Annotated in this window: 50 protein-coding genes (2 of these 50 cut by a window edge); 10 read left to right on the top strand and 40 right to left on the bottom strand. The window is 40.9% G+C overall.

All coding sequences use genetic code 11. The features are described from left to right. Together AC1DYB_RS18570 and AC1DYB_RS18565 are read left to right on the top strand one after the other, a co-directional pair. On the top strand, nucleotides 1-381 hold the 3' portion of the coding sequence (locus tag AC1DYB_RS18570) for an SRPBCC family protein (RefSeq protein ID WP_477437053.1). 111 nt of this gene lie to the left of the window's left edge; 381 of the gene's 492 nt are visible here — the last part of the coding sequence; the start codon falls outside the window, past its left edge; its stop codon occupies nucleotides 379-381. A 220-nt stretch (nucleotides 382-601) separates the two neighbouring features. Next, nucleotides 602-1138, top strand: coding sequence for an RBBP9/YdeN family alpha/beta hydrolase (locus AC1DYB_RS18565; protein ID WP_477437052.1), 537 nt, complete (start codon nucleotides 602-604; stop codon nucleotides 1136-1138). A 450-nt stretch (nucleotides 1139-1588) separates the two neighbouring features. On the opposite strand, the gene lepB (AC1DYB_RS18560) is transcribed toward AC1DYB_RS18565, so the two are convergent. The 8 genes from lepB (AC1DYB_RS18560) to AC1DYB_RS18525 form a co-directional block, all read right to left on the bottom strand. Further along, the gene (lepB, locus tag AC1DYB_RS18560; protein WP_477437245.1) at nucleotides 1589-3061 is read right to left on the bottom strand and encodes a signal peptidase I; all 1473 of its coding nucleotides are present in this window, start codon (nucleotides 3059-3061) and stop codon (nucleotides 1589-1591) included. A gap of 20 nt (nucleotides 3062-3081) precedes the next feature. Then, nucleotides 3082-4215, bottom strand: a complete 1134-nt coding sequence (gene lepB / locus AC1DYB_RS18555) for a signal peptidase I (protein WP_477437051.1) — start codon at nucleotides 4213-4215, stop codon at nucleotides 3082-3084. Nucleotides 4216-4473: 258 nt separating this feature from the next. Further along, entirely contained in the window at nucleotides 4474-5925 is a 1452-nt protein-coding gene (gene lepB, locus AC1DYB_RS18550; RefSeq protein ID WP_477437050.1) for a signal peptidase I, read from the bottom strand. 16 nt (nucleotides 5926-5941) lie between these two features. After that, nucleotides 5942-6691 (bottom strand): 4-hydroxy-tetrahydrodipicolinate reductase, encoded by a 750-nt coding sequence (gene dapB / locus AC1DYB_RS18545; protein ID WP_477437049.1) that lies wholly within the window; start codon nucleotides 6689-6691, stop codon nucleotides 5942-5944. Between the two features lie 43 nt (nucleotides 6692-6734). Beyond that, nucleotides 6735-7412, bottom strand: a complete 678-nt coding sequence (locus AC1DYB_RS18540; protein ID WP_477437048.1) for a DUF5683 domain-containing protein — start codon at nucleotides 7410-7412, stop codon at nucleotides 6735-6737. 54 nt (nucleotides 7413-7466) lie between these two features. After that, a complete protein-coding gene (locus AC1DYB_RS18535; protein WP_477437047.1) occupies nucleotides 7467-8174 on the bottom strand; it encodes a DUF5683 domain-containing protein in 708 nt (235 codons plus the stop codon). Between the two features lie 259 nt (nucleotides 8175-8433). Beyond that, nucleotides 8434-9357: a ParB/RepB/Spo0J family partition protein gene (locus tag AC1DYB_RS18530; protein WP_295713472.1), complete on the bottom strand. Its 924-nt coding sequence runs from the start codon at nucleotides 9355-9357 to the stop codon at nucleotides 8434-8436. 3 nt (nucleotides 9358-9360) lie between these two features. Then, entirely contained in the window at nucleotides 9361-10164 is an 804-nt protein-coding gene (locus tag AC1DYB_RS18525) for a ParA family protein (RefSeq protein ID WP_477437046.1), read from the bottom strand. A 287-nt stretch (nucleotides 10165-10451) separates the two neighbouring features. On the opposite strand from AC1DYB_RS18525, the gene AC1DYB_RS18520 reads away from it, so the two are divergent. Then, nucleotides 10452-10973, top strand: a complete 522-nt coding sequence (locus AC1DYB_RS18520; RefSeq protein ID WP_477437045.1) for an NADPH-dependent FMN reductase — start codon at nucleotides 10452-10454, stop codon at nucleotides 10971-10973. Between the two features lie 30 nt (nucleotides 10974-11003). Here the strand turns inward: AC1DYB_RS18520 and AC1DYB_RS18515 are convergent, their stop codons facing one another. The 10 genes from AC1DYB_RS18515 to AC1DYB_RS18470 form a co-directional block, all read right to left on the bottom strand. Further along, on the bottom strand, nucleotides 11004-12971 hold the full coding sequence (locus tag AC1DYB_RS18515; RefSeq protein WP_477437044.1) for a T9SS type B sorting domain-containing protein: 1968 nt from the start codon (nucleotides 12969-12971) through the stop codon (nucleotides 11004-11006). Between the two features lie 229 nt (nucleotides 12972-13200). Continuing rightward, nucleotides 13201-14127 (bottom strand): hypothetical protein, encoded by a 927-nt coding sequence (locus tag AC1DYB_RS18510; protein WP_477437043.1) that lies wholly within the window; start codon nucleotides 14125-14127, stop codon nucleotides 13201-13203. 248 nt (nucleotides 14128-14375) lie between these two features. Further along, a complete protein-coding gene (locus AC1DYB_RS18505) occupies nucleotides 14376-15560 on the bottom strand; it encodes a M20 metallopeptidase family protein (protein WP_477437042.1) in 1185 nt (394 codons plus the stop codon). Next, nucleotides 15553-16017, bottom strand: a complete 465-nt coding sequence (locus tag AC1DYB_RS18500; protein WP_295713487.1) for an SPOR domain-containing protein — start codon at nucleotides 16015-16017, stop codon at nucleotides 15553-15555. Before AC1DYB_RS18500 ends, AC1DYB_RS18505 begins: the two co-directional genes overlap by 8 nt. Before the next feature lie 131 nt (nucleotides 16018-16148). Next, the gene (secA, locus tag AC1DYB_RS18495; RefSeq protein WP_477437041.1) at nucleotides 16149-19457 is read right to left on the bottom strand and encodes a preprotein translocase subunit SecA; all 3309 of its coding nucleotides are present in this window, start codon (nucleotides 19455-19457) and stop codon (nucleotides 16149-16151) included. Between the two features lie 271 nt (nucleotides 19458-19728). Further along, nucleotides 19729-20661 carry a bifunctional riboflavin kinase/FAD synthetase gene (locus AC1DYB_RS18490; RefSeq protein ID WP_477437040.1) on the bottom strand — a complete coding sequence of 311 codons (933 nt, stop codon included), beginning with the start codon at nucleotides 20659-20661 and terminating at the stop codon, nucleotides 19729-19731. An 84-nt stretch (nucleotides 20662-20745) separates the two neighbouring features. Then, on the bottom strand, nucleotides 20746-21474 hold the full coding sequence (gene truB, locus AC1DYB_RS18485; RefSeq protein ID WP_477437039.1) for a tRNA pseudouridine(55) synthase TruB: 729 nt from the start codon (nucleotides 21472-21474) through the stop codon (nucleotides 20746-20748). 227 nt (nucleotides 21475-21701) lie between these two features. After that, nucleotides 21702-22496 carry an undecaprenyl-diphosphate phosphatase gene (locus AC1DYB_RS18480; protein ID WP_477437243.1) on the bottom strand — a complete coding sequence of 265 codons (795 nt, stop codon included), beginning with the start codon at nucleotides 22494-22496 and terminating at the stop codon, nucleotides 21702-21704. A gap of 151 nt (nucleotides 22497-22647) precedes the next feature. After that, nucleotides 22648-22929, bottom strand: coding sequence for a DUF3098 domain-containing protein (locus AC1DYB_RS18475; protein WP_295713498.1), 282 nt, complete (start codon nucleotides 22927-22929; stop codon nucleotides 22648-22650). Nucleotides 22930-23013: 84 nt separating this feature from the next. Then, a complete protein-coding gene (locus AC1DYB_RS18470) occupies nucleotides 23014-23892 on the bottom strand; it encodes a cell division protein FtsX (protein ID WP_295713501.1) in 879 nt (292 codons plus the stop codon). Nucleotides 23893-24262: 370 nt separating this feature from the next. Between AC1DYB_RS18470 and AC1DYB_RS18465 the strand changes: the two genes are divergently transcribed. Then, the gene (locus tag AC1DYB_RS18465) at nucleotides 24263-24466 is read left to right on the top strand and encodes a hypothetical protein (protein WP_477437038.1); all 204 of its coding nucleotides are present in this window, start codon (nucleotides 24263-24265) and stop codon (nucleotides 24464-24466) included. A 207-nt stretch (nucleotides 24467-24673) separates the two neighbouring features. Here AC1DYB_RS18465 and AC1DYB_RS18460 read toward each other — a convergent pair whose 3' ends face one another. The 3 genes from AC1DYB_RS18460 to AC1DYB_RS18450 form a co-directional block, all read right to left on the bottom strand. After that, the gene (locus AC1DYB_RS18460; RefSeq protein ID WP_477437037.1) at nucleotides 24674-26473 is read right to left on the bottom strand and encodes an ABC transporter ATP-binding protein; all 1800 of its coding nucleotides are present in this window, start codon (nucleotides 26471-26473) and stop codon (nucleotides 24674-24676) included. Nucleotides 26474-26605: 132 nt separating this feature from the next. Continuing rightward, entirely contained in the window at nucleotides 26606-27478 is an 873-nt protein-coding gene (gene truA / locus AC1DYB_RS18455) for a tRNA pseudouridine(38-40) synthase TruA (protein ID WP_477437036.1), read from the bottom strand. Between the two features lie 93 nt (nucleotides 27479-27571). Next, entirely contained in the window at nucleotides 27572-28099 is a 528-nt protein-coding gene (locus AC1DYB_RS18450) for a DUF892 family protein (protein WP_477437035.1), read from the bottom strand. Between the two features lie 136 nt (nucleotides 28100-28235). On the opposite strand from AC1DYB_RS18450, the gene AC1DYB_RS18445 reads away from it, so the two are divergent. Then, nucleotides 28236-28706: a DUF4293 domain-containing protein gene (locus AC1DYB_RS18445; RefSeq protein WP_295713516.1), complete on the top strand. Its 471-nt coding sequence runs from the start codon at nucleotides 28236-28238 to the stop codon at nucleotides 28704-28706. Nucleotides 28707-28820: 114 nt separating this feature from the next. Here the strand turns inward: AC1DYB_RS18445 and AC1DYB_RS18440 are convergent, their stop codons facing one another. Beyond that, nucleotides 28821-29657 carry a class I SAM-dependent methyltransferase gene (locus AC1DYB_RS18440; RefSeq protein WP_295713519.1) on the bottom strand — a complete coding sequence of 279 codons (837 nt, stop codon included), beginning with the start codon at nucleotides 29655-29657 and terminating at the stop codon, nucleotides 28821-28823. 172 nt (nucleotides 29658-29829) lie between these two features. Here AC1DYB_RS18440 and AC1DYB_RS18435 point away from each other — a divergent pair, with 172 nt between their 5' ends. Next, nucleotides 29830-31683 (top strand): DEAD/DEAH box helicase, encoded by a 1854-nt coding sequence (locus tag AC1DYB_RS18435; RefSeq protein ID WP_477395538.1) that lies wholly within the window; start codon nucleotides 29830-29832, stop codon nucleotides 31681-31683. Nucleotides 31684-31890: 207 nt separating this feature from the next. On the opposite strand, the gene AC1DYB_RS18430 is transcribed toward AC1DYB_RS18435, so the two are convergent. From AC1DYB_RS18430 to AC1DYB_RS18420, 3 genes are read right to left on the bottom strand one after another with little or no spacing between them, the layout of a single operon-like run. Next, entirely contained in the window at nucleotides 31891-32214 is a 324-nt protein-coding gene (locus AC1DYB_RS18430) for a hypothetical protein (protein WP_477437034.1), read from the bottom strand. A gap of 52 nt (nucleotides 32215-32266) precedes the next feature. Continuing rightward, the gene (locus AC1DYB_RS18425) at nucleotides 32267-32578 is read right to left on the bottom strand and encodes a hypothetical protein (protein WP_477437033.1); all 312 of its coding nucleotides are present in this window, start codon (nucleotides 32576-32578) and stop codon (nucleotides 32267-32269) included. 31 nt (nucleotides 32579-32609) lie between these two features. Then, nucleotides 32610-33617, bottom strand: a complete 1008-nt coding sequence (locus AC1DYB_RS18420; RefSeq protein ID WP_295713534.1) for an NAD(P)H-dependent glycerol-3-phosphate dehydrogenase — start codon at nucleotides 33615-33617, stop codon at nucleotides 32610-32612. A 241-nt stretch (nucleotides 33618-33858) separates the two neighbouring features. On the opposite strand from AC1DYB_RS18420, the gene AC1DYB_RS18415 reads away from it, so the two are divergent. The 3 genes from AC1DYB_RS18415 to AC1DYB_RS18405 all read left to right on the top strand — a co-directional run bounded on the left by AC1DYB_RS18415 (nucleotide 33859) and on the right by AC1DYB_RS18405 (nucleotide 38703). Beyond that, nucleotides 33859-35052, top strand: coding sequence for a hypothetical protein (locus tag AC1DYB_RS18415; protein ID WP_477437032.1), 1194 nt, complete (start codon nucleotides 33859-33861; stop codon nucleotides 35050-35052). A gap of 58 nt (nucleotides 35053-35110) precedes the next feature. Next, nucleotides 35111-35272: a FeoB-associated Cys-rich membrane protein gene (locus AC1DYB_RS18410; protein WP_295717533.1), complete on the top strand. Its 162-nt coding sequence runs from the start codon at nucleotides 35111-35113 to the stop codon at nucleotides 35270-35272. Between the two features lie 65 nt (nucleotides 35273-35337). Beyond that, nucleotides 35338-38703, top strand: a complete 3366-nt coding sequence (locus tag AC1DYB_RS18405; protein ID WP_477437031.1) for a trifunctional glycoside hydrolase family 18/polysaccharide deacetylase/glycosyltransferase family 2 protein — start codon at nucleotides 35338-35340, stop codon at nucleotides 38701-38703. A 155-nt stretch (nucleotides 38704-38858) separates the two neighbouring features. On the opposite strand, the gene ispF is transcribed toward AC1DYB_RS18405, so the two are convergent. After that, nucleotides 38859-39341 carry a 2-C-methyl-D-erythritol 2,4-cyclodiphosphate synthase gene (gene ispF / locus AC1DYB_RS18400; RefSeq protein ID WP_477391691.1) on the bottom strand — a complete coding sequence of 161 codons (483 nt, stop codon included), beginning with the start codon at nucleotides 39339-39341 and terminating at the stop codon, nucleotides 38859-38861. Continuing rightward, entirely contained in the window at nucleotides 39341-40510 is a 1170-nt protein-coding gene (gene porV / locus AC1DYB_RS18395; protein ID WP_477437030.1) for a type IX secretion system outer membrane channel protein PorV, read from the bottom strand. Before porV ends, ispF begins: the two co-directional genes overlap by 1 nt. Nucleotides 40511-40749: 239 nt before the next feature. On the opposite strand from porV, the gene AC1DYB_RS18390 reads away from it, so the two are divergent. Then, nucleotides 40750-42423, top strand: coding sequence for an SUMF1/EgtB/PvdO family nonheme iron enzyme (locus AC1DYB_RS18390; RefSeq protein WP_295717542.1), 1674 nt, complete (start codon nucleotides 40750-40752; stop codon nucleotides 42421-42423). Between the two features lie 435 nt (nucleotides 42424-42858). Here the strand turns inward: AC1DYB_RS18390 and AC1DYB_RS18385 are convergent, their stop codons facing one another. The 13 genes from AC1DYB_RS18385 to nuoK all read right to left on the bottom strand — a co-directional run. Further along, nucleotides 42859-44253 (bottom strand): RagB/SusD family nutrient uptake outer membrane protein, encoded by a 1395-nt coding sequence (locus tag AC1DYB_RS18385; RefSeq protein WP_477437029.1) that lies wholly within the window; start codon nucleotides 44251-44253, stop codon nucleotides 42859-42861. 15 nt (nucleotides 44254-44268) lie between these two features. Next, nucleotides 44269-47328, bottom strand: a complete 3060-nt coding sequence (locus AC1DYB_RS18380) for a SusC/RagA family TonB-linked outer membrane protein (protein WP_477437028.1) — start codon at nucleotides 47326-47328, stop codon at nucleotides 44269-44271. A 124-nt stretch (nucleotides 47329-47452) separates the two neighbouring features. Continuing rightward, a complete protein-coding gene (locus AC1DYB_RS18375) occupies nucleotides 47453-47950 on the bottom strand; it encodes an acyl-CoA carboxylase biotin carboxyl carrier protein subunit (protein WP_477437027.1) in 498 nt (165 codons plus the stop codon). Between the two features lie 111 nt (nucleotides 47951-48061). Then, nucleotides 48062-48724: a DUF4159 domain-containing protein gene (locus AC1DYB_RS18370; RefSeq protein ID WP_477437026.1), complete on the bottom strand. Its 663-nt coding sequence runs from the start codon at nucleotides 48722-48724 to the stop codon at nucleotides 48062-48064. Further along, nucleotides 48721-49431, bottom strand: coding sequence for a 16S rRNA (uracil(1498)-N(3))-methyltransferase (locus tag AC1DYB_RS18365; RefSeq protein ID WP_477437025.1), 711 nt, complete (start codon nucleotides 49429-49431; stop codon nucleotides 48721-48723). The genes AC1DYB_RS18370 and AC1DYB_RS18365 overlap by 4 nt, the downstream gene beginning before the upstream one ends. Before the next feature lie 12 nt (nucleotides 49432-49443). Beyond that, nucleotides 49444-50784 (bottom strand): hemolysin family protein, encoded by a 1341-nt coding sequence (locus AC1DYB_RS18360; protein ID WP_477391683.1) that lies wholly within the window; start codon nucleotides 50782-50784, stop codon nucleotides 49444-49446. A 7-nt stretch (nucleotides 50785-50791) separates the two neighbouring features. Next, nucleotides 50792-51337 (bottom strand): inorganic diphosphatase, encoded by a 546-nt coding sequence (locus AC1DYB_RS18355; RefSeq protein ID WP_477391682.1) that lies wholly within the window; start codon nucleotides 51335-51337, stop codon nucleotides 50792-50794. A 9-nt stretch (nucleotides 51338-51346) separates the two neighbouring features. Next, nucleotides 51347-51994 carry a DedA family protein gene (locus AC1DYB_RS18350; protein WP_477437024.1) on the bottom strand — a complete coding sequence of 216 codons (648 nt, stop codon included), beginning with the start codon at nucleotides 51992-51994 and terminating at the stop codon, nucleotides 51347-51349. Nucleotides 51995-52049: 55 nt separating this feature from the next. After that, on the bottom strand, nucleotides 52050-53432 hold the full coding sequence (locus AC1DYB_RS18345) for an NADH-quinone oxidoreductase subunit N (RefSeq protein ID WP_477437023.1): 1383 nt from the start codon (nucleotides 53430-53432) through the stop codon (nucleotides 52050-52052). Nucleotides 53433-53550: 118 nt separating this feature from the next. Further along, the gene (locus AC1DYB_RS18340) at nucleotides 53551-53928 is read right to left on the bottom strand and encodes a four helix bundle protein (protein ID WP_477391679.1); all 378 of its coding nucleotides are present in this window, start codon (nucleotides 53926-53928) and stop codon (nucleotides 53551-53553) included. Between the two features lie 70 nt (nucleotides 53929-53998). Then, complete coding sequence (locus AC1DYB_RS18335) at nucleotides 53999-55474, bottom strand: complex I subunit 4 family protein (protein ID WP_477437022.1); 1476 nt, start codon at nucleotides 55472-55474, stop codon at nucleotides 53999-54001. 22 nt (nucleotides 55475-55496) lie between these two features. After that, complete coding sequence (gene nuoL, locus AC1DYB_RS18330; protein WP_477437021.1) at nucleotides 55497-57410, bottom strand: NADH-quinone oxidoreductase subunit L; 1914 nt, start codon at nucleotides 57408-57410, stop codon at nucleotides 55497-55499. Nucleotides 57411-57569: 159 nt separating this feature from the next. Then, nucleotides 57570-57671: the 3' end of an NADH-quinone oxidoreductase subunit NuoK gene (gene nuoK / locus AC1DYB_RS18325; protein WP_295717574.1), read on the bottom strand. The gene runs 228 nt beyond the window's last position; the window shows 102 of its 330 coding nt (coding positions 229-330); its start codon lies off the right edge, out of view — the gene reads right to left on this strand; the stop codon is at nucleotides 57570-57572.

Here is a 57671-nt window from a genome sequence, read left to right as displayed (position 1 = left end):
GCAGTTGCCGGGCGCACCAGCGGCCTGATTGAGTTGGGCGAAACTGTTACCTGGCGCGCAAAGCATTTCGGCATATGGCAAACCTTAACCTCAAAGGTTACCGAAATGGAATACCCCAATTACTTTACCGACGAAATGGTACAGGGGGCATTTAAGAACTTCAGGCACGAGCATTATTTTTATCCCATCAATAACCAAACCCTGATGAAAGACATTTTTATGTTTGATGCACCATTGGGTTTCTTAGGAATTATAGCTAATTTTCTGTTTTTGGAAAGATATATGCGCAACTTGCTGCAACAACGGAACGAGGTGATAAAACAGGTAGCGGAAGCCCCCCGGCCCCTTGAAGGTGGAGTTGGACTGGATACATCTTTTTAATAAAAAATTTGTCATTTCGATAGAGCAAGGGGAGGAATAAGCGGTAGGGCGAAAGAGAAATCTTCTACGCCCTGTATAGCTGACATTGCATATCGTACAAGATTTCTCCTCGTACCTCGGTCGAAATGACAACGCTTTTTAATTCAATAGAGGAAAGGGAGTTGGCTTCGGTTAATTAACAAACCAAAATCTTTTTAATCACATAAAAATCTTATAAATCGTGTTTAAATCAACTATACTTATCATTCCTGGCCTGGGCAATTCCGGACCTGAGCATTGGCAATCTATTTGGGAAAAGCAATTTAATCTTATCCGCGTTGAGCAACAGGATTGGGAAACACCTGTTTGCGCGGATTGGATCAAAACACTTAACGATTATGTTAACCAACATAACCCTGCCGAAGTGATCCTGGCAGGCCATAGCCTTGCCTGTGCCACTATCGCCTATTGGGCCAGAGAATTTAACGTTACCATAAAAGGAGCGCTGCTGGTTGCTCCCAGCGATACTGAGGCCGACACTTATCCCGAAGGCACTACCGGCTTTTCACCCGTACCGTTAATAACGCTGCCGTTTAAGAGCATTGTAGTGATGAGCACCAACGATTACTATGTACGCCCGGAAAGAGCTCAATTATTTGCTGATAGCTGGGGCAGTAAGCTCATCAGCATTGGCGATGCAACACATATTAACGCCTCATCAAATTTAGGCGAATGGGAAGAAGGATTGGCGTTGTTGAAGGAATTGGATAGTGATTAAACCTTTATCTGCCAATTGGGGATATACAGAGATACTGAAAAGGAAATGACCTTTTAAAAAAAAGGCTGTCCTGCTGAGCCTGTCGAAGCATGTGGGCAAAGGCCTCTGCGCGCGCCCCTTCGACAAGCTCAGGGTGACCGGCCCTTTTTGAATGCAAATACTTTGATAATAAATACTTCAAAGGTCATGCTTAAAACATCTAATCTACGCCGCGCATATCCGATCTGCATAGTTTACTAGTAAATCGTTCGTACCTTAGGATTGAACTTCCTTCAGCACCCTAATGCTAAGTATATTACATGTGGTCTACCTGTCCTGTGGGGTCCTGAAACAAGTTCAGGATGACTTCATTTTTATAACTTGCCATAGGTAATGAGGAATGACAAAAGTTCAACAAAAAAGGCCCGGCTATTTCAACAACAGCCGGGCCTTTTAAGTATCGTGATAATATTACCTGATAATATTAAACAACCTGCTCCACCTGATCTTGCTCAGGAAAGAAGCCTGGTCATCAATACTCATCCAGATAAAGAGCGCCTTGCCCACAATGTGATCTTCGGGTACAAAGCCCCAGAAACGTGAATCTTCGGAGTTGTGGCGATTGTCACCCATCATAAAATAGTAGTTAAGCTTAAAGGTGTAGCTATCGGCTTTTTTGCCGTTGATCATAATATCTTTACCTACTACCTCTACTTTATTACCCTCGTAAATCTCTATCGCGCGACCATAAACCGGGAACGTTAAGCTATCCAGCTTCACTGTCCAGCCTTTTTTGGGAACTATAATCGGACCAAAATTATCCGGGTTCCAAACAAAATTAGGAAAGTTTGGCGTGATTTTATAGTTAGGGAATTTTGCAGGGAAAACGGAGTAATTAACATCCGGTGAGCCGGCAGGCGTAATTTCGGGCGTAACCGATTTAATATTTGAATATCCTTTTAAAGTTTTTGCCGATGCAGCCGTTGTATTGGTTGTAAACTCATTGGTCTTATCGCTGTTGATATCTTCCAGGTGCAAATCGGAAGTAAGCTGTGGGTTCAGCGGCGTTCCATCGTACTTAACCCTGTAAGTCATTTCACCGTTTACAGGTGTAGTTTCAGTTTTGCCGTTTATAAAAACCTGCGCATTAACAATACTTAATGTATCGCCGGGTGTACCCTGGCAGCGTTTAATAAAGTTTTCGCGTTTATCAACTGGCCTGTACAAAGGCGAATCAGCATCCATAGGGTAATTAAATACCACAACATCGCCTTTTTTAATATCGCTTAAGCCAGGTAAGCGGTAATATGGCAACTCGATGCCATCCCAGTAAGCTTTGGTATTTATGAGTGGCATGGTGTGGTGCGCAAAAGGGAAGGCAACGGGTGTCATCGGTAAGCGGGCACCATAGTTAACCTTGCTTACAAATAGGTAATCGCCAATAAGTAACGAGCTTTCCATAGATGCACTCGGGATCACATAAGCTTCAATAAAAAGCGTACGGATCATAGTGGCCGCTATTACCGCGAAAATAATGGCATCGGCCCATTCACGTGTAGGCGTTTTTTTAAGCGCCTTTTTATATTTCTCCCTAAACTCCGGACTTGCCGATTGGCCCAGGTATTTTGTATCCTTATCAAACCCCCACTTTGGTAAAAATATAAATGAAAATGCAACAGCGCCTATATGATCAAGCAAGGCAAACTTGCCGTATGATTTTACAAAATCAACAATGATGCCTATCAATACCAGGATATTGATCCCCGGCAATAACATCAGCGCCAGCCACCACATGGGCCTGCCGCTTAGTTTCAACATCACATAAATATTATAGATGGGCACAAGGCCTTCCCAGCCTGGTCGGCCAGCTTTTTCAAATAATTTGTATAAGCCTATGTAAGGCAGAACTATCAGTAATAAAACCCCGATTACAATATTCACTATATGTTATTTTAATTTTCTAATTAATGTATCCCTCTAAATAACCTGTTCCAGCGTATTTTATTTACAAATGATGCGGTGCTATCCACACTCAACCAGGTAAATAAAGCTTTGCCTACTACATGATCCTCTGGCAAAAAGCCCCAGTAACGCGAATCTGTTGAATTATGGCGGTTATCACCCATCATCCAGTAGTAATTCATTTTAAAGGTGTAAGTATCGGCTTTTTTTCCGTTTATAAAAACATCATTGCCTACTACTTTTACAGTATTGTGCTCATAAATGGCAATAGCCCTGCCATAAATTGGAAACGTAAGGCTATCGAGTTTAACTGTCCATCCCTTTTTGGGGATAATAACCGGGCCAAAGTTATCAACGTTCCAACCGTATCTTGGCATGGCGCCTATTTTATAACCCGGGTGCGATAGTGGGTAAACAGGGTTCAGGTCATCAACTAAACCTTTTATGGCAACATCTGGCGTAACTGATTTAATGTTCGAAAACCCTTTTAATTTATTTGCCGATGCTACGGTTGTATTGGCTTTAAAATCGGTGTTGTTGATTACCGCGATATCAGTTAAATGAAGTTCGTTGATCAGCTCCGGGTTAATAGGGTTACCATCCGACTTGATTACATAGGTCATTTCGCCGGTTACAGAAGTCAGCTCGGGTTTTCCATTGATATACACCTGGGCCTGGGCCAAACTTAATGTATCGCCGGGCGTACCCTGGCAACGCTTAATGATATTTTCACGTCTATCCACCGGGCGGTAATATGGCGAATCGGCCTCCATGGGTAAGTTAAATACCACAACATCTCCCTTTTTAATATCACTAAAACCAGGCAGACGGTAATATGGTAGTTGTAAACCGCTCCAGTATGATTTTATATCTGTATAAGGGATATTGTGTGCAGTAAACGGGATAGCAAACGGCGTTATTGGCATACGCGCGCCATAGTTTACTTTACTTACAAACAGGTAATCGCCAATGAGCAGCGAACTTTCCATAGATCCGCTGGGGATTACGTAAGCCTCAATAAAAAGTGTACGGATCAGTGTTGCAGCTATAACAGCAAAAACAATGGCATCAGCCCATTCACGGACAGGGCCTTTTTTCTTTTTTACTTTGCTTTTATCTTTTGTGAAAAACTTCATAAATGTGCAGTTTCAAATGTGCAAATATGCAGATGACCTATTTCATATATGCAGATTACAAATTTGTTAATTTTTTAGGTGACTATAATTTGTTAATTAACCCTAAGACTATCATGTAAGCAATATGTTACCTGGGTAGATGTGCAAATTTCAAATGTGCAGATGCCGGCTCTGTATAGTTCGCGATTGCTTCGTTCCTCGCAATGACATGGGGCTTCCATCATCTGCATATCTGCACATCTGAAATCCCCACATCTACTAATTAATCCAGCTCATTACCCGGTTCCATCTAATTTTATCGGCAAATGGTGATGTTTCATCCCAGCTCATCCACACAAACAAGGCTTTACCTACAATATGATCTTCTGGCACAAAGCCCCAAAAACGTGAATCTAATGAATTGTGGCGGTTATCGCCCATCATCCAATAATAGTTCATTTTAAAAGTATAGCTATTAGTTTTTTTACCGTTTATGCTAATGTTATTCCCGTTTACCTGCAGTTTATTATTTTCATATACCTCTATGGCCCGGCGATAGATTGGCAACGTAAAAGCATCCAACCTCACCGTCCAGCCCTTTTTGGGGACTATAATTGGGCCAAGGTTATCAACGTTCCACCGTTGATTGGCATCATGCGGAAACACCTCAGGATCATAAACGCCCCTAAATTGTATATCGGGCCGGATGTATTTGACATGGGGAACTTTTTTTAAAGCACTTGCCGACTGCTTTGACATGTTCATCATGTAATCAACATTAGTAAATGCCTGGATATCTGACAAATGAAGATCATATTGCAATTTGGGACTGATGGCATTACTATCAATATTAACCATGTATTGCATTTGGCCATGCGGCGGAGTAATAACAGGTTTGCCGTTCACATATACCTGTGCGCTAATTAAGCTAATTGTATCGCCGGCAACTGCCTGGCAACGCTTAATATAGTTTTCCTGTTTATCAACGGGCCTATAGTAAGGTGAATCCGCATCCATTGGATAATTAAAAACAACCACATCTCCCTTTTTTACCTCACTTAATCCGGGCAGCCTCAGGTAGGGCAGCTTTAAACCATCCCAGTAGGATTTTGTGCCTATATATGGCATCTTATTATGCGCAAAGGGGAATGACACCGGCGTCATGGGCAGGCGGGCTCCATAACTAAACTTGCTTACAAAAAGGTAATCGCCAATCATAAGCGAACCTTCCATTGATGCAGACGGAATAGTGTAGGCTTCTATAAAAAACAGGCGAATGATGGTTGCCGCCAATACAGCAAAAAAGATAGCTTCTGACCACTCCCTTACCGATGATCTGCGTATAATGGGCTGGTATTTTTCATGAAAATCATCACTGGCAGACTGACCCAGGTAATGGGTGTTTTTATCAAAACCCCAAATTGGCAAAAAAACAAATGGCAAAATAATAGCTCCCGCAATATGGGTCATTTTTGTTTTACCAAATGATTTTATAAAATCGATAACTATACCAACGCCAATGATGATATATATCCCGGGGATGAAACATAGCAAAAGCCACCATAAGGGCCTGCCGCTAAGCTTCAACATCATATAGGTACTGTAAATGGGGATTAGTGCCTCCCAGCCGGGTCGTCCTGCTTTTTGAAATAGTTTCCAAAGGCCAACATGCACTAATATTAATAAAGGGGCTAATATGGTATAAACCCCGATATAACCAGCTATTTCCATTTACTGCAGATGGAAATTAACTTTTAAAATCAAACATGGCCTCAACCGAATAAAATCCTTTTTTATTATGAATCCACTCGGCAGCAAGCACGGCGCCAAGGGCAAAACCGTTACGGTTATGGGCGGTATGCTTAAATTCAATGGTATCAACTTCGGAATCATAAATTACGGTATGCGTGCCGGGCACACTGTCAATCCGCATAGATTCTATCAGCAGCTGATCTGGCTGAACATTTTCGTCGTCGTCACTATCATCGGTAGTTAAAACATTAACCCAATCCGATTTAGATTCCAGGTTATCAATGATCCCTTCGGCAATGGTTATTGCTGTTCCGCTTGGGGCATCCATTTTCTGAACGTGGTGAATTTCTTCAACCTGTACGTCATAATAAGGATAGTTATTCATCACTTTGGCAAGCATCCGGTTAATGTGGAAAAAAATATTAACCCCCACACTAAAGTTGGTAGCGTACATTAATGAATTGTTACCCTCTTCGCATTGCTGCTTCACCTGGTCTATTTTATCATACCAACCGGTAGTGCCTACCACAATAGGCACACCGGCATTAAAGCAATGCTCAATATTGCCCAACACAGATGCAGGCATAGTGAACTCGATTACAGCATCGGCCTTTTGAAGGTTTTCGGCAGTAAGCTCATGCAGGTTTTGATGATCAATGGTTAAAACAATTTCATGCTTGCGGCTAATGGCGATCTTTTCTATGATCTTGCCCATTTTTCCATAGCCAAGTAACGCTATCTTCATTTTTAATATTTATTGAATTAACAGCTAAGATATAAATGTGCCGTTAAAACGTAAAGGTAACTTTTATACCCGGAATATAGGAACCAAACGAACTTTGGGCATAAACCGGCTGGTTGATAACACTTGGTGTAACCCGGATAGCAAAATTATTATCAACCGTATATGCATTTATGAATTTTGCATCAATATAGGCATCAATAGTTTGTATTCCCCAGGCACCTAAAATGCCCAATATACTTAAATCGCGGTTACGACGGTAGCCATCAAGCGCATCATATATATTTTGTGCAGGCACGCCAGCGGCCGTATACGCCTTATACTCTGCATAATACTTGTCGGTAACTTTTGGTGTTACGCCATTTTTATAATAATGTGCCAGTACATTAAACTGGTTATAATATCCCTGGTTAAAGATCACTGCCGAAGCCAGCAGGCCAATCCCTCCATAAACAATTGGAACTTTCCACCAGCGGTGATTGTACAGCTGGCCCCAGCCAGGTATCATCAACGAATGCATCACAGCTTTATGCGGGCTATGGGTACTATCGGGATGATATTCTTTTTCCTTTTTAATAGGCGGCGCAAATGAACCCGGAGCTGTTCCGGTTGCCTTTTTAAAAGTATCTTTTTTAGCTACCGATGCGGTATCTGCCTTTTGCTGCGCTTTAACAGAAAAGACACACGCCGTTAACATCCCAATAATTAACAAATATTTATACATTCTTTTTATAAAAAATAATAAAGCACTAACGCCACGCTATACAGCGCGCCACTTTTATCTTATTGCAAAGGTAATTTTTATACCCGGATTAAAAGAGCCCCTATGGCTTACTCCATACACCTGCTCGACAAGTACATCACTAACTGGTTTAACCGCCAAATTATTATCAATAGAAAATGTATTTATAAATTTGGCATCAATATAAGCATCAATAGCATTAATCGCCCACATGGCAGCTACGCCTAAAATACAAATATCGCGGTTACGGCGCCAGCTTTCGGCCAAATCGCCCACTTCCCTATCAGAAAATCCCTGGTAGTATCCGTACTCGGTTTTATACTTTACATATAATGCGTGGTTAGGATTTTGTGGCGATGTTAACGCGGCCGAATAGATGTAATGCTTTAACCTGTACACCGCAATTAGCTGTGCATAGTTTTTTTGATTATATATCACAGCCGATCCCAAAAATCCCAAACCACCATAAACAATGGGTATTTTCCACCATCGATGATTATATAGCTGCCCCAAACCCGGTAACATTAACGAGCGAACTACAGCGGTATGTGACTTGTGCAGACTATCGGGATAATATTTTTTCTCTTTTCCTGCAGATAACCCAAAGGAGCCGGGCGCTACTTCATTCTTGTTCTTAAATGCATCTTTTGAACTTAAAGATAACCTATGCAAATAAGGGGATTGCGCTTTAACAGTAAAAGTAATAATTGTGATAAACCCAATAACCAATGGATATTTATACATAAGGCAGGTAAATTATAACATAAGCGTCAACAGGAATTTAGCCTGTTGAATAACCATAAACTGATTTGGCGGCCTATTATTATACCTGGGGTAGTATTATATAAACATATAAAAACAACGGTGATAAAAAAATGGCCGATCTGCTCAAAGCCAGTGCATGGGTGTAGTTCTACGGGTAAAGACAACCCCATTATCACAAATTAAAAAGGCCGCATCATGTTATTTATGATACGGCCAATTATAAGGATATTGTTAACTTTTACCAATCCAGCATCTCGAGGATACGGCCCAGGTCATCTTCTGAAAGAAAGGGAATTTCGATAACCCCATTGCCTTTATTGCCTACTTTAAGTGTTACCCTGGTGCTAAACTTTGAAGCCAGGTCGTCCTGAATTTTTTGTAGCTGATATGATACCGGTTCGGGTTGCTTGCCCTCTTTTTTTACAGGCGCCTTTTGCATATCACGAACCAACTCTTCAACCTTACGAACAGATAAACCTTGTTGAATGATATGCTGGTGTAAATATAGCTGCTTGGCAGGATCATCAATATTTATAAGCGCCTTGGCATGGCCCATACTAAGTGCCCCATCGCGGATGGATGCCTGGATGCTTGGTGGCAATTTTAGTAAGCGCAAATAATTGGTAACGGTCGAACGGTTTTTGCTCACCCTGTCACCAAGTTCTTCCTGTTTAAGGTTACACTCCTCAATCATCCGTTGAAAACTCAGAGCCACCTCGATAGCATTCAGATTTTCACGCTGAATATTTTCTATCAATGCCATTTCCAGCATTTGCTGATCATTGGCAGTACGTACATAAGCCGGTACCTGGGTTAGCCCGGCCAGTTTTGATGCCCTGAAACGGCGCTCGCCCGATATTAGCTGGTATTTATGTGCATTAATGCGCCTTACAGTTATTGGCTGTATAAGTCCCTGCAATTTGATGGAATCGGCAAGCTCATTAAGCGCTTGCTCATCAAAATCGGTACGCGGCTGAAAGGGATTAACCTCAATTTCACTCAGACGAATTTCATTAACTGAACCCAGGCTATTAACCTCGGCAGCTGATGTTGATGCTTCCTGCTGTTCTTTATTTTTATTTTGGTAGGGTTGTACGTTTACAGAGTCATTCAACAGCGCACTTAATCCTTTGCCCAGGGCATTTCTTCTTTCATTACTCATCTACTATACTGTTGCTGTTGCCGTTACTGTTTCGCTTTTTACAAGACCATTCTTTTGAATAATTTCGCGGGCCAGATTTAAATAATTAATTGCCCCCCTACAGGTGGCATCATGCATAATAACCGATACGCCAAAGCTTGGCGCTTCGCTTAAACGGGTGTTACGCTGTATAATGGTATCAAAAACCATATCCTCAAAATGTGTTTTCACCTCATCAACCACCTGATTGCTCAGACGTAAACGCACATCATACATGGTTAACAAAATACCTTCAATCTCCAGTTGCGGGTTAAGACGCGATTGAACTATTTTAATAGTGTTTAACAACTTACCCAATCCTTCCAATGCAAAATACTCGCATTGTACAGGTATAATTACCGAATCGGCAGCGGTTAAGGCATTAATGGTAATTAAACCTAATGAAGGCGAGCAATCAATAATGATAAAATCATATTCATTGCGTACCGCTTCAAAAACCTGTTTCATTTTGTATTCGCGGCCGCTCAGGTTAATCATTTCTATCTCGGCACCTACCAGGTCAATATGAGCAGGCAGCAGATCGAGGTTTGGAGTTTCGGTTTTCTGGATAGCCTCATGAGGATCAACCTGGTTGATGATACACTCATAAATACTATTCTTTATATTACGGGGATCAAAACCTATCCCTGATGTGGAATTTGCCTGTGGATCGGCATCAACCAATAGTGTTTTAAAATCTAATACGGCCAAACTTGCAGCCAGATTTATAGATGATGTAGTTTTCCCTACGCCACCTTTCTGGTTGGCTAAAGCAATAATTTTACTCATTCTATATGTTCAAAATTTGATATTACAATGATTTATAGTAACGTAAAGTAGCTTCAGAAATTTCTACTTTCGTAAAGTTTTTATCCCGTGATAAAGATACGAAATTAAACAATTAGGAAATCCACAGGTTTAGTCAATTTACAAACATATTCGTTTAATTAGTGAATTAATGATAGCGTGAATTAGTGATTTGCTTAAGCACTGATAATTAAGGATTAAGCTATTATAAATTCATTCAAATTCAAAAATACTAACTCGCTAATTCACTAACTCACTAATTAAAAAGAATGATAACCATCATAGCATCAACCAACAGACCGGGCAGTTCAACACTAAAAATGGCTAAATATTACCAGGAGCAATTGCAGGAAAAGGGGGTTGAAGCTAATTTGTTATCGTTAGAAGATTTACCACCAAACCTGTTACAAACAGATCTATATGGTAAAAGAAGCTCTGAATTTTCCGAAATTCAAAAGCTGATAACTGACACTGATAAGTTTTTATTTATAATACCTGAATATAACGGCAGCTATCCCGGTGTGCTTAAAGTATTTATTGATGCCTGCGATTTCCCCGAAAGCTTCTATGATAAAAAAGCGGCATTGGTAGGCGTATCATCAGGCAAATACGGTAACATCCGCGGGATAGACCATTTTACAGGTGTTTGTCATTATGTACACCTTAACGTGATGCCTCTAAAACTGCATATATCAGCCATCCACAAGGAATTTGACAAAAACGGCCAGCTTTTACACGCCGATACATTGAAGTTTACCGACGAGCAAATAGACAAGTTTATTAAGTTTTGATCATTCGCTCTTACTCCATAAATATCTCCCTTAATTAACAATTAATACCCACCCCGTTAGCTTTGGCGAGCCTAATTTGAGATCGATAATATAGTAATACGTACCCGAGGGTAGCTTGGCACCGTTGTAAGTACCTTTCCAGGGTTTGTCATAACCAATACTTTTAAATACCTGCTGCCCGTAGCGGTTAAATACTGTAAGTAAACTTTGGGGGTAAGTTACCAGCGCTTCAATATCCCAAAAATCATTATAACCATCCCCATTTGGAGAAAACGCGTTGGGTATAACAATCTTGTGATAAACCTTTACAAAAACACTGCTGGTAGCTTCACCACAATTTTGCGCCGAACTCACTGTAAGGTGATAGGTGATATCATCAGCGGGGGTAGCAATGGGGTTAAGCACATGCGGATCACTAAGCCCGGTTGCAGGCGTCCAATTAAAAATATTGGCATTTTGGGCTGTTCCGTTTAACATTACCGATTGGCCCTCAAATATTTTCTTATCAGCTCCGGCATCGGCCAATGGATTTCCTAATACATTTACTGTTACCGTTTTAGTATCTGAACAATCATTAGCATTGCGTACTGTAACCGCATAAGTAGTCGTTTCGGTTGGGTTTGCAACCGGATTACTGGATGCTGGGTCAGACAAACCTGCCGCAGGGCTCCAACTGTAACTTGTAGCTCCCGGCGCCGAAGCGCTTATGGTAACCGAATTTCCTTTGCAAACAGTTGCTGTATTGCTTACCGTAATTACCGGCTTTAAATTAACAGTAACCGGAAATGTGTTTGAAGAAGAAGTACAACCACTCGCTGATGTTACATCAACCGAATAATTACCCTGAATTGCAGGTGTAATATTTTCAAGTTGCAATGGGTTCTGATTTTTGTTAACCTGGGTTATGCCAGGCCCATGCCATTCATAAACTACCCCTCCTGTCGCGTTAAGTGTTAAGGCACCTCCTTCGCATGCAGCAGCAGGCTCCATATGTGGCACCACCGGCTTAGGATTTACTGTAATGGTAAGCGGTTCTGAATAAGTACGGCATGTTAGCGAATTTATGTTTTCTGCTTCGGCGGCGGCAATTCTGTATTGATAATTACCGACCGTCATATCCGGGGTAGTTGTAACCTTCAAAATATTGCCGGTTTCATTTAATATATCTACCCATGCACCTCCATCAGCCTTCCGTTGCCATTGCCTGCGGACATCATCATAACCTTCGCCTATTTGTGCAACTAAGTTATAGGCATGGCTTTCGCCTATACATACATTTTGTGGCGCGGTTGCGGTTATACTATTAAACCCCAATTGAATGACCGGACCACAAGCCCTGAATGCAATATCATCCAGCAGCAAATCATTGCCATTTCCGCCGGGGGCCTGGTTCTCTATTTTTAATACTACCTTATCTATATTACCGGGAGTTGCAAAAGTGACACTACATTTTACCCATTCAGGTGTTGTTGTGGGGTCAATAGTTTTGGTAATGGTAGCTAAAGGGGCTCCAGTTATTGTTTCAATGGTAAACTTTAATTTGGGTTGGTTGGCGCCACCGCTTGCCGCCGGGGTAAGCAAATTAAGCACATATGCCGAAAACTCATAGGTAGTTTTTTGGCACAAGGGAACATCAGTTACCTGTTTAAAAAACTCACTGGCGTCATATGATGCATTAATAAACATCATATAACCATTAGGGTCGCCTGTATGATCTTGAGGAACCGAAAACCAGTTCCCGGGAATACAATTTGAGCCACCATTTTTCACATCTGTGCTGTTTACAATAGTATAAAAATTATCATCTGGACAACCTGCTACATAAAGCATGGTAGAATAAGGCGACGGCGGACCAAAGTTTGCTCCCGCACCAAAAGTTACATTAATAACAGGATCGCCCAGACTGCCTTTACAGATTACGGGATCTTGCGCTTTAACACGATTAAGCGCCATTGCAAATAGAAGCAGCAATAATAATTTTAGGGTATAAGACCGCATTAATAGATTTAGCTTGAAACGCTATCTTCCAAAAGTATATTTTTTTATTGATGGATAGGATATAATTAACGCACAATTACATCACATCCAAATACTTAAAAGCAGTTTGCTACCAAAACCAACCACGGCCTAAAAAAATTAATTAACAGAAGAAACCGGCTAAATTAAAAAGAAATTCTATCTGAAAAAAAGAGACGACTGCAGGGCAATCACAGCTATAAGGCGTCCCTTACTCCTTCTCATAATCCTTGTGCACAATTAAAAAGCTGGCTCGTTCTTCTTTGTGGAAAGGGATATTCCAGTTGCCCTGGTAAGTGATTTTGATGGGCAGCAACTGGCCATTAAAATTATTAAGTTCGATGTTCATCTGTACATTAAAATCAAAGAACATATTGCTGAATTTCATGTCAATGTAACGCCCAAGGATCTCGAACGTGCGCTCATCAAAAATGGTGGTCATTTCCTTAATCATAGTGTCCCCATCTGACGTGCTTGGCTTGCATCTAACTTTAAAGCGATAAACGGGAATGGTATCCAGGTACTTACCACGGGCAAACTCATAAAAGTAAAATTCGCGCATGTCTTTGGAAAAGATCTCTGTTTTGCTCCCAATAAAAGGAATCCCCTTAACCTTGCGACCGGGGGTGAATATCAGTGTCTTTAATTTATCCTTATAGCTTTCGTTTTTTCCGCCGGTGCCGGGCAGTTCATCGCCCTTCACAAAATCGGAGTTATAGGCGTTCTGGAAAATAAAGTCGAACATTTCTACCGTGTACAACTGGTACTTGCCATTCTTTTTATAAACAGAACCACTATCCTGCTTAGCAAAATATTCTATTTTATGCTGACCAACAACATTGCTGTGGCGAAGCTTGCGATAAACCTTGCCGTCAACTTTGTTTTTCTTATCGTACGTATAAATGCGATTCTCGGCAGTAAAAGCGTAAGCCTTCATATTCTGAAAAGCCTTGTAAAAACTGGTATCGGCCATTACCGCGTCTATAAAATCCTGTGCACGAAGCTTATGCGACCGGATATCAACCAATGAGTCGATAACGATGGTACGGATGGTATCGGGATTAAAGCGTTGTATTTGCTGGGAGAAGGCAAAACTGCTAACAATAGTAAATCCTACAACTAATAATAATTTCTTCATCACACTATTAACATTTTAGTGGAGATGGTTGTTACATCCAACTATCTCCAACATGTCATTGTTTCGTAGTTATCCATTATAAACCTCATCATGTCATTGCGAGGCACGAAGCAATCGCATACTTTATAGGGCGGATTAGAAAAGTTCGCGATTGCTTCGTGCCTCGCAATGACATAGCTTTGTATTGTCATTTCCTTCTTCGATGCCCATGGATTTCACAACCCACGGCAACATAATCTATCCTATTTCTAATTCCCCAACTGCTTAATGGCCAGGTAAGCCATTAGCCCGGTGCTTATTTTAAATGCGTCCTCTTCCACATCAAAGGTGGGTGTATGTACCGATGAGGTAATACCACGGACTTCGTTACGGGTTCCCAGGCGATAAAAACAGCTATCGGCTGCCTGCGAGTAATAGGCAAAATCTTCAGCAGCCATCCAAATGTCAAGATCAACTACATTCTCTTTACCTAAGTAGTCCTCGGCGTGACCACGGGTAGCATGGGTAAGTACTTCTTCGTTGATCAGGAACGGGTAACCGCGCATAATATTAAATTCGCAGCTACCGCCCATACTTTCGGCCATGCCTTCGGCCATTTTTTTCATGCGTTTATGGGCTTCTTCGCGCCATTTTTCATCCATGGTACGGAAGGTACCTTCCAGGTAAACTTCGTTAGGGATCACATTGGTGGCACCATTAGCTATTACTTTGCCAAATGACAATACAGAGGGGCTCTTAGGATCAGCAAAACGGCTTACTACCTGTTGCAGGGCGGTTAATATATGGGCAGTGATAATAACAGGGTCTATATTTTGTTGAGGCTGGGCGCCGTGGCCACCTTTACCTTTAACAGTAACATATATTTCATCTGTTGAAGCCATGTATTTACCGGCACGAAAACCCACCTTACCAGCTTCAATCAAAGGCATTACATGCTGCCCTAATACGGCTTGTGGTTTTGGATTTTCCAGTACCCCCTCTTTAATCATGATGCTTGCACCACCGGGAAGTTTCTCTTCGGCTGGTTGAAATATCAATTTAACGGTTCCGCCAAACTGGCTTTTCAATTCGGTTAAAATACGGGCCGTACCCAATAACGATGATGTATGCGCATCATGGCCACAAGCGTGCATTACGCCTATATTTTTTGATTTATAGGGCACATCATTAGCTTCTGTAATAGGCAAGGCATCCATATCGGCACGCAGAGCCACTACTCTATCAGAGGGAAGGTCGCCTTTTATCAGGGCTACCAAACCGGTATCGGCCATTTTTTGGTATTCCAAACCCAGTTCTTCCAACTTGCCGGCCACAAAACCAGAAGTTTGCTGTTCATGAAAGGAGAGCTCGGGATTGGCATGCAGGTGGCGGCGGTTGGCTACCACATCATCAAATATTTTTTGTGATAAATCCTGTATTTTTTCTTTAATCATCGTTGGCATCAGCTTTAGGTAGATTTATTTTTTCGGATATGATGAACAGACTCGAAAACGAGGCTCTGAGTTCCTGCATCAGTTTTTGGGCTTCCAGGCGGGTCCTGAAATCGCCTGCACGAACTTTAAAATTGGGTTCGCTATAAAGAATATAGGTGCGCAGTTCGGGATATTCGCGTTGCAGCCTGGCCTGGGCACTGTAAGCTTCCTGCCTGCTGGATCCGCTAAAGAACTGTACCCGGTAACCATACGATGAGGATACCCCAGGTGCAATCCCGGTTTCTTTATTTAAAGTAAAGCGTTTGGCTATCAGTGTATCAACCAATGGGTCTTTAACTACTTCAACCTTGCCACGGGTTTGGGCAAAGGTTTTGGTTGAGGCAATTATCAGCACAAAAAAAAAGCAGTATTTGATGAGGGCTGATTTAGCTTTATGATCAAATACTGCTTTTTTCATGATATTTTAAAAACCGTCATTGCGAGGCACGAAGCAATCTCTACATAGGCAAGTCGAACATGCAAGTCCGCTCTGTACAGCATAGAGATTGCTTCGTTCCTCGCAATGACGTGGTTATTTATTACTTACTCTTAATTCTGCCCTACGCCATGGCAGTTTTTAAATTTTTTGCCACTACCGCAAGGGCAAGGATCATTACGACCTATCTTTTGCTCAACCCTTACAGGTGTAGCTTTCTGCTGGTCGCGAAAATCATCCATAGGGATACCGTTAACTTCGTTAACAAGCTCGGCTTTGGTGGTTTTCATTTTGCGCAAATCAAGCTTAGGCTCTGGTTTCGCTTCCCTGATCTCTTCAGCTTGTTGCTGAACCGGGATGCCTCCCCTGAACAGGAAACTTACTATTTCTTTATTCACATTGGCCAACATGCCACGGAACAGTTCAAAAGCCTCAAATTTGTAAACCAACAGTGGATCCTTCTGCTCATAAACCGCGTTCTGTACAGATTGTTTTAACTCATCCATCTCGCGTAAATGCTCTTTCCAGGCATCATCTATCAGGTACAGGGTAACGTTCTTTTCAAAAGATTTGAACACTTCATGACCGTGGTTGTCAATCGCTTTTTTAAGCGGAACAGAAACCTGGATACCATGAATGCCATCGCTGAAAGGCACCACAATGTTTTCTACGTATTGACCACGGGTATCATACACATCTTTTAATACCGGGTAAGCCTGTGCAGAAACAGCATCGCCTTTACGTTTGTAAAAATCCATCACCGTTTGGAAGGTATGATCAACCAACGCGTTAATAGAGTTTGCAGCAAACTTATCAGCATCAATCTCCACATCAACCGAGAACAGCCGAATCATCTCTAAAGTGAAACCTTCGTAATTGTTAGCCTCTTTATATTCTGTGGTGATATCTTCAACCACATCAAAAATGGTATTGCTCAAATCAACATCCAAACGTTCGCCAAACAAAGCGTTTTTACGTTTAGTGTAAACAACTGTACGCTGTGAGTTCATCACATCATCATACTCCAGCAAACGTTTACGAATACCAAAGTTATTTTCTTCTACTTTTTTCTGCGCGCGTTCAATTGATTTAGAGATCATGGAGTGCTGAATAACTTCGCCCTCCTCAATACCCATACGTACCATCAGGTTCGAGATTCTCTCTGATCCAAATAAACGCATCAGGTTATCCTCCAACGATACAAAAAACTGTGAAGAACCCGGATCACCCTGCCTACCGGCACGACCGCGTAACTGCCTGTCAACACGGCGCGACTCATGGCGCTCTGTACCTACAATGGCCAAACCACCGGCTGCCTGAACTCCGGCACCCAATTTAATATCCGTACCACGACCAGCCATGTTGGTGGCAATGGTTACTGTGCCCGACTGACCAGCTTCGGCCACAATATCGGCCTCTTTCTGGTGCATTTTCGCATTCAGTACGTTATGTTTAATGCCGCGTAGCTTAAGCATACGGCTCAATAGTTCAGAAATTTCTACCGATGTAGTACCAACCAGTACCGGACGACCGGCCTGTGTTAATTTTACAATCTCATCGGCAACAGCATTATATTTTTCGCGGATGGTACGGTATACCAAATCCTGCCTGTCTTCGCGGCTTGCAGGGGTATTGGTTGGTATCTCTACCACATCCAGTTTGTATATTTCCCAAAACTCACCGGCTTCAGTAACGGCAGTACCCGTCATACCGCAAAGCTTGTGGTACATCCTGAAGTAGTTTTGCAGGGTAACAGTCGCAAATGTTTGCGTTGCATCCTCAACCTTTACATTTTCTTTAGCCTCAATAGCCTGGTGTAAACCATCAGAGTAACGGCGGCCATCCAATACACGACCTGTTTGCTCATCTACAATTTTCACTTTGCCTTCGTCCAAAATGTATTCGGTATCCTTTTCAAATAAGGTATAAGCCTTCAACAATTGGTTAACAGAGTGGATACGTTCAGATTTGATAGAGAAATCACGCATCAGTTCATCCTTGCGGGCAATTTTCTCTTCGGTGCTCAGGTTTGATTTTTCGATCTCGGCAATTTCGGTACCTACATCAGGCATTACAAAAAAGTGAGGATCTTCGCCAGATGAAGTAATCAATTCGATACCCTTTTCGGCCAGTTCAACCTGGTTGTTTTTTTCGTCGATAACAAAAAACAGTTCGGCATCTACCTTAGGCATATCCTTACCCTGATCCTGCATGTAGTGATTCTCTACCTTTTGCAGGGTGCTCCTGTTACCGCCTTCACTTAAAAATTTAATAAGTGCTTTGCTTTTAGGTAAGCCCCTGTAAGCACGCAACAACGCTAAACCACCGCCATCAACATCGGCATTACCATCGTTGATTGCTTTTTTGGCTTCATTTAATACGCTGTTTACATAAGCTTTTTGCGCGTTAACCAAACGTTCGATACGTGGTTTCAACTCATAAAACTCATGCTCATCCCCACGTGGGATAGGCCCAGATATAATTAAAGGTGTCCGGGCATCATCAATTAAAACTGAATCGACCTCATCCACCATTGCATAGTGTAGTTTACGCTGAACAAGTTCTTCCGGACTACGTGTCATATTGTCACGCAGGTAATCAAAACCGAACTCGTTGTTAGTGCCAAAAGTAATATCGGCAAGGTAAGCCGTGCGGCGTTCCTCAGAATTTGGCTCATGTTTATCAATACAATCAACCGATAAACCATGAAACTCATATAAAGGCCCCATCCACTCACTATCCCTGCGAGCCAGGTAATCATTCACAGTTACAATGTGTACACCCTGACCAGCCAGGGCATTAAGGTATGCAGGCAGCGTGGCTACCAGCGTTTTACCTTCACCCGTTGCCATTTCAGATATCTTACCCTGGTGCAAAACAATACCACCTATAAGCTGTACATCGTAATGAACCATGTTCCAGGTCATTTCATTACCGGCAGCAAGCCAGGTATTATGATGAATGGCTTTATCGCCCTTGATCAACACATTATTTTTACGTGCGGCAAGGTTACGATCAAACTCTGTTGCGGTAACTTCAATGGTTTTATTTTCAGAAAAACGCCTGGCAGTTTCTTTTACAACGGCAAACGCTTCCGGCAATATATTGATCAATATATCTTCAAGTTCCTTATTACGGTCTTTTTCCAGCTTATCAAGTTGAGTATATAGCTCAACTTTATCGGCAACATCCATGTCAAGCTCGTTTTCTGTACGATCTTTTATGGCTTGGATCTCGCTATCGATGCCAGAAAGTCCTTCGGCGATAGTTTGTTTAAAACCTATTGTTTTAGCCCTAAGCTCATCATTACTGATGGTACCGAGTTTTGCAAATTCAGCCTTTACTTTTTCAACTATCGGCTTAATACTTTTTACATCCCGTTCTGATTTGCTTCCAAAAAGCTTACTGATAAAATCTAACATATTATTTTGATATAACCCTTCAAACTCAATAATTACGCCATAGCGACAATTAGAGTCATATTGACAGGCAAATGTACGGTTTTAGTTTTGAGTTTTAAGGGAAAACAAGGTGTTTTAGGTGATGATTGGGTGCGGGGAGCGGGCTTTTAGGTGATGATATTTTGTCTGAAGCGGAATTTGTCGAATTAAAGAATTATTTAGTTTTCTTTCTGAAGCTGAATATTCAACGTTCAAATAATTCTGTAAATTCATTAATTCGATAAATTCAGGTTCAGATACTATCTAATAATGCCGTCACATCTATCTTATCCTGCGCCAACTGTACTTTCAGTTCATCCAGCGATGCAAACTTCACGTCGCCCCGCACATAATGATGAAACTCCATTTTTATAGGCTGATTGTAAATCTCTTTGTCAAAATCAAAGATGTTTACCTCAATATTGTGGGTAAGGCCGTTTACGGTTGGGCGGCTGCCTATATATGCCATGCCTTTATAGCGTTGGCCTGCAACCAATACCGTTACTGCAAAGATGCCATCTGATGGGATGAGCTTATATTTCTCTTCTACTACAATATTGGCTGTTGGATAGCCTATTTGCCTGCCTAACTGGTCGCCACGGATAACGGTACCTGTTATAAAAAAGGGATAACCTAAAAAGGTATTGGCAAGATCAATCTGGCCCTTTAAAAGAGCAGCCCTGATACGGGTTGAGCTGATGGCAACCTCATCGATATCCTGCTCAGGAATCTCCTCTACGTCAAATCCGTAAACCGGACCAAGTTTAAGCAGATCTTCCAGGCCGCCCTGCCTGTCTTTACCAAAACGGTGATCGTAACCTATTACTATCTTTTTTGTACCGATTTTGTTCACCAGTACATCACGAATATAACCTTCTGCGGTTTGATTGCTAAAATCTCTTGAAAACGGGGTGATGATTAAATGATCGACACCTAATTGCTCCATCAGCTGGGCCTTTTCGGTAATGGTGGTAATTAGCTTAATGCTTTCATCCTCGGGATGCAATATCATCCGCGGATGCGGAAAGAAGGTAAGAATAACGGTTTCGCCTTTGATCTCGTCGGCAAGTTCCTTTATACCTGCAATAATTTTACGGTGCCCAATATGTACCCCATCAAAGGTACCAATGGTAACAACCGCATTTTTTATAGCTGTAAATTCGTCAATATTGTTGTATATCCTCATTTTATGAGTAAAAACACAAATTTAGTTTTTTAGTTCACCTGGCTATGCCAGGCAGCATATTTTGACCCCGAAATGGTTTAATGATCAACCCTGATCTGCAACCGGCTCGGCGGGAGCTTTTAAAGTCCTGATCATATCCACCAGCTCCATCACCTCCCAGGCGTCTTCTACCTTATAATTACCACTCCGTGTACGCCTTAATTTTGATAAATAAGCCCCATTATTTAAAGTCGCGCCAAAATCATTAACCAGCGACCGGATATAAGTACCCTTGCTACATACTACCCTAAAATCAATTTCGGGTAATTCTATGCGGGTTAGTTCAAATTCGCTAATGGTTACATTGCGCAGGCGCAGTTCAACTTCTTCGCCACGACGGGCCTTTTCATATAACCGCTCACCATCAATTTTTATAGCAGAATGCGCCGGCGGATATTGTTGAATATCACCTGTAAATTGTTCGCAGTTATTACGCAGCTGTTGTTCGGTAAGCTGGCTGATGTCGAATTTATTATCCGGCGCCGTTTCCATATCATATGATGGCGTGGTTGCACCAAGCACCATGGTTCCGGTGTATTCCTTTTCTTCGGCCTGGAAAGTATCAATCTGCTTGGTCATTTTACCGGTGCAAATGATAAGCAAACCGGTAGCCAGCGGATCAAGCGTGCCCGCATGACCTACTTTTAATTTAAGCGGCTTAAACGAATTACGGATTTTGCCCACTACATCAAAGCTCGTCCAGCTATATGGCTTATTAACCAGCAAAAGCTGACCTTCGGCAAATTCCTGTATATTATTGTAGATGTTCTTCAATTATTGCTATTAAAGCTGCAAAGGTAGGGAAATTTTGAAAGGAAACATTCATTCCAACATTGCGGGGGGATACGAAGCAATGGCATCCATTGGTTAACCATACAGAAAATCGAAGTTTTCAAATCTTCGACCTGGGTTATAAAACTAACGCGTCATCACTGCTTTTCAAGGATTACCCTGTTGTATCAGTAATGACGCGTGTTTATTGAAGTTGAAAAATCTTCTGCCTACAATGTTTCCAGCTGGTGGCCACTCACTATTAAACCGATGATCACGATACCGATAACAATACGATACCAACCAAAGATAACAAAGCCCCTACGCTCCAAAAAAGTAATGAAAGTTTTGATAGCCAGCATAGCTACCACAAAAGCAATAACATTACCTATAGCCAATAATTTAATTTCTTCGCCGGTAAAGGTGTGCCCTTCCTTGTAAAAATCATACAGCTTTTTACCTGTGGCTGCAAACATGGTGGGCACAGCCAAAAAGAATGAAAATTCAGCAGCAGCGGTACGGGTAAGTTTTTGCGACATTCCACCAACAATGGTTGCTGCCGAGCGGGAGGTACCGGGAATCATAGCCAGGCATTGGAAAAAACCAATTTTCAAAGCAGTTAAATAGCTGATGTCTTTCTCCTCTTTTACAGTCGGTTTGTTAAACCATTTATCAACAAAAAGCAAAATAACACCACCAACTAATAAGGTAATACCTACAGTAAGGGCGCTCTCTAATAAAGCATCTATTTTTTTACTGAACAGCACGCCAAACACAGCTGCGGGTATAAATGCTACCAATAGCTTGATGTAGAAATTAATAGTTTGAAAAAATCTTTTCCAGTATAGCACCACTACCGATAATATGGCGCCTAACTGCACCGCGATAGTAAATAATTTAATAAAAGGATCTGTAGCTATGCCCATTATAGACGAAGCAATGATCATGTGCCCGGTTGATGACACTGGTAAAAATTCGGTTATTCCTTCAATTATAGCAAGTACAATTACATGTATAAGTTTTATAGTATCCATTGTTTTGGGGGAGTGATTGGATTAGGTGGATGGATTAAGTTGGAATGGTTATATAAGTGTATCTAAATTGGGTTAACCAAGCCAGGCATTGAAGGATAATACCATCAATCGCGCTCTTAATTAACCCAATCAAAAAAAAGACTTACTTTACTTCTGGCTTTTTTAATATCGCGTAAAAGCCTAATCCAAAACCAGCCAATACTACTATTGGAGCAATAACAATTTTGGTGGTACTGTAAATATCTGTAGTGCCAGACATTAACACAAAGCCGAATGCTACTACCAATACACTGATAATTAAAAACTTGTAATTTCCTTTATCAAATATAAATTCAACCGGTGTGGTACTGGTAGTTTTAAGTGCTGGTTTAGCTGCCTGTGCCGATGATTTTAAAGGCGTAGTGGGTTTAAATTGCTGTGCCATTTTTTTAATTAGTGATTTATTTAATTGGTGACTAAGTGATCAAACCTATTCACCTCACATTTTTCTTTATTTTTTTATTTTGACTTACCTATACAGGTCGTATATTTTTAAACGTAAAAACTTGTTAACCGCCAGGAATGTACTAAACGCGGATATAAATACTCCTACTCCAATAACGCCTAAAAATACGATACCAAATTCTGTATAATCCTGCAGAATCACTAAATCCGGCACTTCTCTGTAGGCCAGGTAAAGGGATCCAATGAGTATAATAATTGCTATTAAACCACCTAACAAACCATGCCAGATACCGTATAGTAAAAATGGCTTGCGGATAAATCCTTTTGTGGCGCCTACCAATTGCATTGATTTTATCAGGAACCTTTGCGAGTATATAGCCAGCCTGATAGTATTATTAATAAGTGCTACCGAAAGCACCACAAAAATACCGGCAAATACCAGGATGATCAAACTGATGGAAGTCAGGTTTTGATTCATCTGATCAACTAATGATTGCTGGTATTTTACCTCTTTAACCAAAGGGTTCTTTAACAGGTCGGCTTTAAATTTCTCAATGTCTTTGTTGTTAGCAAAATCAGCCTTCAGGTAAACATCCAGCGATTGTGAAAGTGGGTTATATCCTAAAAACTTTACAAAATCCTCGCCCAGATCCTTTTGCAGGTTACGGGCAGCAAGTTCTTTACTTACGTATTGGGTCTGTTTAACTATAGGGTTGCCATCCAATTGTTTCTGTAACTGCAGTACATCAGTTTCATGCGCTGCATCGTCAACAAAAATGTTCAGTACAATATTTTCCTTAACATAGCGCGAAAGATTTTTGGCATGTACCAAAAGCAGGCCCAGCAAACCTATCATCAATAATACCATCGCAATACCAAATACCGTAGAAATGTATATGGTTTTGGTTTTTTTTGCCGATGCACTTGCTTCAAATTCTTCCATGTTGTTTAGATATGAGAAGTGAGATTTTAAAATTTGAGACCAAAAAAAACAGCCGCATTTTGAAGCTTGTCTTACGTCTCACATCCAATATCTCACACCTACTATTCGTGCGAAATTAAGAAACACGCCTTAAAGGTAAAAGTTTATTGCTTATAAATGTTGTTTAATGCGGTAATAGTATGCAGGTTTTAACATTTATTAACGTCTCGATCAGAATTTTTTGTCTGAATTCAGATTAACCCGATTCAGCTGATTCCCGGATTTGGTAGTTCAACGTCGCGTCTGATGAATCCATTAGCTGGCTAAATCCTGATTCAGAAAATAAACAATTCCGCCCCTCCTCCTGTTATATCATCATGAATATATCATCATGAAAAAGCCAGCAAACGATAAAAGCAAACCATCACCTTCTGATACTCCAACCCGGCGGCCCGATGATAGGGGTGGTAAAAGCAAACTAAGAGAAGAAGACACGCAATACAATGCCGATGAACCTCACGGCGGTGACATTGCCAAAAAACACGAAAAAGAGGAGCAACCCGTTGAGTCGGTAACGGCTGTACCGAAGGGGTGAGGAGGATTATGGGGTTCGGGTTACGGGGTTCGAGGTTCGGGTAAAAGCAACAAGTGCCAATAAATTCTTTATCCGGGCAACTCGCAACGCGCAACTGATCAATTCGGGTAAAAGTTACCATTAGAAATAAAACTTTTAACCGGGCAACACGCATCACGCAACCCGCAACTCAAATCACGCAACTCGCAACACGAAACCCGCAACAGATCACCGTGCTATTCCGGCCGAGTTAAACTGCAGATCATACAGTTTTCGGTAATGGCCATTCTCTATTTTAAGCAATTCCTGGTGGGTGCCTGTTTCCATAATCTCCCCATGATCAAGCACAATGATCCTGTCGGCATTTTGAATTGTTGACAGGCGGTGTGCTATCACTATAGCTGTACGGCCCTGCATTAATTTGTTTATGGCATTTTGTATCAGGATCTCTGTTTCGGTATCTACAGAGGATGTTGCCTCATCCAAAACCAAAATCGCTGGGTTGTATACCAACGCCCTGATAAAGGAAATTAACTGCGATTGCCCTGCCGACAGCGTTGCTCCACGCTCCATTACATTATAATCATACCCGCAAGGCAAACATTCAATAAACTCATGCGCACCCACATCCTTTGCCGCTGCAATAATTTGCTCGCGGGTTATTGATGGATTATTGAGGCTGATATTATTGGCAATAGTATCTGTAAACAAAAATACATCCTGGATCACGGTAGCAATTTGCGAGCGTAAAAACTCTACCTCATATTCGCGAATGTCATGTCCATCTACCTTAACATTCCCCTGCCCTATCTCATAAAAACGATTCAGGATATTTATGGTTGATGACTTACCCGCACCGGTAGCGCCAACCAGCGCCAAAGTTTCGCCTTGCTTTATGTGGAAGCTGATATTTTTCAGCACCCAGTTTTCATCGTTGTAAGCAAACCAAACTTTGTCAAAAACAATCTCGCCTTTTAACCTGCCGGTTTTAAGTGTTCCGTTATCTGTGGCTACCTCATCTGTATCCAATACTTTAAAAATCCTGTCGGCCCCTACCATACCCATTTGCAGGGTATTGAATTTATCGGCCAGCTGTCGTATCGGACGAAAAAGCATGTTCAACAACACAATAAAACTGGTTATTAATCCAGGAGTTACCCCTTTCCCGGACGCGGTTAAAGCCATCTGCTGGCTATCCGACAGCATTCGTTTACATCCATACCAAACCAGCAAGCCCATGCAAATAGCAAACAGGATTTCTACAACCGGGAAAAATATAGAGTAATACCAATTGGAACGAATGTTGGCATCGCGGTATTTTAAATTAACTGCTTTAAATTTGCGCATCTCCTGATCTTCCCGGGCGAATAGCTGAATTATACTGATCCCTGAAATATGCTCAGCCAGGAAAGTATTTAACTGCGCTACCTGCGTGCGCACTTCCTGGAAGGAAGATTTAATAGCTTCCTTAAATACATAAGTTGATGCAAAAAGAAAGGGCATTGGAATCAACGTAATGAGCGCCAGTTTCCAATCATTAAAAAGCATTAAACCAACTACAGCAACTACCAGCAGCATATCTCCCATAATGGAGATGAGGCCTTCAGAAAATATATCAGCAATGGTTTCCAGATCAGATACTGTACGGGTGATGAGCATCCCGATAGGCGTCCTGTCAAAATATTTTAAGCGTAAACTGGTGATATGGTTAAAAATATCAATCCGCAGATCGCGAATAACCGACTGGCCCAGCGCGTTAGTTAAGTAGGTTTGATAATACTGCGCCACAGTTTGAATAAGCAGCTGTGCTATCATCAGGCCAACCATGAAAACCAGCCCGTTGTAATCATCATTTAGTATATCAACATCCAGCGTGCGTTGAATCAGGATAGGTTGCAGCAAGGCGCTCACCGCCAAAAAAACGGTTAAAAATGCAGCCACCACAAACGTAGTGTTGTACGGCTTTACATAGTGCATCACCCGTTTTAATAATTTCCAATCAAGCGCTTTACCGGTAACCTCGGACATATTATCAAATAGTTAGTATCAAGTATCAAGACCTTAGCTTCGCAAATATCGAATAAAAAGTTTCAAGAGTATGTTAGCCAACTGTAATATCAAGCGCTCAAATATAATCGCAAGACATCTTGATACTTGATACTAACTACTTGCTACTAAATAAGGATACTTCACCTCCGTTAAATATAACCCGCAGGCCGGCACACTCATGCCGGCGTTTGAGCGGTTTTTACTTTCAATTATTCCCCTTACAGCTTCGGGAGGTATTTCGCCTTTGCCTACCATCATCAGGGTGCCCACTATAGCCCTCACCATGTTGCGTAAAAATCTATCAGCCGAGATATGAAACACCATACCTTGTTCCGTTTTTACCCATTCGGCCCGGCTAATTTTGCAGTTATTGGTTTTTACCTGGGTATTTGATTTACTAAAGCAGCTAAAATCAATATAATCCATGATCATGGCAGCGGCCTGGTTCATCAATTCCATATCGGGCACATCACGTAACTGCCACGAATATCCCCTCAAAAAAGGATCCTTATTAAAATGGATATGATACTGGTATGATCGCAGTGTAGCATCAAACCGGGCATGAGCACCCTCATGAACCGGGATAATGTTTTTTATGCTGATATCTGCGGGTAAGATAGAGTTAAGGCCCCGAACTTTTTGGCTCATGGCTGATAGTTCATTGTTCATGACTAAAACATCCTGAACTTCATCCTTCGCCTTGCCACCAACTATGATCGATGGGGCATTAGCTTCCTCTTTCCCACTACGATCTATGACCAACGATTCATGAACCGCTACATCAAAATGTGCAAAAAACTCCTTTGCATGTACACCTGTATCTGTGCGCCCGCACCCCGTTGTTTCCACAGGCTGGCGCAGAATAATGGTCAGGGCTTTGTTCAAAGCTTCCTGAACACTGTGCGCATTTTGCTGCACCTGCCAGCCATGATAGGCTGTGCCATCATAAGCCAGTTCAATAAAATAGCGTTGTTTATCTGCCACGCGCCAAAGTTAATTATTATGCCGGGCTCGTGCGTTCATAATTTGGTCAAAGTAATTATCAGCGTTCTATTGAGATACTGGCTGGCAATATATTTACTCTGCCGATGGCTCGCTAATGTATTCCTTGTAAATGGTTTCAAACATCAGTTTATCTTCCATGGCCTGGTTAAATGGCTTATCTAAAAAAGTGTTGCTGTATCCAATAGCCTTGGCCAGGTTTTTTAAAACTTTAAAATAGGTTACCTCGATACCTTCAATTATTTGCAGGTAAAAAACAATAAAAACATCACGCTCCATTGGAGTTTTACCGGCTTTTATGGCCGATACGTAAGCCTCCAGTGTCATGGCTTTCATTCCCAGCACACTTATTTTTGATTGATCTTCATTGATAGACTTAAATATGCCTTCTATATGCTGCAACTGAGCCAGGGCATCGTCACAGCAATCCTGTATGGCGTTTTTTAAATATTGTAAAGACGCAAGTGCTTTTATCTCCTCAAAAAAAACAACCAGGTGTTGTTTACCACAGTAAATACTGTTTAAATGTTCAAGAAATATTTTCTTTAGATGGGCATCTTCAAATTTTACCTCCTGTGGAGATAAATCGCTAATTGAGGTCATACAAAAAAACGGTTAAATAGAAAATTAGTTTAAATATACTATAATAATTATCATTAAAAGCAAAATATTGCCACCAATAAAAATGACTTAAGGCAATAGCTAAAACAACTATATTTGCCATTATAATTTTAATATCATGCTACAACGAATACAAAGCATTTACCTCTTATTTGCCAGCCTGGTGCTGTTTTCTCTATACTTTTTCCCGCTGGCTCATAACGTTTATGTTAATGATGTACCCGTAACTATTATGGTTACCGGAATTTTCCAGGACTTAGGCGGAGTACATAAAAACATCGAGACTTTTACCGCACTTACCGCTGTAACCGCCATTGTGGCGCTTATCCCCCTGGTTATCATTTTCCTATTTAAAAACCGCAAGCAACAAATAGCACTTTGCTATAGTGCCATGCTTGTATTATTTGGTTACAGTTTCTGGATGGCGCAAACCGTTAAGAATGCTGTGGGCGAAGGCGTTCAGCTTGGAACAAAAACAATGGGGATCGGGCTTTTTCTTACTTCTATAAGCATCGTGATGTTGCTATTAGCTATAAAAAGCATTAAAAGCGATGAGAAGCTGGTAAAATCGGCAGATAGGTTAAGGTAGTTCCCTAACCTTTGCTGTTATATGATGCTTGCATTGTATAATGATACAGTGCGCACCTATTAAATTAAAAAAGGCATGCTATAATGGCATGCCTTTTTTAATTTTTCACTAAACTTATGAATAATCAAAGCTCCCCTTTTTAAAGGGTAACTTAAAAAACGCTGTAACAACGTTTAAAATATGCTTGATGCGGTATGTTGCGTTCTTTTTAACCAGGGCAACGCCATGTGCTTCCAGGTTCATGAAAGGCGTGGTAATAGTGCCGGTTTTTGATGATGTTGGCTGCGGGGTTGGCCTTTTCTCAATCACCACTATAGAATCATAATAATGGATAGAATTTACCGAGCGGGTAAAATCATCAACCTTTAATGATTTCTCTACAGAATGATAAGCGTTTAGTTTATCAATAAAGTTTTTAGAGTACTCAATAAAGCTGCCCCTCCTTTTATGCCCACCTCCGTATTTTAACCAGTATGAGGTATGAATATCCTCGCAAAGATAAACACCATCTGGCTTAACATGATTAAACAGCTCCTCGTATGATACAATTTGCTGCAGCATGGTATGGCCTCCGTCATCAATTAAAATATCAATCGGAGGGATCTCTTCTTTAACCTGTTTCAAGAAATTGCGATCGGTTTGTGAGCCTATTAGTATTTTAATATTCTCTTCTTCAACGGCTTTACAGTTAGGGTTTATATCGATGCCGTAAATTTTCGCTTTATCGCCAAAATAGCTTTTCCACATTTGCAGGCTACCGCCGTGCAACGTACCTATTTCCAGTATTACGATGTCTTTACCTCTGTATTTACTAAAATGACGCTCATAAACATCAAAGTAATGTGCCCATTTATATATTACGCGTTCGGTATTATTTTTAAAATATATTTCCAGATCATTCATTTCTGCTTCAATTATTGGGTTTAAACCTACATAAAAAAACCTGTTCACCAAAGCGAATTTAAAATCGATTTAGTATAGGTGCCTATCAAAAAAGGTAACTATCAAATTTCCATGCAATTGCATAATTTTAATTATTATCAACCAGGCATTGCTATTGCTAAATATTAACGCTATCTTTGCGCCCGATTTGGCGATGTTGCCAAATTCGTTATTTTAATTCATGAACCCATTTATTCAACTGGGAATCCGTCATGATATTGTTAATGCCATCTCTGAGTTAGGGTTTGAAAACCCAACACCAATCCAGGAACAGTCAATTCCGGTATTGTTAACAGGCAGCAACGATTTTGTCGGATTAGCCCAAACCGGGACCGGTAAGACTGCTGCCTTTGGCCTACCATTATTAGAACTGTTGGATTTTGAAGAAAATCATCCACAGGCACTTGTTTTATGCCCAACACGTGAACTGTGTTTACAGATCACGAACGACATTAAAAATTACTCCAAAAAAATGGACAACGTTCACGTTGTAGCCGTTTATGGCGGAGCAAGCATTATGGATCAGTTACGCCAGATTAAACGTGGTGTACAGATCGTAGTGGCCACACCAGGCCGTATGCTTGATATCATTAACCGTAAGGCGATAGATTTTTCGAAGGTAAAATTCGTAGTATTGGATGAAGCTGATGAAATGCTCAACATGGGCTTTCAGGAAGACATTGATAATATCTTATCTACCACTCCGGACGAGAAAAAAACCTGGCTGTTTTCGGCCACCATGCCAACTGAAGTTCGCCGTATAGCGAAAAAGTACATGAATGAGCCATTTGAGCTTACCATGGGCACAAAAAACACTGGTAATGCCAACATTGAGCATGAGTACTATATAGTACGTGCCCGTGATAAGTATGCCGCTTTTAAACGTATTGTTGATTTTAATCCAGACATTTTTGGTATTGTATTTTGCCGTACCAAAATTGAAACACAGGATATTGCAGAAGCCCTGATCAAAGACGGTTACAATGCCGATTCTTTACACGGTGACCTGTCACAACAACAACGCGATAAGGTAATGAAACGTTACCGCGAGCGCAGCCTGCAATTGTTAATTGCTACTGACGTTGCCGCACGTGGTATTGATGTTAATGATGTAACACACGTTATTAATTATTCGTTGCCAGATGAGGTTGAAAATTACACCCACCGTAGCGGTCGTACTGCCCGTGCAGGTAAAACAGGTGTATCTATCTCTATCATCAACGCTAAAGAATTAGGTAAAATACGCCAGATAGAACGCACCTTAGGTAAGCGTTTTGTTAAAGCCGAAATACCAACCGGGTTTGATGTTTGCGAAAAACAATTATTCTCAATTGTTCATAAAGTACATAACGTACAGGTTAATGAGCAGCAAATTGAGCAATACATCCCGCGTATAATGGATGAGTTTAAGGATATGAGCAAAGAAGAGTTTATTAAACGCTTTGCATCAATTGAATTTAACCGTTTCCTTGATTATTACAAAAACGCGCCAGATCTTAACGCAAGCGTTGAAGAAAGCGGCCGTCGCGATAGGGACGATCGTTCTGACCGTGGCGAACGTGGTGGTGCGCCAAGCGGCCCATCTGCTTACACCCGTTTATTTATTAACCTGGGTTCTGTTGATGAGTTTAACCGCGGCGATTTGTTAGGTTACATTTGCAACACATCAAAAATTAGCGGCCGTAGCGTTGGTAAAATAGATGTTAAGGGTGTTTATTCATTCTTTGAAGTACCTAACGAGGATGTTGAAAAAGTAACCATAGGCTTTAAAGATGCCGAATACAAAGGTCGCCCGGTAAGGATAGAAGTATCCGGCGAAGGCACCAGCGATCGTCGCGAAAGCAGCGGTGGCGGTTACCGTGGTGGCGAGCGTCGCGAAGGCGGTGGCGGTTACCGTGGTGGCGAACGTCGCGAAGGTGGCGGTGGTTCACGTGGTGGCGATAGAAACAGGAATGCCAATAGTGGAGGCGGTGGTTTCCGTGACTTCTCTGGCAAACCCCGTGAGGATCGTCCTGAACGCAAAAGAAGATTCTAATTTAAAAGAGTCAAGAAATTAGAATCAAGAGTTAAGACTTTAGCAACACAAATGCAGCTGTCTTAATTCTTGACTCTTAATTCTTAACTCTTGATTCTGAAGAAAAAGATAGTTTTCATGAGCTTCCCTGGTAAGGAAGCATAGTTTAGTTTAGTTTTGTTAACAAAGCCTTCAACTGCCGCCAGCAGTTATGAAGGCTTTTGTTTTTTAACGGATAAATTCAACAATATCGGAGTCGGGATAAAAAAGCGTGAGCTTATGATCGTCCAGATTTTTGATCAGGAATTTAGTATAGGGTCTGGTCCCCTCATACGAAGTAAAAATAGTATCGTTTTTAACAAAATAATCCTCGGTAACCGGCTGCCCGTCATCGGTAGTAAAACTTTTTTCGGTTATTTCCAGCTTGGTTTCACCATCTTTTGATTTCCATTTGCCCAATAGCTTTTTATCAGCCTGGTTGGTAGTACAAGCAAAGGAAAATAGTATCAGCGCGCAAAACGAGTACGCAAAAATCATTGTGTAATTTTTCATGATAAGTTTTTTAAACCAATTGCTTTTGCAGGTACTGTTAAATTACAAAATTTTATTGAGCAGGTTTATCAATAAGCGCAGATTTTTTTACAAATACCCTGTGGCCTTTTTTGTTAATGTAGTAATAATGTGAATTTTCGTCTATGTAAACTGTTTGCCCACCTCGTGCCACTTTGCCCTCATATTTTTTATCAACTACACCTGCGGCACCTTTAGCAGCAATCTCCGAAGTTTTATGACCAACCTTTTTAGCTGTCTTGCTTATTTTGTGGCCAAGCGTACTGTCCTTGTGGGTTTGTGCAAAAGCTGGTGATATCACAAATGATCCCGCCGCAAACAGTACAATTTTGAATAGATTTTTCATGGTAATTTAATTGAGTTAATATTATTTAATATCAGCTCAATTTTTCTGCCAAAATCTTCATTTCAAGTACCGGGGAGTGTTTCTGGTACAAAATAGCATAAACAGCATCACATATGGGCATATTTACTTTGTACTGTTTGTTAACCTGCTGTAGGCAATTTACTGCATAATATCCCTCGGCTATCATATTCATTTCTAACTGGGCCGATGTTACGGTATAGCCCTTGCCTATCATATTACCAAAAGTACGGTTGCGGCTAAACTGCGAGTATGCGGTAACCAGCAAATCGCCCAGGTAGGCCGATTCTTTGATATCCCGGTTTATGGGGTGCACTTCGGCAACAAATCTTTCCAGCTCGCGTATGGCATTTGATATCAGCACAGCCTGAAAATTATCGCCATAACCCACACCGTGGCAAATACCACCTGCTATAGCGTATATATTTTTTAACACGGCGCCCCACTCGGTACCATAAATATCATCAGATACAATGGTTTTGATGTAACGGGTATTGATCATGCCGGCAAACTCAGCGGCTAAAGCGGCATCGCGCGATGCAATGGTGAGGTATGATAGTTTTTCCAGCGCTACCTCTTCGGCATGGCAAGGCCCGCTGATCACCATAAAATCATCAAAAGAAACCCCCATCTTCTGATTTAAAAACTCGCCGATAATTAAATTTTCATCGGGTACAATACCCTTTATCGCCGATACTACCTTTTTTCCGACAAGGTCCTCGGCGGTAATGCCGGTAAGTGCTGCTTTTAAAAAGGCGGCAGGTACGTTCAGTAAAATGATATCGGCAACAGCGATAAGCGCTTTCAGATCACCGGAGATATTTTCTTTAGGCAGTTTAATTTCAACCGAACTTAAATAATTGGGATTATGCCCAAATTTGTGCAAGTGCTCAACTGCCTGCGTATTGCGCATCCACCAAAAAATTTCTTTCTCGGTAGTATTATCAGCCAGCATTTTAACATTAGCCGTAGCCCAGCTACCGCCGCCAATAACGGCGATCTTTTTCTTTTCCTTTAACATTAAACAGCGTTGCCAGGTTTTAATTGACAAAGCAAATTAATGAAATATTATTTAGAATGGTGAAAGGATAAAGGTAAAAGGCCAAATGATGGATGGAACAAGGACGAAGGTTTTTCGGACAAAGGACAAAAGATCAGAGACAAAGGTTAAACTAAATTAGTTAAGTTTGTTTATAACGTATTACATTTAATACCGTCATTGCTTCGTGCCTCGCAATGACGGGTTCAGAAAAACGGAACTTATGAACCCATCAGCCAGGAAAACATTCAACGCAGGTTTCACCAACGAAAAATACCAGCAGTTTTTGCAGAAACTTAACAGCGGCTTGCACAGCCCGGTGGCTTTTCGCGTTGCCGAAACCCCTGTTTTGCTTACTACTGATTTCAGGGATAGGCTGATTGCTGCAGGCGATGACATTGTTGCCACTATTTTACAACCCGGTTTTAAGGACCTTACAGAGCGTGCCATTCCCGATAAATGGCGTGTAGCCAATGAAAATGACCACCCGCATTTCATCGCTTTAGATTTTGGTATCTGTAAAGATGAACAGGGCAACATAGTGCCCAAGTTGATAGAGATGCAGGGCTTTCCCTCACTATACAGCTTCCAGGTTTTTATGGGCGATACCTATAGGGAGGTTTATGATATTGCAGATGACCAAACCATGTATTTCAACGGCCTTGATAAAGCGAGTTACCTTGATCTGCTTAAAAGAACCATCATTGGCCCCCATACGCCCCAGGATGTGGTACTGATGGATGTGAACGCGCCCGAACAAAAAACCGCTGTGGATTTTTATCTTACCCAAAAACATCTTGGCATAGCAGTAGTATCATTGAGCGACCTGGTGCAGGAAGGCAATCAGCTTTTTTACCAGCTTAATGGCGAAAAGAAATTGATTAAACGCATATACAACCGCCTGATATTTGATGAAATTGATGGCGATGATACCCTTTTTGATAAAGTAGTTGACATACGCCAACCATTGGATGTGGAGTGGATAACACACCCTAACTGGTTTTATCGCGTTAGTAAATTTACCATGCCTTTTTTAAGCGGCGATTATATCCCCAAAACACAATTCCTGCACAAACTGGCTCAAATACCGGCCGACCTGGAAAACTATGTTTTAAAACCTTTATTCTCATTTGCCGGGCAGGGTGTTATTATTGATGTTACCAGCGACGACATCAGCAATATAACCCAGCCGGAAAATTGGATATTACAGCAAAAAGTAAGTTACGAACCCGTAGTACAGGCCCCGGATGGCGGCGTAAAAGCCGAAATCAGGCTGTTATACCTTTGGCCAAATGGCGATCCAAAACCCACATTAGCCATAAACCTGGCCCGGCTAAGCCGCGGAAAAATGATTGGAGTGCGTTATAATAAAGATTTTGATTGGGTAGGCGGAACAATTGCCTTTATGCCACGTTAAACTTTATACTATTAATAGCGTCTATACGTATATATTAAAAATTAAGTATTTTTGCATTATGAACATCCAGGTAATTTTAGTAATAATTCTTTTTGCCGCCGCTATTTTTTACATCGGTAAGATGATGTATAAAAGTATCGCTTCGAAAAAAAGCTGCGGTGGCAATTGTAAATGTGGTGTTGATTTTTCAGGTATTGAACCCGGAAAACCACATAAATAAAATTAAAATCATTCATCATATCTTCATTTGTTTCCTATACTTTTAATCAGAAGTAATCTCACTTAATGTCTTCAAATAAGCAAGTTTTTCAGGCAGATACTCCAGGCAGATGGAACCGCTTTAAATGGCTCAGCCGCATACTGTTCGTTTTCCTTGTAGTAGGAGTTATCGCTGTAATAGTTACCATCAAATCAACCTATTATCCAGATTTACCAAACCTTAATCCGGCTCCAAAAAAAATGTCAAAGGAGGAGCTTGAGCAGGTAAAAAGATCAACCAAGTACAAGTATTTTAAGATCCAAAAATCCGAGATCGAGGCTATGGAACGGGCAAAACGCCTGCACCAGCATAAGCATCCTAATAATAAAGATCGTATAAACGCTGCCTTTTACCGCCCATGGGAACCACAAGCCTATTACTCCCTTTTGGATAATATAAACAGGCTGGATATGGTAGTTAGTGAAGGTTTTTCTATCCTCCCAAAAACCGATACCGTAATTACCAAAATTGATACCGGGCTTATAAACCTCAATAAAAAATACAATAAGCCTATTATAATTACCCTATCAAATTATGTTAACGTTAACAATCAGGCGGGTGGTTATGATAGCAAGGATATTGAACGCATTTTTAAAAACCCCACATTACGCACAGGGTTTATCAACAGTATTGTAAACGCGCTTACCAAATATAAATTTAAGGGGATAAACGTAGATCTGGATGATATCAAAGATCGCAACAGCAAATATTACATTGCTTTCCAAAACGAGCTTTATGCTACTTTAAGTGCTAAAAAACTACTGGTTACCCAAAATGTGGTACCCGAGGATGAAACTTATAATCTATCGAGGTTACAGCACGTTAACGATTTCCTTTTCATTATGGCTATTGATGAGCATAATGAAGCAAGCAACGCCGGCGACCTTTCAAACCAGCACTGGGTAGAACAAATATTGGATGATGTTTGCAGTAAAGTACCAAGCGAAAAAATAATTTTAACTTTTGCAGGTGGCGCCTATGACTGGCCCGAAGGCAGCGTAGGTAAATCAATAGGCTATCAGCAGGCAGTAAGTACGGCCGACGAGAACAAAAGCAAAATCACTTTTGATCCTGTATCTGCCAACTCGCACTTTAAATACATGGACAAGGATAGTCTTGAGCATACCATTTATTTTACGGATGCGGCCACCAACTTCAACGTAATCAGGATGGCCGACGACTGGGCAACTGGTGGCGTGGCGCTTTGGCGCATGGGTACCGAAGACCCGCGGCTATGGTCATACTTTCAAAAAAATCTTTCTATTGATTCCTTGCGCAAAACAGGTGTCGATTTGAAAAAATTAACTACGGTAGGTTTAAATAACCGTAAAAACGTTGAATATGATGGTGATGGCGAGGTGCTCGATCTGATAACTTCACCAAGTATCGGCGAAATTAAAGTAAAACTTGATACCGGCGACTTTACCATAACAGATCAGCATTACATAAAATTACCTACAAAATATGTGATCCGTAAGTATGGTTATAAGCCTAAAAAAGTTGTTTTAACTTTTGATGATGGCCCCGATCCTGACTATACACCACGTATTTTGGATATCCTGAAAAAGGAAAAAGTACCGGCAGCCTTTTTTGTGGTTGGTTCTATGGCCGAAAAAAATATACAGATCCTAAGGCGCGAGTATGAAGAGGGATATGAAATTGGCAACCATACCTTTTTCCACCCTGATATTTCAACCATCAGCCTTGATCGTGTTGTATTGGAACTTAACGCCACCCGCAAGATCATCGAATCGGTAACGGGACGCAGTACAATACTGTTCCGTCCTCCGTTTAATGCCGATGCCGAGCCGGAAACACTTGCAGAGGTTATACCGGTGGCCGAAAGCCGCAGGCAAAGTTATATCACCATCGGCGAATCTATCGACCCATGGGATTGGCAACCCGGTGTAACTGCCGATAGTATTGTAGCGCGCACTATCAGGCAGGCCAATAACGGTTCAATGATATTACTGCATGATGCCGGCGGCGATACCCGCGAAGAAACCGTAAAGGCATTGCCTGCTATTATCCATTACTTTAAAACTCACGGCTACCAGTTTACTACCATTGCCGATGTATTGGATAAAACCAAAGCCGACCTCATGCCTCCTATTAAGGATGACCATAGCGGCATATTCGGTCCAATGTATGATGTGGTTGTACATGGCTACTTCTACCTTAACTGGATCCTGATCTATGTATTCTTATCAGCCATTTTCCTGGCAATTGGCCGCATAGTTTTAATAGCGATACTCGCAGTAAGGCAAAATAGCGAAAATAAAAAAACTGTAAAGTTAAGGGGCGACAACATTCCGCTGCCATCAGTAAGCATTATTGTGCCTGCTTATAATGAAGAAGTGAATGCCGTTGCTACCATACAAAGCTTGTTAAAAACCGAGTATCCGGTGTTCGAGATCATTTTTATAGATGACGGATCAACGGATAAAACATTTGAGGTAGTATCAGCAGCTTATGAAAACAACCCGCTGGTTAAAATACTTACCAAACCAAATGGTGGTAAAGCATCTGCATTAAACTTTGGTATTACCCATGCCAACAGCGATTTTGTAGTTTGTATTGATGCAGATACCCAACTTAAAACTGATGCCATTTATCACCTCATGAGTTACTTTACCGATGAGGAAATAGGCGCGGTTGCAGGTACAGTAAAAGTAGGTAACGAAACCAATATCATTACCCGGTGGCAGTCAATTGAATACATTACCGCCCAAAATATGGACCGCCGTGCTTTTGACCTCATCAACAGCATCACGGTGGTGCCGGGTGCTATTGGCGCGTTCCGCAAATCGGCTATTTTCCGTGCCGGCGGCTTTACCTATGATACCCTTGCCGAGGATTGCGATTTGACTATGCGCATCCTAAAACAAGGTTATATTGTAAAAAATTGTGCCGAAGCTATTGCTTATACCGAAGCGCCTGAAAGCATCAACATGCTGTTGAAACAACGTTTCCGCTGGAGTTTTGGGGTAATCCAAAGCTTCTGGAAAAACAGGGATGCGCTGTTCAATAAGAAATACAAATTCTTTGGGATGGTAGGTATGCCAAACATCCTCATATTCCAGATCATCCTGCCGCTATTCTCGCCGCTGGCAGATTTGATGATGATATTTGCCTTGTTTGGCGAAAAACCAGAGAAGATGCTGATTTACTATGTGGCTTTTGTTGTTATCGATTTTATAGTGGGCATTATAGCCTTCCGTATGGAAAAAGAAAGCTACAGCAAACTGATTTATATTATACCGCAACGTTTCTTATGGAGACAGCTCATGTATTACGTGCTGTTTAAATCAATACGAAAAGCACTTAAAGGCGAACTGAGCGGTTGGGGTGTATTAAAACGTACGGGAAATGTGAAGGTAAATAAAGTATAAAGTTCTAAATTCAATTTCGAGCCATAAAAAATGGTGCTGTCGGGTTAGCTGACAGCACCATTTTTATTTTATAGATTTATGTTATTATCTTTTATGTAAGCCTGCAAACTTGCCAATATCTCTTGTCTTGACTCTTAATTCTTGATTCTAAAAAGCTAATCCCGCTCTATCAAACAAACAGCATAAGCTACCACTCCCTCTTCGCGACCTATAAAACCCAATTGCTCATTAGTAGTAGCTTTGATAGATATATCATCCTCGCTAATAGAGGCGGCTTTGGCTATGTGCGTTTTCATAGCCGGGATATGCGGATTGATCTTAGGTGCTTCCAGGCATACCATGGCATCTATGTTACCAATCGAGAACCCTTTTTCTTTTATCAGCACAACCACGTGCTGTAACAGCACAAGGCTACTGATGCCCTTCCACCGGTTATCCGTATTAGAAAAATGGAAACCTATATCGCGCAGATTAGCTGCGCCCAGCAGTGCATCACAAATGGCGTGTAATAACACATCGGCATCAGAGTGACCATAGGCCCCTGCATGATGCTCCAGGTTAACCCCGCCTAAAACAAATGGATGCTGCTCTTTTAACTGGTGTACATCAAACCCAAAACCTACTTTAATTTTACCCATTACTTTGATACATTGGAAGTGCCCCCGAAATTAGCCGACAATGTAAATCGCAGTGTATTGGCCAATGGGCTATTTTGCTGGCTGGCTGCCAGGTACGAAAAATCAAACTTAAAAACATCATATTTAACACCAAAGCCCAGGGTTACATAGCGCCTGTCGCTTTTGTTGGGGTTTTCATATAAATAACCCGCCCTTATAGCAAATTGATTATTGTACCAATATTCGGCACCCGGCGAAAGGCTATATTCTTTCAATTCCTCTTTAAAACCTCCCGGCGCATCACCAAACGACTGGAAAATACCCGCAGGCACCGATACATCATCATTTTTACCACTTATGATAACACCATCCGCATCCCTAATAGGCGGCGTTGGCGTTAGCAATTTATTTACATCAAAGGCCAGGGTTATCTGGTTACTTTCATCCAGGTTCCAGGTATTGGCAACCCCGAATTTCAAGTTGGCCGGTAAAAAATATTTAGGTCCGTTATCACTGTAACTGATCTTTGAACCGATGTTGGATATGTTGGCGCCAAAAGCAAAAAGGTTATCGTCGCCATATGGGGCTTTGTAAAACATGGATACATCAGCAGCAAACGCATTCCCCGCCCTGCCTGTTTGGCTTGATCCAGGCGTGGCAAATGACACACTGGATACATTAGAATGGATGTAACGCGCCGTTAAACCCAATGAAAAATTGTCGCCGAATTTACGGGCATATGATACATCAAACGAAAACTCGTTGGGTGTATAAGTACCCTGGTCGTTAATATTATCATCGATTAATTGTAATGACCCATAATTAAAATAACGAAGGGATGCCCCAAGCGTATTACGCTCATCTATTTTGTGCGCGTAGCTAAGATACGACAGGCTGATATCCGGAACTAAATGCCTCAACCAGGGGCTATAAGAAAGCGAGAGTGCATCATTGCTTTCAATAAAGGCAAGTTTTGAAGGATTCCAGAAACTGGCATTAACATCAGGAGATAAAGCCACACCGGCCTCGCCCATCGCCCCCGAACGTGAATCGGGCGAAATATTCAGGAAGGGCACCTCTGCACGTGATCCTCTAAAAGTGCTTCCATCAGTGCTTGTTTGCCCTATAGCAGTTAAAGGCAGTAAACACACAACTAAGAACGTAATATTGTGAAAGGTAAAAAACTTCATTGGGTGCAATTTAGCTTTAATATTTTAATTGATAAATATACATTCAAAATCCACATTGAATTTCAATGCAGTGTTTTAAATTACAACTAACCAAAAAAAACAAAATATTGCAACTAATATTACCTATAATCCGTTAAAACAACCAATAATTGTTTCATTTATTCAGAATAATGGACCACCTGCATTAGCATTATATCCATTTTTTTCTAAATTTACGTCATTAATATAATTGTAAAATTATGAAAATACTTTTTACTAAAACTGCTTTAGTGCTGGTGGCCGCAGGTGCATTGGTAAGCAGCTGTAGTAAACCACCGCAATCGCAAAAAACCGGTTTAGTTTATAATCAAAAAAGTAATGGTGGTTATGAGCGCTACAGGCAAACACACCCTTCACCAGGACCAGGTTTGGTTCCTATTGAGGGTGGTACCTTTGTAATGGGTGGCAGTGCTGATCAGGATGTAACTTATGACTATAACAACGTTCGTCGCAGGGTAACTGTTCCGTCGTTTTATATGGATGAAACCGAAGTTGCCAACCAGGACTGGCTTGATTACCTGCACTGGATTAGCATAACTTATCCACAGGATCATGAATTGTACTACAATGCCTTACCTGATACCCTGGTTTGGCGTAAACCATTATCATACAACGATCCTTACGTAGATAACTATCTGCGTCACCCTGCCTTCCAGGATTACCCGGTTGTAGGTGTTACATGGGATCAGGCACAGGAGTATTGCTCATGGCGTACCGACCGTACCAACGAAAACATTTTGCGCGAAACAGGAAGATTAGTAGCCTGGAAGGATCAGAATGGGAAAGGCAAAAAAGCCGCTCCGGCTGCCGCAACCACCGCTGCTCAACCCTTTAATACCGATATCTATCTGAACGGCCAAATGCAGGGCCCAGGCATTAACGGTAAAAAAATGATGCCAAACCTAAGCCCTAACGCGGCCACAGGTACTGGCAAAAATGCTAAACCGGTAAGACCTGTACGTATGGAAGATGGTATTTTGAAACAAGGATACCGCCTGCCATCAGAAGCTGAGTGGGAATATGCCGCATTAGCACTTGCCGGTAATACACAGTTTGAAAACATCGATGATGGTAAAATGTACCCATGGAATGGAATGGGTGTACGCTCTGCCAAAAGCAAAACACGCGGTTTAATTTTAGCCAACTTTAAACGTGGTGCCGGTGATAACGCGGGTGTTGGTGGTTACCTGAATGATAAGGCCGATATTACAGCTCCTGTACGTTCATATGCTCCAAATGATTTTGGTTTGTATAACATGGCCGGTAATGTTAATGAGTGGGTACAGGATACTTACCGCCAAACTTCATTTGAGGAGTTTGAGGACTTTAACCCTTTCCGTGGTAACCAGTATACCAATAAACGTTTAGCCGACCCAACAAAAGGATTATACGCAAAGGATAAATATGGCAGGCCTATTAAAGATGCCGCCGTATCAAACAAAAAATTAAAATATGCCGACCTGATAGCTTTACAGCAGGCCCAACAAAGCCAGGTTGATGCAAATGGCGTAGCCGTAACACCTGCTAACGGAGCACCTGCACCTGCAATACCAAACTCAACAGATCCTTTATCACCAAAAAATTCGGGCAAGAAATACAATCCCGACTTTAGGGGCGAAAGAGATACCGTGAACACAGCTTTATATGGCACAACCACACTGGTTAATGACCATTCAAAAGTGTACAAAGGTGGTTCATGGAACGATATGGCATTCTGGTTAAACCCATCAACCCGCCGCTTTATGGACGAGGATGAATCAAGTGCCGAAGTTGGTTTCCGTTGCGCAATGACATTAGTAGGCGCACCAGAAATTTACCCTACAGGTAAACCTCATTATGGTGTTAAAAAACCAAAAGCTTTTAAAGCTAAATAATATCCAATTTTAAACGTAAACACGAAGAGGGTCGTTCAGCAATGAATGGCTTTTCTTTTTTATTGGGGATTTATAAAAAATCGGCACATAACCTGTTATCACTTCCCAAGCTCCCCCTTTCGTTAAAACACCACCTCCGCAACGATAACATAACTGCCCCCAGATTAATATTAATGCCTCAAAAAGCGATAGCAGAGTTTGGCATTTTGCACTTACTGGCGGATGTATTAGGGAGTATGAACAGGGATGACTCAGGGTATAATTCATTTTCAGCTTCCCGGCCTTTTATGATTCCCGGTTAGCTAAAATTTTTGCAAAATAAAAGCCTTGCAAAAGGGTAGCAAGTGTCTCTTATCAGTTATGAAATCATAATAATAACAAAAAACCCCGGCAGCATTAAGCAACCGGGGTTCATAAAACAATGCTTTATTTATTTTATTGATAACCTTCGTTTTGCGTCAAATTAGGATTTGCATCACGCTCACGTTTTGGTATCGGAAATATAAGCTTAGGCGAGTTCCAGTCAAAAGCTTCAACAGCATTACCGTCACCATCAATTGAATGCGTAGGTTCCATGAAACGCTTTAAATCGCCCAACCGCTGACCTTCAAAAGCCAATTCAACCCGGCGCTCCCGTTTTAAAGCAATAATCAACTTGGGAACTGTTGTAGCTGTTGTATTAGCTAATTTAGCTCTGTTTCTGATAACATTAATATCAGCAGCTGCTCCAGCCAGATTAGGAGTAGTTTTTAATATCCTTGCTTCAGCCCTGATGAGATAAATTTCTGCTAAACGAATGGTGACTACGTTACCAAATGTGTTGTTAAATTTAGATGTATAAACATCATAGAATTCATTAGCACGGTCATCACCGGCCTCGTAACGGGCATAATGCTGATCAAAAATAATTGTCTCTCCACGACCCGCAAAATCCGAGCTTGCATAAACCTCATTTAATGCATTAAAGCCCGATTGACTGGAAATCTGGATTGCAAATATATCTTCGGTAGAGTTAAACACCCGTGTAGCTTGCAGCGGATGCTGAAATTCATCGGCAAAGTTTTTCACCATCTCAAAAAGGCCACTACTAATAATCTTTGTGGCTTCAGCTTCGGCCAGGTCATATTTTCCCTGGGTAAGGTAAATTCTCGCTAATACCGCCGATGCCGATGAAGAGCTTGCATAAGGAGGATTACTCCCTGCAAGATTAGCTTCGGCCGTTGTTAAATCGGCTATTGCCTGGGCATAAATTTCGGCAACAGTATTTCTCTTTACATTTTGTATCCCTGCTATTGTTGTGGTTGGCGTTAACACCAATGGCACAGCCAGGTTTGTTGTTGGCGAACCATCATTCCAGGCCCTGCCAAATGCACGGGCAAGATCAAAATAAGTCATTCCCCGCAAAAACTTGGCCTCTCCCTCAACTTTTGCCTTATCGGCCGCTAAAACCAGGTTCAAATTAGCCAAAACAATATTACAAACGCCAATGGTATTGTAACCTGCATTCCACACGCCCTCAACAAAAAAATTATCGATAGTTATTTTTTTATTATCAAGTTCTGTATACTCAGAGAAAGTACCCTGATATTGAAAATCGCCATCGTCGGCCAAAAAATCTGTGGTCGCCTGTAATCTGCCACCATACAGCCCCCTTAAGCCAGCGGCTGTATACGCGCCGATAAGTACACCTTCTACATCTTTTGACGTTTTTAAAGCCTGGTTTGATTCTACCGTATCGTGAGGCTTAATATCTAACTGTTTTTGACAGCCGGAGTTATATAGCATTACTAATGTACTTAATGCTATAATTGAATATTTTATTTTTTTCATCTTCTTCAGCTTAAATTAAAATCCCACGTTAATTCCAAAAGTTATTGTTTTAGCCTGCGGAGCTGCATAAAAATCATAGTTCTGGGTAATGTTACCAGAAAATGCATCCGAGTTCAGCTCAGGGTCCCAACCTTTATATTTGGTCCAGGTGGCTAAGTTTGTAGCTTGCGCATAAACTCTTAAACTACGCAGTTTTATTTTTTCCAATACGCCTTTTGGGAAATTATAACCTAAAACAATATTCTTTAAACGGAGGTATGATCCATCACTCAAATACCTTGAACTTGGCGATACACCATTACCAGCAAACAAACGAGCCTCTGGCACCATAGTTATATCACCCGCCTTTTTCCATGATTGCAATTGATCTATGGTTTGGTTATCAGCTCCGTTATTAAAACCAACAGACATGTACTGGCCACCACCGTTATAGATCTTATCGCCATTTACTTCCTGTAACAGGAAGCTGAAATCAAATCCTTTATAACTTACCGTGTTATTTAAACCTGCAATAAATTTAGGGTTAGGATCACCAACAACAACCGGGGTTGCTGCATTGTAATCGTTTGTGGTTGCCCTATCGCGTTTGCCACCACCAAGATCAGTGTTTTTGTAATAAAGCGCATCTCCATTGGCTGGATCAGCCCCGGCAAACTCAACCGTGTAAAATATACCTAATGGCTGGCCTTCAACAGCTCGGTTAACACCATCACCGCTACCTTTAATAACCTGACCTTTCAAGTCGGTAATTTTATTGCGGTTGATAGAGAAGTTAAAACTTGTTGACCAGGTAATTCCATTACCAACAATATTCTTTGAATCGATCTGCATTTCAAACCCCTTGTTTTGAAGTTTACCAAGGTTTTGAGTAATAGTTGTAAAACCTGAAGTACCAGGAATCTGCACGTCTAATAACAGGTCTTTTGTTTTCTTTAAATACACATCAAACTGGCCGGTAAGTCGCCCATTGAAAAAACCTATATCTAAACCAACATCTGTTTGCGCAGTTGTTTCCCACTTCAAATCAGGATTAGGCAATTGAGTTGGCCTTGCTCCGGCAACACCTGCATACCCGAACGCCGTAAACAGCCCCCGAGAAGCAAAGTTACCAATCTCGGAGTTACCGGTAATACCATAACTGGCCCTTAATTTCAATTCAGAAACCAGCTGTTGCTTTTTCATGAAACTCTCTTCTGATACAATCCAGCCTACCGAACCTGCAGGGAAAAATCCGTAACGGTGATTGGCACCAAACCTGGAAGAACCATCAATACGACCACTTAATGATAAAAGGTATTTTTCATCATATTTATAATTTGCCCTTGCAAAATAGGACAATAATGAATAAGCTGCTGTTTTTGATATGCCATTTGTAATATCTGCCGAGCTGAAAAGTCTTTTATATGCATCGCTCGGAAACTGACTGCCATTAATTGAGTTAAGATCGTTTTGCTGACGCTGATAAGACATACCACCCACCGCATTAATATTACTCTTGCCTATGTCCTTAATAAATTGCAAAAAATTATTTGTATTAAAGTTTACAGCAGTAACGGATGAGCTAAAGCCGACGCCGTTGGGCGAATTGGAGTTTCGGGCAGTTAACGAGCCTGAATAACTATCCTCGCTTGAATTTAATATATCCACACCAACTTCTGACCTAAAGCTCAATGAAGGAAGCAGTTTTACCTGGGCATATAAGTTACCCAAATTCCGGTAATCAACGGTGTTAAAATAGCTATTTTGAGCATTTAACAACGGGTTAAAATAGATTGGGAAACTGGCGTTTGGAAGCCCTGTAGCAAGATCAAGTGCACCACTTGTTAATCCCGTACGAGGGTCGATAATCGGGGTAATTGGCGATAAGGCCACAATTTGCTCTGGCGTTGAAAAAGCATCGTCATTATCCAAACGATAATTTTTTGTGCGTGAAACACTTAAGAGAGCACCCACTTCTAACCATTTGGTAGCCTGGTTGCTAATGTTGGTTCTTAAGCTGTACTGGTTAATAGCGTTACCTATCAGGAAACCTTTTTGATTATTATAAGTACCAGATATATAAAACTTGGTTTTTTCGGTACCGCCCGATAATACCAGGTTATAATTTTGTACCGGCGCATGTTGTGTAATTTCTTTCTGCCAGTCGGTATTTACTTTATAGGTTTTATAATCATCATTACCGGCCGAGTATCTTTTTAATCTATTTGCAATTGAAGTGGCAGAATATCCACCAGCTATACCCGCTGCAGTTAACAACGTAACATATTGTTCTGAATTTAAAAATTCACGTTCACGAGTTGGTTTACTAAATCCATAATATTGATTGTAGGTTACTTTGGTATCGCCGGCCTTACCCTTTTTTGTAGTTACCAAAACTACACCATTTGATGCTCTTGAACCATAAATTGCAGCAGCCGAAGCATCTTTCAATATATCAATTGATTCAATATCATTCTGATTTAAATCCACAAGAGGGTTGGTTGATGCACCGTTGGTTGAAAAGTTATCAACAGTAATAGGCAAACCATCCACCACATATAATGGCTGGTTTCCGGCAGATACAGATGATGCGCCACGGATACGCACCTGGATTCCCTGGCCCAGTTTTCCATTTTGAGCCTGTATATATACACCAGGTGTGCGGCCCTGTATGGCAGATTCTAAACTTGGTACTGGGATATTTTCGATATCAGCACCTTTAATTTTTGAGATAGAACCGGTTAATGAACGCCTGCTTTGGGTACCATAACCAACTACCACAACTTCTGTAAGCTGCTTGGCATCAACCAGCAAACTGGCATTGATAACCACTTTATTGATAGCAATTTCGGCAGGTGTGTAACCTATAAATGTAAAAATTAAAATTTTTGCTGTAGCAGGAACCGACAAGCTGTATGATCCACTGATATCGGTTTGAGTGCCTATACTGGCAACTCCTTTCACGGACACGCTTACCCCAGGTAAGGGTGACCCATCTTTTTGATCTGTTACCTTACCAGTTATCACACGGTTTTGCCCAAAAACCAATGAGATGCAGGAAAATAACAACAAAATTGTTAGTAGATTTTTCTTCATAAAGTTAAAATGTTAATTAAAAAAGTAAGTTATTAACAAAACGGCAATAAAACAACAGAAACAGTAATAAATAGCTCAATCTTTTACGTAATTGTAATAAAAGTGGAAGCCAAAAAATTAATTTTTAAAATTCGATCAGAATTTGTCCCTTTTCCACTTTATCGCCAGCCTTAATTTTTATTTTTTTGATAGATGCATCAGCCGGAGATTTTATGATATTTTCCATTTTCATGGCTTCAAGTACAAACAGGTTATCCCCTTTTTTTATTTCTTCCCCGTCAGTAACATAAACCTTCAGCACCATCCCAGGCATTGGAGCCTTTACCTCACTCAGCCGCGCGCTGCTTAAACTGCTGAGACCTAATTTATCAAGCAAAATATCAAACTGATCTTTAGCAGTAATTACATAGGTATTATTGTTGACTTTAATTTCGGCAGTTTTATCGGCGTTGTTAAATGATACTACGTCTATATTATAGGATTGGTTGCCTTCTATGATGTGATAGATATTTCCACCAATATGTTTAATATCAGCGCCGGTTTTTGTTTTGTTTAAGAGCAAATCATCACTGTTTCTTTCGGTTTCAAAAACATATTGGCCATTTACTTTTATTTGATACATCTGTGGCGGTATTTGTGATATAAGGTTCTTGTAAGTTTAAAGGTATTAAATTTAATCTGCAATGAACGCCGGCTAAAAAAAGAAAAACGCCGGGCCGCTCCGCAAAAAAGTCTATTGAGTAAATACGTATTGTATCATATTGGCACCCATTTTCAGCGCCTTTAAGCGGCTTTCCTGTGTATCGCCGGCATAAGTACCGTAATCTTCCCATCCATTGCCCAAATCGCATTCATAGTCATAAAAACATACCAACCGGCCTTTATATATCAGGCCAAATCCCTGCGCGCGCGTGCCATCATGCTCATGGATCTTCGGCAGGCCGTTAGGGAAGCTGTATTTCTGATGATAGATTGGATGATTAAGCGGAAGCTCCACAAATTCAAGTTCGGGGAAAACTTTTTTCATTTGCGGGCGAATAAACTTATCTAACCCGTAATTATCGTCGATATGTAAAAAGCCACCACCGGTAAGGTATTTACGCAGGTTACGGGCTTCCTGGTCGCTAAATATCACGTTACCGTGACCGGTCATAAAAACAAACGGATAATTAAATATTGATGAACTGCCCACTTCTACCACATCGTCATCTGTATCAAAGTTCGTCTTCAGGTTTTCATTACAAAACTTAATGAGGTTAGTTAAAGCGGTACGGTCGCCGTACCAGTCGCCCCCTCCTGCATATTTAAGGCGGGCAATTTTATATGAAGGCACATTAAAGCCGCTCATTACTATAAATGCAGCCAAAGCAATTATGATATGCCCAATGCTTTTCATACCCTGTTTATAAAGTTAACTTCAAAGCAAGCCTCCAATGCGGCAGTTTCGGTACGTAACCTTGCCTCACCCAAGGTGATGGGTTTAAAATCATTCTCTAAAGCAAGTTCAATTTCGGCGGGAGAAAAATCCCCTTCAGGCCCTATTAATACCAGATATCTGCCGTTATTGGTTATCTCTTTACGCAGATCAAACTTTTCGCCGGCTTCGCAATGGGCAATAAATTTTTGCCCATCAAATGGCTGCGTCAGCAGTTGATTCAGTTTAACCGCGTCATTTAAAACAGGGTGATATGCTTTAAGGGATTGTTTGATGGCTGCTGTAATGATCTTGTTGAGCCTATCAACCTTTACCTCTTTTCGTTCGGACCGCTGGGTTATGATCAGTGAGATCTCATCGATACCTATCTCGGTAGCTTTTTCTAAAAACCATTCCAGCCGTTCAATATTTTTGGTTGGCGCTACCGCGATGTGCAGGTAATGATTGCGTTTGTTAAAGTTTGGAGTAACGGAAGTAATATTGAGGATAGTTCGTTTTGGATGAGCATCCTGAATTTGTGCATCATAAAAACCACCGCGACCATCAATCAGCTGAACTTTGTCGCCGGACTCTAATCTTAATACACGTATGGCATGTTTACTTTCTTCCTCGCTAAGAAAATATTGCGGGTGCGAGGGTTCAATATCGGGGGTATAAAAAAGTTGCATTGGCTAAGCAGATTAATGTAAATCTACTGCATCTTCTTCATTTATCAATAACTCAAGTTTAACAGATTCTATATTCTGGTCAGATTTTCTTAATACAGTAATGTTATAGCCGTTGGATTCCTTTTGCTCGCCTACATCGGGGATCTTACCAAATATATCTCCAAGCCATCCGGATACGGTATCAAAATCACCATCCTCGGGCAGGTCATGTGGTAAATGCTCGTTTACATCATATATCGGTGCAAGCGCGTTTACTATAAACTCACGTTCGTTCACCTTTTCAACTATAGGCTTTTCTTCATCATATTCATCCTGTATCTCGCCTACCAGTTCTTCTACAATATCCTCCAGCGTAACCATACCTGCTGTACCGCCAAATTCATCAAGTACAATAGCTATCTGTATTCGCTTTTGCTGCAATTCGGCCATCAGATCGTTGATCTTTTTGGTCTCGGGAATAAAGTAAGGTTTACGGATGATATCTCTAAGCACAATCTCCTGGTTCCGCGCCAGCAATGGCAATATATCTTTGGCGTGTACTATACCAATGATCTTATCTATTACATCATCAAAAACAGGCATCCGGGAATAACCTTCGTCTATGATCATATCCAATAGTTCCTGCGTGGTTGAATTGATATCAATACCTGATATTTTGGTCCGCGGCACCATGATATTTTTTACTACCCGCTCATTAAAATCAAACACGTTCTGGATCAGTTCATGCTCATTTGAATCAAGCGCTCCGGTCTCCTTACCTTGCTCAAGCAGGTATTGCAATTCCTCAGAACTATGATGCGCCTCGCCGCCCTCCAAAGTACTTATGCCCAATAGCTTCAAAATAAAATTAGCGAAGCCGTTCAGCAACCATATCAGTGGCTTAAAAAAAACAAAGAAGAACCTTAGTGGAAATGAAACTGCCAATACCGTGCGTGCCGATTTTTGAATGGCTATCGATTTAGGCGCCAGCTCACCAAATACAATATGCAGTATAGTGATAGATGAAAATGCCAGAACATGGCTTGTGGTTATAAAAACCGGTGTAAGCTTAATACCTACGGCTAAAAAAGCCCGTAGTACAATGTTGGTAACAACTCCTTCGCCAACAACACCTAAACCAAGCGAAGCAATGGTAATACCCAGCTGCGTAGCAGCCAGGTATCCATCCAAATTATGTAAAATGCCCCTTGCAACTTTAGCTACCGCGCTTCCGCCTTTAGCTTTAATCTCTATTTGTGAACCTCTTACCCTAACCATGGCAAACTCGGCGGCTACAAAAAAGCCGTTGAGCAAAACCAAAAGCATGGTAGCGATTATATAAAAGACACTTATTTCGTAAGGTGCGGGGTCCATCTATTAATTATTGGTAAACAGGAAATGTAGACTTGTACAATTCCAAACTTTCAAGTATTACTTTATGCGCATACCGCACACCTAATAAATGCTCGATGGTTACATTTTTGCCTTCCAGCTTTTTATAATCCTTAAAGAAACGAACAATCTCGGTCATCGCGTGCGGTGGAAGCTCGTTCAAATCGTTAATGTAATTTACAGACATATCGTTCTTGGCCACAGCAATGATCTTATCGTCCTGCTCGCCATTATCAACCATGTGCATTACACCTACAACCTTTGCCTCAATAATCGACATCGGGAAAACATCAATTGAGCAAAGCACCAATATATCCAACGGATCCTTATCATCGCAATAAGTTTGCGGAATAAAGCCATAGTTTGCAGGATACATTACTGACGAGAACAAAACGCGATCTAATTTTAACAAACCAGAATCTTTATCTATCTCGTATTTAGCTTTTGAACCTTTTGGTATTTCTATAATAGCGTTAACAATTTCGGGAATATTTTCACCTGGAGAAACCTGGTGCCATGGATGTTGTGTACTCATCGGTATTTATTATGTATTATGTTTTTCTTTACTCTCTACTAACTTCTTTTTGACGTAAGCTAAAATAAGCGGGATGGAGGTAATTATGATCAATCCCAGCACTATATACTGCATATAATCCTTTACCTGCGGAAACCTTCTTCCTAAGAAATATCCGCCTAAAGTAAAGGTACATACCCAGGTTACGCTTCCTATCAGGTTATATAAACCAAATTTTTTGATATCAACCTTTACAACTCCTGCAAATATAGGGGCAAATGTTCTAACTATCGGGAAAAATCTCCCTAAAATCAAGGCCATCCCTCCGTATTTGTTATAAAAATCGCTGGCCAGTATTACATACCGTTTCTTAAAAAATAGCGAGTCGTTCTTATTAAATAACACGGGCCCCGTTCGGTAACCAAACCAATAACCCGTAAAATTTCCTAATATGCCTGCTGCTATGAGCGATAACACCAACGTAGATATGTTTACATCAACCTTCCCCGCCGAACACAGCAAACCTGCCATAAATAGCAGGTAATCTCCTGGTAAAAAAAAACCAAAAAACAGGCCGGTTTCAGCAAAAACAACAACAAGCAGGAAATAAAAGCCTCCCCTGCTTATGATGGATTGAGCGTCCGTTAAATTTTGAAGGTAATCCCAAAAACTTTCCATTCACTATATCTGTAAAACTACAAATATTATATCAATTTGTAGTACTCAGTTAATATTAAATGAAACGCGAGATAAAATCAGGGTAGATACCGATGATAACTGTTGCTAAAGCAGAAACTGCAAAAACAAGTTTATAATATACCGGAACAATAACTTCGGCCCTATCAGCCGACCGGAAATACATGGCAACTATAACCCTGAAATAATAGAATATAGCTATTATAGCATTTACAACGGCTATGATAACCAGCCAAACCTGGTATTTTGACAACGCGCCCGAAAACATGAAGAACTTACCGATAAACCCTGCAGTAAGCGGAATACCAGCCAGTGAAAGCATTGATATAGTTAATACAAGGGCCAGGAAAGGATTGTTTTTTGCAAGGCCGTTAAAGCTTTCAAAACTATCGCTGCCACTTTGCTGATGAACCAATATTAAACTACCAAAAGCGATAATTGAAGCTATTGAATAGGCAGTAGCATACATGAATACCGAGTTTGCAGATGCTGAACCCAAAGCAACTATAGCAAATAACAAATAACCGGCATGCGATATGCTGGAAAAAGCCAGCATACGTTTAAAGCTCTGCTGATACAGCGCGGTGATGTTACCTACAAATAAAGTTGCTACAGTAATTACCAATAAAACCGGTACCCAAAAATCTGATAGCGGAGCAAAACACGCAGAAAACAAACGGAGAAATGCAGCAATACTGGCTGTTTTTACCACTGTTGACATGAAGGCCGTAATGATGGTTGGCGATCCCTCGTACACGTCAGGAGTCCAAAAATGGAACGGTGCGGCGCCAAGCTTAAAGCAAAGCCCAACAACAATTAAGCCTATTCCAGTGTAGAACATAGGATCGATATGCGGATGAGCCAAAACCCAGTCGCGGATAACTTCCAAACTAAATGATCCTGTTGAACCGTATATCAGCGTAATACCAAACAGTAAGAAACCTGTTGAGAAAGCACCCATCAGGAAGTATTTTAAAGCCGCTTCATTAGAGGCAAAATCGCTTTTCTTTATACCTGCCAGGATGTATAAACTTACAGACATAATCTCGATACCAATAAACATCATGGTAAGGTTATAGTAAGATACCATTACAATGATACCCGCCAGCGAGAACAATATGATAGCATAGTACTCCGCCACATGGTTGCTTATCCTCTCGAAATACCCCGCAGATAACAGCAGGATGAGGATAGTACTGATGATAGTAACAGATGAAAATACAACAGAAAAATTATTGAACATCATCATACCGTGATAAATTGGCATAGTGGTATCCGGAGTTTTATATTCGGCAATAGCACAAACCAAGGCGGCAATTAAGCCGATCACAGTAACGGGTAATAATGCTTTTGTAGCCTTGTATAATCCAAGATACAGCAACACTATTGGTAAAACAGATATGATGATTAAAGTAGTCATTTTTTTTAAACTCTAAATTCTAAACCCGAAATCCTAAATACTAAACTCTAAAACTTAAATACGAAACCCTAAGACTTGAATTTAAAACTCTAAAACTGTATCTAAAACCTTGAGTAATTTATGGATTAGTATTTTTAATTTTTTCAAGCATTGCTCCAAAAATCTTTGTTAACTCAATTGTTTCCTGAATTAACGCGTCTCTTGTAGCTGATAATTGTTGTTCATTTATATCAATAAGTCTAAGCCACAACCGGCTTTCCTTAGCTTCTTTTCTACATATCTTTATCCTATGAGAAAAATCATTACGACTAAAGCTCTCATTGGCCTCGATAAAATTTGCTGCTACCGAACCCGATGACCGAATGAGTTGTTTATAGTATTCAATATTATGTATATTTCTCTCAATCTTTTTTAAAAATTCTTTACAGTTATTAGCAAAATCAAATGTCCTGTCTTCTAGATTAAACTTCTTAACGTTATTCTCTCCAACATCCATTAATTTTCCCTTTTAGAATTTAGAAATTAGAGTTTCGAATTTAAACCTTTAGCGTTTAGAATTTTCAAAACTAATACACCAACTTTCCATTCAGGGTGCCCAACAAATTATTAACTGCCGCCTCAGATATATGCATTATTGGCTGCGGGTAAACGCCTATAACAATTATTAGTATACAGATAATAGTAAGAACCAATTGCTCAGATCCGCTTATATCTTTAAAAGTTGTTGTCAATTCATTAAGCTCGCCCTGCATTACATTTTTATACATGCGCAGCATATATACAGCTCCAAAAATGATGGTTAAGCCAGCAGCAATTACCAGGGCCAAATTCATGTAGTGATAAGCACTATATTGAAAAACTCCATCCAGCAACAAAAACTCACCCACAAAACCGTTGGTTAGCGGCAAACCTACTGTACCCAGCACAATAATTAAAAACGCTATAGAAAATTTGGGAGCCACCATTGCAATACCACCAAGCTGGCCGATATCGCGGGTATTTAAACGCCTGCTGATGATATCCCATATAAAAAACATACCTACCACATTAATACCGTGGTTAAGCATTTGTATCATGGCTCCCTGTAAACCCTGCACGTTCCAGGTAAAAATTGCAGCAGCAATAAGACCTACGTGCGCTATCGATGAATAAGCTACCAACAGCTTACCATCGGTTTGCTTAAATGCGATGATAGAAGCATACACAATACCTATAACGGCGAGTATGATAGCTATGGGTTGCCAATGAGCAAGCCCAAGAGGCGCAATTGGTATTAACCATCTGATAACTCCATAGATACCCATTTTAAGCATAATACCCGATAGCATCATCGTACCACCTGTCGGAGCCTCTGTATAAGTATCGGGCTGCCATGTATGGAAAGGGAATAAAGGCATTTTTATAGCAAATGCCATAAAGAATGCTAAAAACACCCATGACTGCTGTTGAGCAGTAAGCTTTAAAGCGTAAAAATTGTGGATATCAAAAGTCTTATCCGGAGATTGTAAATAAAGGTAGATGATAGCTACCAGCATAAATAACGACCCGGCAAAAGTGTAAATGAAAAACTTAAGTGTAATACGGATGCGGTTTTCGCCCCCCCAAAGGGCGCATATAAAATAAATAGGAATCAATGCGGCTTCCCACCCAACGTAAAACAAAAACCCATCAAGCGCGGTAAACACTACCAGCAAGCCAGCTTGCATAAATAGTATTAAAGCATAAAATGCACCCGCATTTTTGTACTCATGCTTGTAGGTAGTTAATATAATAAGCGGCACAAGCAAGGTGGTAAGTAATACCATGATCATGCTGATCCCGTCAATACCGGCGCTAAAATAGATACCAAATTTTGCTATCCATGGCACATCAATACCAAACTGTGTTGTTGCATCGGGCACAAAACGGCTTAAAAACAGGCCGGCTATTACCAGTTGGGCAACAGAGAAAAATAATGCGGCATGCTTAGCAACTCCATTTTTTAATAAGGCTACTATAACTGCGGCAACTACCGGTAAAAAAATTAATATACTAACGGTCATTTTATATTTTAAACGCTATCGTTTATACTTTAGTTAATCCAAATACACTGTAAAGCAATATGGCTATTATACCCAGCACCATTACAAATATGTAGAAACCCACATTACCGGTCTGCAATAAACGCAGCCCTTTACTGGTTTCAATAGTTCCTTTGCCTAAGCCGTTTACCAACCCATCAATACCCATCTTATCCACAACATTGTAGAAAAATGTTGACAGAAAATCCAATGGTTTACGAATCACAAAATCATAAAGCTCATCAACATAAAATTTATGGTATGATAAGCTGCTCAATGCCGGGCGCTCTTCGGTATCAGCTACCGGAACGCGGCCATTTTGCACATATTTGATGTACGCATATATCAACGCGAACAATGCAACACCTACCGAAACACCCATCAGGATCCATTCGGTACTTGATGATAATTCACTTGAAGGTAAAACGGCTGCTGAAGCTTTAAATACAGGGGCCAGGTAATGACCTAACTCATGATGACCGCCCAACACCTCGGGCACACCAATTAAACCTCCCACAATAGAAAGTATTGCCAATATGATCAATGGAATGGTCATGGTTGCTGGCGACTCGTGCAAATGATGTTCCTGTTCATGTGTACCACGGAATTTACCCCAGAAAGTAAGGTACATCATCCTGAACATGTAGAACGAAGTAAGCATAGCTGTAAAAACACCTACCACATAAAATGTGGTACTATGCGCATAGGCGTGAGCCAGAATTTCGTCTTTTGAAAAGAAACCAGAGAACGGTGGTATACCTGAAATAGCAATTGTACCGATAAGCATGGTAGCAAACGTAACAGGTAACTTACTTTTTAAGCCTCCCATTTTACGCATATCCTGCTCATCGCTCATCGCGTGAATAACAGAACCCGCGCCAAGGAATAGTAAAGCTTTAAAAAACGCATGTGTTAATACATGGAAGAAAGAGCCAGTGTAAGCACCCACGCCCAAGCCTAAAAACATATATCCCAGTTGCGATACGGTTGAATAAGCCAATACCTTTTTTATATCAGTTTGCGTTAGGGCAATAAGCGCGGCAAATAACGCGGTGGCCAAACCTACTATAGCTACAACTTCCATTGTAAATGGCGCCATGCTATACAAAATGTTTGAGCGGGCAATCATATAAATACCTGCTGTAACCATGGTTGCAGCGTGGATCAATGCAGATACGGGGGTTGGCCCTGCCATGGCATCCGGTAACCATGTAAATAAGGGTAACTGTGCCGATTTACCTATAGCACCCACAAACAGCAACATGGTAATAGCTGTAAGCGGTGCAGCACTCACTTTCAATGCGGCAACTTTAGGAAATAATGTAGCGAATTCAAGAGTACCAAATGCGTAGATCATTAAGAACACGCCTAACAAAAAGCCCAAATCACCAATACGGTTCATGATGAAAGCCTTCTTGGCAGCATCTGCATAGCTTGGGTTTGTATACCAGAAACCTATAAGCAGGTATGAGCATAAACCTACGCCCTCCCATCCTATAAACATAATGATGTAGTTTGATCCTAATACCAGTAAAAGCATGAAGAAAACAAACAGGTTTAAGTAAGCGAAAAACTTACCGAAGCCTTTATCATGGTGCATATAACCTATAGAATACAGGTGGATAAGGAAACCAACACCCGTAATAATAAGCAGCATAATAGAACTTAACTGATCTATCAAAAATGCGAAAGGCACATGAACAGGGCCCGCATTAATCCAGTCAAAATAAGCAACATTTACAGGGTTTCCGGTTGATTTGATCTGAAAGAAAACCGCAAGGCTTAAGCCAAAAGATACCAGCACCAGCAGGCTTCCAATAAAGCCTATTATTCCTTTTGATAATGAATTACGACCAAGTCCGTTAATAATAAAACCGGCCAACGGTAATATGGGAATAAGCCAGATGTATTGATTCATGTTTTGAGTTATACGTTTTACGTACTACGTTATACGTTTCTATTTATTTAATCGTCATTGCGAGGAACGAAGCAATCTCTTCACTTGCGATGACGGTCTGTTACTATATTTATTCTATTTCTTAAATCCGAAATCGAAATTCCGAAATCCGAAATCAGCCTACCATTTAAGCCTGTTCAGCACATTGATATCTATCGAATTGGTATTCCGGTAGATCATCACTATGATAGCCAAACCTACGGCTACTTCGGCAGCAGCAAG

Source organism: Mucilaginibacter sp. P2_A4 (assembly GCF_056405015.1).
This window is presented reverse-complemented; position numbering and strand designations above follow the sequence as displayed.

What these genes read in the sequence shown, in the direction of transcription:
- AC1DYB_RS18525 (WP_477437046.1), bottom strand. Translation starts at nt 10,164, where the DNA reads ATGAGTAAAATTATTGCTTTAGCCAACCAGAAAGGTGGCGTAGGGAAA.
- AC1DYB_RS18355 (WP_477391682.1), bottom strand. Translation starts at nt 51,337, where the DNA reads ATGAGTACACAACATCCATGGCACCAGGTTTCTCCAGGTGAAAATATT.
- AC1DYB_RS18425 (WP_477437033.1), bottom strand. Translation starts at nt 32,578, where the DNA reads ATGAAAAATCTATTCAAAATTGTACTGTTTGCGGCGGGATCATTTGTG.
- AC1DYB_RS18415 (WP_477437032.1), top strand. Translation starts at nt 33,859, where the DNA reads ATGAACCCATCAGCCAGGAAAACATTCAACGCAGGTTTCACCAACGAA.
- AC1DYB_RS18345 (WP_477437023.1), bottom strand. Translation starts at nt 53,432, where the DNA reads ATGACTACTTTAATCATCATATCTGTTTTACCAATAGTGTTGCTGTAT.
- lepB (WP_477437050.1), bottom strand. Translation starts at nt 5,925, where the DNA reads ATGGAAATAGCTGGTTATATCGGGGTTTATACCATATTAGCCCCTTTA.
- AC1DYB_RS18350 (WP_477437024.1), bottom strand. Translation starts at nt 51,994, where the DNA reads ATGGAAAGTTTTTGGGATTACCTTCAAAATTTAACGGACGCTCAATCC.
- AC1DYB_RS18385 (WP_477437029.1), bottom strand. Translation starts at nt 44,253, where the DNA reads ATGAAAAAAATAAAATATTCAATTATAGCATTAAGTACATTAGTAATG.
- AC1DYB_RS18390 (WP_295717542.1), top strand. Translation starts at nt 40,750, where the DNA reads ATGAAAATACTTTTTACTAAAACTGCTTTAGTGCTGGTGGCCGCAGGT.
- AC1DYB_RS18375 (WP_477437027.1), bottom strand. Translation starts at nt 47,950, where the DNA reads ATGTATCAAATAAAAGTAAATGGCCAATATGTTTTTGAAACCGAAAGA.
- ispF (WP_477391691.1), bottom strand. Translation starts at nt 39,341, where the DNA reads ATGGGTAAAATTAAAGTAGGTTTTGGGTTTGATGTACACCAGTTAAAA.
- AC1DYB_RS18435 (WP_477395538.1), top strand. Translation starts at nt 29,830, where the DNA reads ATGAACCCATTTATTCAACTGGGAATCCGTCATGATATTGTTAATGCC.
- AC1DYB_RS18365 (WP_477437025.1), bottom strand. Translation starts at nt 49,431, where the DNA reads ATGCAACTTTTTTATACCCCCGATATTGAACCCTCGCACCCGCAATAT.
- AC1DYB_RS18510 (WP_477437043.1), bottom strand. Translation starts at nt 14,127, where the DNA reads ATGAAGAAATTATTATTAGTTGTAGGATTTACTATTGTTAGCAGTTTT.
- AC1DYB_RS18490 (WP_477437040.1), bottom strand. Translation starts at nt 20,661, where the DNA reads ATGAGGATATACAACAATATTGACGAATTTACAGCTATAAAAAATGCG.
- AC1DYB_RS18405 (WP_477437031.1), top strand. Translation starts at nt 35,338, where the DNA reads ATGTCTTCAAATAAGCAAGTTTTTCAGGCAGATACTCCAGGCAGATGG.
- AC1DYB_RS18535 (WP_477437047.1), bottom strand. Translation starts at nt 8,174, where the DNA reads ATGTATAAATATCCATTGGTTATTGGGTTTATCACAATTATTACTTTT.
- AC1DYB_RS18360 (WP_477391683.1), bottom strand. Translation starts at nt 50,784, where the DNA reads ATGGACCCCGCACCTTACGAAATAAGTGTCTTTTATATAATCGCTACC.
- AC1DYB_RS18520 (WP_477437045.1), top strand. Translation starts at nt 10,452, where the DNA reads ATGATAACCATCATAGCATCAACCAACAGACCGGGCAGTTCAACACTA.
- AC1DYB_RS18335 (WP_477437022.1), bottom strand. Translation starts at nt 55,474, where the DNA reads ATGACCGTTAGTATATTAATTTTTTTACCGGTAGTTGCCGCAGTTATA.
- AC1DYB_RS18540 (WP_477437048.1), bottom strand. Translation starts at nt 7,412, where the DNA reads ATGTATAAATATTTGTTAATTATTGGGATGTTAACGGCGTGTGTCTTT.
- AC1DYB_RS18420 (WP_295713534.1), bottom strand. Translation starts at nt 33,617, where the DNA reads ATGTTAAAGGAAAAGAAAAAGATCGCCGTTATTGGCGGCGGTAGCTGG.
- AC1DYB_RS18340 (WP_477391679.1), bottom strand. Translation starts at nt 53,928, where the DNA reads ATGGATGTTGGAGAGAATAACGTTAAGAAGTTTAATCTAGAAGACAGG.
- AC1DYB_RS18475 (WP_295713498.1), bottom strand. Translation starts at nt 22,929, where the DNA reads ATGGCACAGCAATTTAAACCCACTACGCCTTTAAAATCATCGGCACAG.
- AC1DYB_RS18380 (WP_477437028.1), bottom strand. Translation starts at nt 47,328, where the DNA reads ATGAAGAAAAATCTACTAACAATTTTGTTGTTATTTTCCTGCATCTCA.
- AC1DYB_RS18530 (WP_295713472.1), bottom strand. Translation starts at nt 9,357, where the DNA reads ATGAGTAATGAAAGAAGAAATGCCCTGGGCAAAGGATTAAGTGCGCTG.
- secA (WP_477437041.1), bottom strand. Translation starts at nt 19,457, where the DNA reads ATGTTAGATTTTATCAGTAAGCTTTTTGGAAGCAAATCAGAACGGGAT.
- dapB (WP_477437049.1), bottom strand. Translation starts at nt 6,691, where the DNA reads ATGAAGATAGCGTTACTTGGCTATGGAAAAATGGGCAAGATCATAGAA.
- AC1DYB_RS18450 (WP_477437035.1), bottom strand. Translation starts at nt 28,099, where the DNA reads ATGACCTCAATTAGCGATTTATCTCCACAGGAGGTAAAATTTGAAGAT.
- AC1DYB_RS18410 (WP_295717533.1), top strand. Translation starts at nt 35,111, where the DNA reads ATGAACATCCAGGTAATTTTAGTAATAATTCTTTTTGCCGCCGCTATT.
- AC1DYB_RS18370 (WP_477437026.1), bottom strand. Translation starts at nt 48,724, where the DNA reads ATGAAAAGCATTGGGCATATCATAATTGCTTTGGCTGCATTTATAGTA.
- AC1DYB_RS18500 (WP_295713487.1), bottom strand. Translation starts at nt 16,017, where the DNA reads ATGAAAAAAGCAGTATTTGATCATAAAGCTAAATCAGCCCTCATCAAA.
- AC1DYB_RS18515 (WP_477437044.1), bottom strand. Translation starts at nt 12,971, where the DNA reads ATGCGGTCTTATACCCTAAAATTATTATTGCTGCTTCTATTTGCAATG.
- AC1DYB_RS18445 (WP_295713516.1), top strand. Translation starts at nt 28,236, where the DNA reads ATGCTACAACGAATACAAAGCATTTACCTCTTATTTGCCAGCCTGGTG.
- lepB (WP_477437051.1), bottom strand. Translation starts at nt 4,215, where the DNA reads ATGAAGTTTTTCACAAAAGATAAAAGCAAAGTAAAAAAGAAAAAAGGC.
- AC1DYB_RS18465 (WP_477437038.1), top strand. Translation starts at nt 24,263, where the DNA reads ATGAAAAAGCCAGCAAACGATAAAAGCAAACCATCACCTTCTGATACT.
- AC1DYB_RS18460 (WP_477437037.1), bottom strand. Translation starts at nt 26,473, where the DNA reads ATGTCCGAGGTTACCGGTAAAGCGCTTGATTGGAAATTATTAAAACGG.
- AC1DYB_RS18430 (WP_477437034.1), bottom strand. Translation starts at nt 32,214, where the DNA reads ATGAAAAATTACACAATGATTTTTGCGTACTCGTTTTGCGCGCTGATA.
- AC1DYB_RS18505 (WP_477437042.1), bottom strand. Translation starts at nt 15,560, where the DNA reads ATGATTAAAGAAAAAATACAGGATTTATCACAAAAAATATTTGATGAT.
- porV (WP_477437030.1), bottom strand. Translation starts at nt 40,510, where the DNA reads ATGAAGTTTTTTACCTTTCACAATATTACGTTCTTAGTTGTGTGTTTA.
- nuoL (WP_477437021.1), bottom strand. Translation starts at nt 57,410, where the DNA reads ATGAATCAATACATCTGGCTTATTCCCATATTACCGTTGGCCGGTTTT.
- AC1DYB_RS18470 (WP_295713501.1), bottom strand. Translation starts at nt 23,892, where the DNA reads ATGGAAGAATTTGAAGCAAGTGCATCGGCAAAAAAAACCAAAACCATA.